The 42,878-nt window shown below is 64.4% G+C and carries 35 protein-coding genes and 1 pseudogene (1 of these 36 only partly in view); 25 read left to right on the forward strand and 11 right to left on the reverse strand.

All coding sequences use genetic code 11. The features are described 5' to 3' along the window. The 5 genes in view from ileS to dut are tightly spaced (at most 55 nt apart) and all read left to right on the forward strand, a layout consistent with a single transcriptional unit that may run on beyond the window. Positions 1-2,751: the 3' portion of an isoleucine--tRNA ligase gene (gene ileS / locus NOV72_RS26875; RefSeq protein ID WP_106857569.1), read on the forward strand. It extends 81 nt beyond the left edge of the window; only the last 2,751 of its 2,832 coding nucleotides appear in the window; its start codon lies off the left edge, out of view; it ends in the stop codon at positions 2,749-2,751. Beyond that, a complete protein-coding gene (gene lspA, locus NOV72_RS26880) occupies positions 2,751-3,257 on the forward strand; it encodes a signal peptidase II (RefSeq protein ID WP_106857570.1) in 507 nt (168 codons plus the stop codon). Before ileS ends, lspA begins: the two co-directional genes overlap by 1 nt. 55 nt (positions 3,258-3,312) lie before the next feature. Then, the gene (coaBC, locus tag NOV72_RS26885) at positions 3,313-4,521 is read left to right on the forward strand and encodes a bifunctional phosphopantothenoylcysteine decarboxylase/phosphopantothenate--cysteine ligase CoaBC (RefSeq protein WP_106857571.1); all 1,209 of its coding nucleotides are present in this window, start codon (positions 3,313-3,315) and stop codon (positions 4,519-4,521) included. Then, positions 4,518-5,519: an LLM class flavin-dependent oxidoreductase gene (locus NOV72_RS26890; protein ID WP_106857572.1), complete on the forward strand. Its 1,002-nt coding sequence runs from the start codon at positions 4,518-4,520 to the stop codon at positions 5,517-5,519. The genes coaBC and NOV72_RS26890 overlap by 4 nt, the downstream gene beginning before the upstream one ends. Before the next feature lie 11 nt (positions 5,520-5,530). Continuing rightward, positions 5,531-5,977, forward strand: coding sequence for a dUTP diphosphatase (dut, locus tag NOV72_RS26895; protein WP_106857573.1), 447 nt, complete (start codon positions 5,531-5,533; stop codon positions 5,975-5,977). 68 nt (positions 5,978-6,045) lie between these two features. Here dut and clpA read toward each other — a convergent pair whose 3' ends face one another. Together clpA and clpS are read right to left on the reverse strand one after the other, a co-directional pair. Continuing rightward, positions 6,046-8,349 (reverse strand): ATP-dependent Clp protease ATP-binding subunit ClpA, encoded by a 2,304-nt coding sequence (clpA, locus tag NOV72_RS26900; RefSeq protein ID WP_106857574.1) that lies wholly within the window; start codon positions 8,347-8,349, stop codon positions 6,046-6,048. Beyond that, positions 8,346-8,660, reverse strand: coding sequence for an ATP-dependent Clp protease adapter ClpS (clpS, locus tag NOV72_RS26905; protein ID WP_008351199.1), 315 nt, complete (start codon positions 8,658-8,660; stop codon positions 8,346-8,348). Before clpS ends, clpA begins: the two co-directional genes overlap by 4 nt. 518 nt (positions 8,661-9,178) lie before the next feature. Here clpS and NOV72_RS26910 point away from each other — a divergent pair. Beyond that, positions 9,179-9,385 carry a cold-shock protein gene (locus tag NOV72_RS26910; protein WP_041730164.1) on the forward strand — a complete coding sequence of 69 codons (207 nt, stop codon included), beginning with the start codon at positions 9,179-9,181 and terminating at the stop codon, positions 9,383-9,385. Between the two features lie 157 nt (positions 9,386-9,542). Here NOV72_RS26910 and icd read toward each other — a convergent pair whose 3' ends face one another. Next, positions 9,543-10,799 carry an NADP-dependent isocitrate dehydrogenase gene (icd, locus tag NOV72_RS26915; protein ID WP_106857575.1) on the reverse strand — a complete coding sequence of 419 codons (1,257 nt, stop codon included), beginning with the start codon at positions 10,797-10,799 and terminating at the stop codon, positions 9,543-9,545. A gap of 199 nt (positions 10,800-10,998) precedes the next feature. Here icd and NOV72_RS26920 point away from each other — a divergent pair, with 199 nt between their 5' ends. The 10 genes from NOV72_RS26920 (at position 10,999) to NOV72_RS26965 (ending at position 21,914) form a co-directional block, all read left to right on the forward strand. Next, positions 10,999-11,574 (forward strand): pseudouridine synthase, encoded by a 576-nt coding sequence (locus NOV72_RS26920; protein WP_106857576.1) that lies wholly within the window; start codon positions 10,999-11,001, stop codon positions 11,572-11,574. Between the two features lie 381 nt (positions 11,575-11,955). Continuing rightward, a complete protein-coding gene (locus NOV72_RS26925) occupies positions 11,956-12,162 on the forward strand; it encodes a hypothetical protein (protein ID WP_106857577.1) in 207 nt (68 codons plus the stop codon). 150 nt (positions 12,163-12,312) lie between these two features. Beyond that, positions 12,313-12,819 carry a DUF192 domain-containing protein gene (locus NOV72_RS26930; protein WP_106857605.1) on the forward strand — a complete coding sequence of 169 codons (507 nt, stop codon included), beginning with the start codon at positions 12,313-12,315 and terminating at the stop codon, positions 12,817-12,819. Positions 12,820-13,010: 191 nt separating this feature from the next. After that, positions 13,011-15,116: an elongation factor G gene (fusA, locus tag NOV72_RS26935; RefSeq protein ID WP_106857578.1), complete on the forward strand. Its 2,106-nt coding sequence runs from the start codon at positions 13,011-13,013 to the stop codon at positions 15,114-15,116. A 90-nt stretch (positions 15,117-15,206) separates the two neighbouring features. After that, positions 15,207-15,689: a cupin domain-containing protein gene (locus NOV72_RS26940; RefSeq protein WP_035497879.1), complete on the forward strand. Its 483-nt coding sequence runs from the start codon at positions 15,207-15,209 to the stop codon at positions 15,687-15,689. 136 nt (positions 15,690-15,825) lie between these two features. Beyond that, on the forward strand, positions 15,826-17,487 hold the full coding sequence (locus tag NOV72_RS26945; RefSeq protein ID WP_106857579.1) for an ABC transporter substrate-binding protein: 1,662 nt from the start codon (positions 15,826-15,828) through the stop codon (positions 17,485-17,487). After that, complete coding sequence (locus NOV72_RS26950; RefSeq protein WP_106857580.1) at positions 17,488-18,495, forward strand: ABC transporter permease; 1,008 nt, start codon at positions 17,488-17,490, stop codon at positions 18,493-18,495. Next, positions 18,492-19,349: an ABC transporter permease gene (locus tag NOV72_RS26955; RefSeq protein WP_106857581.1), complete on the forward strand. Its 858-nt coding sequence runs from the start codon at positions 18,492-18,494 to the stop codon at positions 19,347-19,349. Before NOV72_RS26950 ends, NOV72_RS26955 begins: the two co-directional genes overlap by 4 nt. Beyond that, positions 19,346-21,415: an ABC transporter ATP-binding protein gene (locus tag NOV72_RS26960; protein WP_106857582.1), complete on the forward strand. Its 2,070-nt coding sequence runs from the start codon at positions 19,346-19,348 to the stop codon at positions 21,413-21,415. Before NOV72_RS26955 ends, NOV72_RS26960 begins: the two co-directional genes overlap by 4 nt. 79 nt (positions 21,416-21,494) lie before the next feature. Then, positions 21,495-21,914 carry a hypothetical protein gene (locus NOV72_RS26965; RefSeq protein ID WP_106857583.1) on the forward strand — a complete coding sequence of 140 codons (420 nt, stop codon included), beginning with the start codon at positions 21,495-21,497 and terminating at the stop codon, positions 21,912-21,914. Between the two features lie 12 nt (positions 21,915-21,926). Here the strand turns inward: NOV72_RS26965 and NOV72_RS26970 are convergent, their stop codons facing one another. Genes NOV72_RS26970 through aspT (NOV72_RS26980) form a run of 3 tightly spaced genes read right to left on the reverse strand, consistent with a single transcriptional unit; the run spans position 21,927 to position 26,210 of the window. After that, positions 21,927-22,775 (reverse strand): aldo/keto reductase, encoded by an 849-nt coding sequence (locus tag NOV72_RS26970; RefSeq protein WP_106857584.1) that lies wholly within the window; start codon positions 22,773-22,775, stop codon positions 21,927-21,929. 56 nt (positions 22,776-22,831) lie between these two features. Continuing rightward, a complete protein-coding gene (gene aspT, locus NOV72_RS26975; protein ID WP_106857585.1) occupies positions 22,832-24,523 on the reverse strand; it encodes an aspartate-alanine antiporter in 1,692 nt (563 codons plus the stop codon). Between the two features lie 4 nt (positions 24,524-24,527). Then, a complete protein-coding gene (gene aspT, locus NOV72_RS26980) occupies positions 24,528-26,210 on the reverse strand; it encodes an aspartate-alanine antiporter (protein ID WP_106857586.1) in 1,683 nt (560 codons plus the stop codon). Positions 26,211-26,721: 511 nt separating this feature from the next. Here aspT (NOV72_RS26980) and NOV72_RS26985 point away from each other — a divergent pair. After that, positions 26,722-27,723, forward strand: coding sequence for a LysR family transcriptional regulator (locus tag NOV72_RS26985; RefSeq protein ID WP_106857587.1), 1,002 nt, complete (start codon positions 26,722-26,724; stop codon positions 27,721-27,723). Between the two features lie 93 nt (positions 27,724-27,816). On the opposite strand, the gene NOV72_RS26990 is transcribed toward NOV72_RS26985, so the two are convergent. Further along, the gene (locus NOV72_RS26990; RefSeq protein ID WP_106857588.1) at positions 27,817-28,323 is read right to left on the reverse strand and encodes a plasmid fertility inhibition factor family protein; all 507 of its coding nucleotides are present in this window, start codon (positions 28,321-28,323) and stop codon (positions 27,817-27,819) included. Positions 28,324-28,557: 234 nt separating this feature from the next. Here NOV72_RS26990 and NOV72_RS26995 point away from each other — a divergent pair, with 234 nt between their 5' ends. The 5 genes from NOV72_RS26995 (at position 28,558) to pdeM (ending at position 35,272) form a co-directional block, all read left to right on the forward strand. Then, complete coding sequence (locus tag NOV72_RS26995; protein ID WP_106857589.1) at positions 28,558-29,586, forward strand: ligase-associated DNA damage response exonuclease; 1,029 nt, start codon at positions 28,558-28,560, stop codon at positions 29,584-29,586. Continuing rightward, positions 29,583-31,238 carry an ATP-dependent DNA ligase gene (locus NOV72_RS27000; protein ID WP_106857590.1) on the forward strand — a complete coding sequence of 552 codons (1,656 nt, stop codon included), beginning with the start codon at positions 29,583-29,585 and terminating at the stop codon, positions 31,236-31,238. The genes NOV72_RS26995 and NOV72_RS27000 overlap by 4 nt, the downstream gene beginning before the upstream one ends. Continuing rightward, the gene (locus NOV72_RS27005; protein WP_106857591.1) at positions 31,235-33,835 is read left to right on the forward strand and encodes a ligase-associated DNA damage response DEXH box helicase; all 2,601 of its coding nucleotides are present in this window, start codon (positions 31,235-31,237) and stop codon (positions 33,833-33,835) included. The genes NOV72_RS27000 and NOV72_RS27005 overlap by 4 nt, the downstream gene beginning before the upstream one ends. 142 nt (positions 33,836-33,977) lie before the next feature. Beyond that, positions 33,978-34,562: a hypothetical protein gene (locus tag NOV72_RS27010; RefSeq protein WP_106857592.1), complete on the forward strand. Its 585-nt coding sequence runs from the start codon at positions 33,978-33,980 to the stop codon at positions 34,560-34,562. 20 nt (positions 34,563-34,582) lie between these two features. Further along, the gene (gene pdeM / locus NOV72_RS27015; protein WP_106857593.1) at positions 34,583-35,272 is read left to right on the forward strand and encodes a ligase-associated DNA damage response endonuclease PdeM; all 690 of its coding nucleotides are present in this window, start codon (positions 34,583-34,585) and stop codon (positions 35,270-35,272) included. Here the strand turns inward: pdeM and NOV72_RS27020 are convergent. Continuing rightward, positions 35,235-35,678, reverse strand: a complete 444-nt coding sequence (locus tag NOV72_RS27020) for a hypothetical protein (protein WP_106857594.1) — start codon at positions 35,676-35,678, stop codon at positions 35,235-35,237. The two genes, pdeM and NOV72_RS27020, sit on opposite strands and share 38 nt — an antisense overlap. A 313-nt stretch (positions 35,679-35,991) precedes the next feature. Here NOV72_RS27020 and NOV72_RS27025 point away from each other — a divergent pair, with 313 nt between their 5' ends. Both NOV72_RS27025 and NOV72_RS27030 read left to right on the forward strand, forming a co-directional pair. Further along, positions 35,992-37,164 (forward strand): MFS transporter, encoded by a 1,173-nt coding sequence (locus tag NOV72_RS27025; protein WP_106857595.1) that lies wholly within the window; start codon positions 35,992-35,994, stop codon positions 37,162-37,164. A gap of 22 nt (positions 37,165-37,186) precedes the next feature. Further along, entirely contained in the window at positions 37,187-38,329 is a 1,143-nt protein-coding gene (locus NOV72_RS27030) for an MFS transporter (RefSeq protein ID WP_106857596.1), read from the forward strand. Between the two features lie 3 nt (positions 38,330-38,332). On the opposite strand, the gene fahA is transcribed toward NOV72_RS27030, so the two are convergent. After that, positions 38,333-39,619: a fumarylacetoacetase gene (gene fahA, locus NOV72_RS27035; protein ID WP_181291163.1), complete on the reverse strand. Its 1,287-nt coding sequence runs from the start codon at positions 39,617-39,619 to the stop codon at positions 38,333-38,335. Beyond that, entirely contained in the window at positions 39,616-40,941 is a 1,326-nt protein-coding gene (gene hmgA, locus NOV72_RS27040) for a homogentisate 1,2-dioxygenase (RefSeq protein ID WP_106857598.1), read from the reverse strand. Before hmgA ends, fahA begins: the two co-directional genes overlap by 4 nt. 253 nt (positions 40,942-41,194) lie before the next feature. On the opposite strand from hmgA, the gene NOV72_RS27045 reads away from it, so the two are divergent. After that, a complete protein-coding gene (locus tag NOV72_RS27045) occupies positions 41,195-42,019 on the forward strand; it encodes an EAL domain-containing protein (RefSeq protein WP_106857599.1) in 825 nt (274 codons plus the stop codon). A 733-nt stretch (positions 42,020-42,752) separates the two neighbouring features. On the opposite strand, the pseudogene NOV72_RS32850 reads toward NOV72_RS27045, so the two are convergent. After that, positions 42,753-42,878, reverse strand: a pseudogene (locus tag NOV72_RS32850) (IS30 family transposase); the annotation flags it as partial.

The following is a 42,878-nucleotide window of genomic DNA, read 5'->3' on the forward strand; positions in this document are numbered from 1 at the left end:
CCCAAGCGTGAGCCCGCATGGGTCAAGGAATGGCAGGACAACAAGATCTACGAGAAGATCCGCGCCGCCTCGAAGGGCCGCAAGAAGTTCATCCTGCACGACGGCCCGCCGTACGCGAACGGCGACATCCACCTGGGCCACGCGGTCAACAAGATCCTGAAGGACATGATCGTCAAGGCGCGCAATCTCGCGGGCTTCGACGCGGTCTACGTGCCGGGCTGGGATTGTCACGGCATGCCGATCGAAATCCAGATCGAAAAGCAGTTCGGCAAGTCGCTGCCCGCCGCCGAAGTGATGCAAAAGGCGCGCGCCTACGCGGGCGAGCAGATCGAGAAGCAGAAGGTCGGCTTCCGGCGTCTGGGCGTGCTCGGCGACTGGGACAATCCGTACAAGACGATGAACTTCGCCAACGAGGCGGGCGAAATCCGCGCGCTCGGCAAGATCATGGAAAAGGGCTACGTGTTCCGTGGCCTCAAGCCTGTGAACTGGTGCTTCGACTGCGGCTCCGCGCTCGCCGAGGCGGAAGTCGAATACAAGGACAAGACCGATCCGACGATCGACGTCCTGTTCGCCTTTGCCGAGCCGGAAAAGACCGCGCAGGCGTTCGGCTTGAACGCGCTGCCGAAGCAGGAAGGCGGCATCGTCATCTGGACGACGACGCCCTGGACCATTCCCGCCAACCAGGCGCTGAACGTGCATCCGGAGATCGTCTACGCGCTCGTCGATACGCCGCGCGGACTGCTGATTCTTGCTGAAGAGCGTGTCGAGTCGTGCATGCAGACGTACGGGCTCACCGGCGAAGTGATCGCGACCGCGCCCGGCGAGAAGCTCACGAACCTGCGCTTCCATCATCCGCTCGCGGCCGCGCATCCGGGCTACAAGCGCACGGCGCCCATCTATCTCGGCGACTACGTGACGACCGAAAGCGGCACGGGCATCGTGCACTCGTCGCCGGCGTATGGCGTGGAAGACTTCGTGTCGTGCAAGGCGCACGGCATGGCGGATTCCGACATCATCAATCCGGTGATGGGCGACGGCCATTACATCGAATCGCTGCCGCTCTTCGGCGGGCTGTCGATCTGGAAGGCGAATCCGCAGATCATCGAAGCGCTCGATGCCGCCGGTTCGCTCCTGAAGAGCGAGAAGTACACGCACAGCTACATGCACTGCTGGCGCCACAAGTCGGCGATCATCTATCGCGCGACCTCGCAATGGTTCGCCGGCATGGATGTCACGCCGAAGGACGGCGGCCGCACGCTGCGCGAAACCGCGCTCGAAGGCGTCGAGAACACGGCGTTCTATCCGTCGTGGGGCAAGCAGCGTCTGTACAGCATGATCGCGAATCGCCCGGACTGGACGCTCTCGCGCCAGCGCCAATGGGGCGTGCCGATGGCGTTCTTCGTCCACAAGGAAACCGGCGAGCTGCATCCGCGCACGCTGGAATTGCTTGAGGAAGTGGCGAAGCGCGTGGAGGAAGGCGGCATCGAAATGTGGCAGAAGCTCGATCCGCGCGAACTGATCGGCGACGACGCCAACATGTACGAAAAGAACCGCGACACGCTCGACGTGTGGTTCGACTCCGGCACGACGCACTGGCACGTGCTGCGCGGCTCGCACAAGGATTCGCTGCAATTCCCGGCGGATCTGTATCTCGAAGGCTCGGATCAGCATCGCGGCTGGTTCCATTCGTCGCTGCTCACGGCGTCGATGCTCGACGGCCGTCCGCCCTACGACGCGCTGCTCACGCACGGCTTCACCGTCGACGGCGAAGGCCGCAAGATGTCGAAGTCGCTCGGCAACGGCATCGATCCGCATGAGGTGTCCAATCGCCTCGGCGCGGAAATCATCCGTTTGTGGATCGCGTCGACGGATTATTCGGGCGAGCTCGCGATCTCTGAAGAAATTCTGAAGCGCGTGACGGAAACGTATCGCCGGATCCGCAACACGCTGCGCTTCCTGCTCGCGAACCTTTCGGACTTCGACTTCGAGAAGAACGCGCTGCCGGTTTCCGAATGGCTCGAAATCGATCGCTACGCCGTCGCGCTCACGCACAATCTTCAGGACGACGCGCTCTCGCACTACGAGAAGTACGAGTTCCATCCGGTCGTCGCGAAGATCGCGACGTTCTGCTCGGAAGATCTCGGCGGCTTCTATCTCGACGTGCTGAAAGACCGTCTCTACACGACGAAGGCCGATTCCCGCGAGCGCCGCAGCGCGCAGACGGCGCTGTACCACATCGCGCATGGCCTGCTGCGTCTGGTCGCGCCGTATCTGTCGTTCACGGCGGAAGAAGCGTACAAGGTGCTCAAACCCGGTCAGGAAACGATCTTCACCGAGGTTTATGCTCAGTATCCGGAGATCGCGAACTCGGGCGAACTGCTCGACAAGTGGACGCTCATCCGCAGCGCGCGCAGCGACGTGACGAAGGCGCTGGAAGAAGCGCGCACGGCGAATCAGATCGGTTCGTCGCTGCAAGCCGAAGTGCTGGTCCGCGCGAGCGGCGCGCGTTACGACGCACTCGCAAGCCTCGGCGATGCACTGCGTTTCGTGCTCATCACGTCATCGGCGCAAGTGGAAAAAGTGGCGGGCGAAGCGGAAGAAGGCGTCGATGTCGCCGCGTCGAGCTACATGAAGTGCGAACGCTGCTGGCACTACTGCGCGGACGTCGGCTCGCACGCGGATCATCCGGGTCTGTGCGGCCGCTGCTTCTCCAATCTCTTCGGCGCCGGCGAAACGCGAGGCGCAGCATAATGGCTCGAACGATGGCGAAACAAACCTCCAGCAGTGGATCGCTTGCGCCGTGGCTCGGCGTCGCGCTGATCGTGATCCTGTTCGACCAGTTGACGAAGATCGCCGTGCAGCGCGTGTTCGCGTATGGCGATCCGCATGCGCTCACGCCTTTCTTCAACCTGCTGCTCGTCTACAACCGCGGCGCGGCGTTCAGCTTCCTCGCGATGGCCGGCGGCTGGCAGCGCTGGGCGTTCACGGCGCTGGGCGTCGTGGCGGCCGTCGTGATCTGCTATCTGCTCAAGCGCCATTCGGGGCAGCGGCTCTTCTGCACGGCGCTCGCGCTCATCATGGGCGGCGCGATCGGCAACGTGATCGACCGGATCGCGTACGGCCATGTCATCGACTTTCTGGACTTTCACGTGAAGGCGTGGCACTGGCCGGCGTTCAATCTCGCCGACAGCGCGATCACCATCGGTGCAGTGCTGCTCGTGTTCGACGAATTGCGGCGCGTGCGCGGTTCGAAGTGATGTTTCCAGTGCGGCTCCCTTCACGGAGCCGCGCTTTCTTTGCGACGGAGGCAAGTTGGAACTCGCGGGCAAACATCTCGTTTTAGGGCTGACCGGCGGCATCGCCTGCTACAAGATCGCGGAACTCACGCGTTTGCTCATCAAGGCGGGCGCGACCGTGCAGATCGTGATGACCGAAGCGGCCACGCAGTTCATCACGCCCGTCACCATGCAGGCGCTGTCGGGCCGTCCCGTCTACACGTCTCAGTGGGATGCGCGCATGCCGAACAACATGCCGCACATCGATCTTTCGCGCGAAGCGGACGCCATCGTCATCGCGCCCGCCTCCACCGACTTCATCGCCAAACTCGCGCACGGCATGTGCGACGATCTGCTTTCGACGCTGTGCATCGCGCGCGATTGTCCGCTGCTCGTGGTTCCGGCCATGAATCGGCAGATGTGGCAGAACCCGGCGACGCAGCGCAACGTCGCGCAGCTTCGCGCGGACGGCGTCGAAGTGCTCGGACCGGATTCGGGTTCGCAGGCGTGCGGCGAAGTCGGCGACGGCCGCATGATCGAGCCGGAAGCCGCGTTCGAAGCCATTTGCGCCTTCTTTCAGCCGAAGATCCTGCGCGGCCGGCGCGTGCTCATCACGGCAGGGCCGACGTTCGAGCCGCTCGATCCGGTGCGCGGCATCACCAATCGCTCGTCGGGCAAGATGGGCTTCGCGCTCGCGCGCGCGGCGGCGCAGGCGGGCGCGGACGTGCATCTCGTCGCCGGTCCCGTGTCGCTGCCGACGCCGTGGGGCGTGTATCGCGAGGACGTGCAGACCGCGCAGCAAATGCACGACGCCGTCATGGCCGCGACGCCCGACGCGGACATTTTCATCGCGGTGGCGGCGGTGGCGGACTGGCGCGTGGATCACGTCAGCGAGCAGAAGATCAAGAAGTCCGGCGATGCATTGCCGACATTCAACTTCGTCGAGAATCCCGACATTCTCGCGACGGTGGCGAAGCTGCCGAATCCGCCCTACTGCGTCGGTTTCGCGGCAGAAAGCGGCGATCTCGACGTGCACGGCGCGGAGAAACGCAAGCGCAAAGGCGTGCCGCTGCTGATCGGCAATATCGGGCAACTCACCTTCGGCCTCGACGACAACGAAGTCGTTCTCTTCGAAGAAAGCGGAGCGACGCCGCTGCCGCGCGCCGGAAAGCAGGAACTCGCGCGCACGCTGATCGCGGAAATCGCCAAGCGTGCGCCGCGCAATGGCGGTTCGCTGCTGTCATGACGAAACTTTCGGTACTCGACCAGACACCGGTCATCCACGGCCACAGCGTCGCCGACGCCATCGCCGCGACGCTCGATCTCGCGCAGCTCGCCGACGATCTCGGCTATACGCGCTACTGGTGCGCGGAGCATCACGGCTTGCATGGCGTGTCGAATCCGTGTCCTGAAGTGATGCTCGCGCGCATCGGCAGTCTGACGAAGCGCATCCGCATCGGTTCGGGCGGCGTGATGCTGCCGTATTACTCGCCGTTCAAGGTCGCCGAGCAATTCCTGATGCTCGAAGCGCTGTTTCCGAATCGCGTGGATCTCGGCGTCGGTCGCGCGCCCGGCGGCGACATGCGCACGGCGCAGGCGGTCGCGGCGGGTTCGTACAATCGCGGCGATGTCTTCCCGCAGCAAGTCGCGGAACTGATCGCGCTGTTCAGCGGCAACGTGCCCGACGACTCGCTCGCCAAAGGCGTGCTGCTGCAACCGCAGATCGACACGCGCCCCGAACTGTGGATGCTCGGCTCCAGCGACTTCGGCGGCCTGCTCGCCGCGCAGCTCGGCATCCGGTTTGCGTTCGCGCATTTCATCAACGCGCAATATGGTGATCGCGTGGCGGAGGCGTATCACGAACGTTTCACGCCGGGTCTCGAGGCGAAGCCGTATCTCGCCGCGGCGGTGTTCGTGATTTGCGCCGATACGGATCGCGAAGCCGAAGCGCTCGAACGCGCGGTCGACCTGCGCCGCGTGCAAATGGCGTACGGGCTCAACCAGCCGATTCCGTCGATCGCGCAGGGCAACGCGCAGGTTTATGGCGAGCGCGAACTCGCGGTGATCGCGCATGAGAAAGCGCGCAGCATCATCGGCACCCCGGAACGCGTGACGGAGAAACTGCACGCGCTACAGGAACAATTCAACGCCGACGAACTGATCGTGATAACGGTCTCCGGCAGCTACGCCGCACGCACGCGGTCCTATCAACTGTTGGCCGAAGCCTTCGAGCTCGGCCGCTGAACCATCGATCCATGAAACTCGACGTCAAGATTCTCGACGCGCGCATGCGCGACTTCATGCCCGCCTATGCCACGCCCGGCAGCGCGGGCCTCGATCTGCGCGCGTGCCTCGACGCGCCGCTTGTCATCGAGCCGCATCAGACCGTGCTCGTGCCGACCGGACTCGCCATTCATCTCGCCGATCCCGGCTACGCCGCACTGATCCTGCCGCGCTCGGGACTCGGCCACAAGCATGGCATCGTGCTCGGCAATCTCGTCGGGCTGATCGATTCGGATTATCAAGGTCAACTGATGGTCTCGACGTGGAATCGCGGCGACAGCGCGTTCACGCTCAACCCGATGGAGCGTCTCGCGCAGATGGTGATCGTGCCTGTCGTGCAGGCGCAGTTCAATATCGTCGATGACTTCGCGGCGAGCGAGCGCGGCGCGGGCGGCTTCGGCAGCACGGGCAAGCACTGAGCTTTCTCAGGTCGAAAAAAACGGCGCGGTCGAAACCGCGCCGTTTTCACTTCCAAAGACCCCTTCTATCAATCCACTTCGATCGCTTCCGGATTCGGATTGCGCGGCGGCGTCGAGTTCTCGTCGAACGTGAGTTGCACCTTGTCCTCGGCGTCGACATCCACGGTCACGCGGCCGCCGTTGAGCAACTTGCCGAACAGCAGTTCGTCGGCCAGCGCGCGACGGATCGTGTCCTGGATCAGACGCTGCATCGGACGCGCGCCCATCAGCGGATCGAAACCGTGCTTCGCGAGATGCTTGCGCAGCGCGTCGGTGAAGACGGCATCGACCTTCTTCTCGTGCAACTGATCTTCCAGTTGCATGAGGAACTTGTCGACCACGCGCAGGATGATTTCCTCGTCCAGCGAGCGGAAGCTGATGATCGAGTCCAGACGGTTGCGGAACTCCGGCGTGAACATGCGCTTGATGTCGGCCATTTCGTCGCCCGACTCGCGCCGCGACGTGAAACCGATCACCGCCTTGCCCATTGCCTCGGCGCCCGCGTTCGTCGTCATGATGATGATGACGTTGCGGAAATCCGCCTTGCGGCCGTTGTTGTCCGTCAGCGTGCCGTGGTCCATGACCTGCAGCAGCACGTTGTAGATGTCCGGATGCGCCTTCTCGATTTCGTCGAGCAGCAGCACGCAATGCGGCTTCTTCGTGACGGCTTCGGTCAGCAAACCGCCCTGGTCGAAACCGACATAACCCGGCGGCGCGCCGATCAGACGGCTGACCGCATGACGCTCCATGTATTCCGACATGTCGAAGCGCAGCAGTTCGATACCGAGCGTGAACGCCAGTTGCTTCGCCACTTCCGTCTTGCCGACGCCCGTCGGGCCGGAGAACAGGAACGCGCCGATCGGCTTGTCCGTTTTGCCGAGGCCCGCGCGCGCCATCTTGATCGATGCCGACAGCGCATCAATGGCCGGATCCTGGCCGAACACGACAGCCTTCAGGTCGCGGTCGAGCGTCTGAAGCTTGCTGCGGTCGTCCTGCGACACGCTCTGCGCCGGCACGCGCGCGATCTTCGAGATGATCTCTTCGATCTCGCTCTTGCCGATGGTCTTCTTCTGCTTCGACTTCGGCAGGATGCGTTGCGCCGCGCCCGCTTCGTCGATCACGTCGATGGCCTTGTCGGGCAAATGACGATCCGTGATGAAGCGCGCCGACAACTCGGCCGCCGCCGACAGCGCACCCGACGAATACTTCACGCCGTGATGCTCCTCGAAGCGCGTCTTGAGGCCGCGCAAAATGGCCACGGTCTGCTCGACGGTCGGCTCGGTGACATCGACCTTCTGGAAACGGCGCGACAGCGCCGCGTCCTTCTCGAAGATGCCGCGATATTCCGTGAACGTGGTCGCGCCGATGCACTTCAACTGCCCCGACGACAACGCCGGCTTCAGCAGATTCGATGCATCCAGCGTGCCGCCCGAAGCCGCGCCCGCGCCGATCAGCGTATGAATTTCGTCGATGAACAGAATGGCGTGCGGACGCTCCTTCAATTCCTTGAGCACCGTCTTCAGGCGTTGCTCGAAATCGCCACGATATTTCGTGCCCGCGAGCAGCGCGCCCATGTCGAGCGAATACACCTGCGCGTCGGCCAGAATGTCCGGCACTTCGCCGCGCGTGATGCGCCACGCGAGGCCTTCGGCGATCGCGGTCTTGCCCACGCCGGCTTCACCCACGAGCAGCGGATTGTTCTTGCGGCGGCGGCACAGCACCTGCACCACGCGCTCGACTTCCAGTTCGCGACCGATCAGCGGATCGATCTTGCCGTCCTTCGCGAGCTGATTCAGATTCTGCGTGAACTGCGCAAGCGGCGTTTCCTTCTGCGCGGCGGCGTCTTCCGATTCCGGATTGGCTTCGCTGTTCGTCTTCGTGGCGTCGCCGCTGTTCGTCTTGGCGATTCCGTGCGAAATGAAATTCACGACATCCAGACGCGTCACGCCCTGCTGTTGCAGGTAGTACACCGCGTGCGAATCCTTCTCGCCGAAGATCGCCACCAGCACGTTCGCGCCGGTCACTTCCTTCTTGCCGTTCGAGGTCGATTGCACGTGCATGATCGCGCGCTGGATCACGCGCTGGAAACCAAGCGTCGGCTGAGTATCGACGTCGTCCGTGCCCGGCACGGTCGGCGTGTTGTCATGAATGAAATTGCGCAGGTTCTGACGCAAATCTTCAATGTTGGCTGCGCAGGCGCGCAACACTTCAGCCGCGGTCGGATTGTCCAACAGGGCAAGCAGCAGATGCTCGACCGTTATGAACTCGTGCCGCGCCTGACGTGCTTCCATAAACGCCATGTGCAGACTGACTTCCAGTTCCTGGGCAATCATGCTTCCTCCATCACGCACTGCAGCGGATGTCCCGCTTGCCGTGCATGGCTAACGACTTGCTCAACTTTGGTCGACGCAATATCTCGCGTGTAGACCCCACAAACTCCCCTGCCTTCGCGATGAACCTTCAGCATGATCTGCGTAGCGGTCTCACGATCTTTATTAAAGTATTCCTGCACGATCATCACGACGAATTCCATCGGCGTGAAGTCGTCATTCAGCAGCACCACCTTGTACATGGCCGGCTTCTTGAGCTTCTGCTCCTGCCGCTCCAGTACCGTGCCATCCTGCTTGTTGGGATTGATCGCCATACACCCATTCTAAACAACACGGACGTCTCCGCAATCGCCGCTCCAGCACCGACCGTGCGGTCGGAATGAAACGCTGAAACTGCTCTCGCACAGTTGTCGTCCATCGAATCCTGCCGCTGCCCAACATTTCGGCGCGGCCCGCTTGCACCTCGTCGAAACGAGTATCGCACAGCTTCAAAAAAAACAAATCGAACACCAAGCGCCGCGGGCCGCCGGGTAACACACAAGTGAGTCGATTATGCGACTTTTCAAGATGGCGTGCTTGGACGGCAGCGCACACGCAAAGCAGGAATTACCCTACGAATGCGCTCTTTGCAACGAGCTTATCGGCCATCCCAAAAATTCCTTGACACCCGATTTAAGAGATTTAACAATCAAACTGGCACTTTTTTCCGGGGGCCAACCACGGACGAAAAAAGAGGCCGAGGTGAGCTTGTGAGGAGGGGGCGGTTCACATTGTGGGGTGGCCGCTTTTCGAGCGTGCTCTGGGTGCGACAAGAGTTAGAGGGGAAGTACGAATGTCTACTGGTACGGTCAAGTGGTTCAACGACGCGAAAGGCTACGGATTCATCACGCCCGATGAAGGCGGCGAGGATCTGTTCGCACATTTCTCGGCGATTCAAATGAACGGTTTCAAGACGCTCAAAGAAGGCCAGAAGGTCAGCTTCGAGATTGTCCAAGGACCGAAGGGCAAGCAGGCATCGAACATCCAGGACGCGGTCTGACCGTTCGATCACACTTTGCCTCGTGAAACCCGGCCATTGCGCCGGGTTTTTTTCGCCCTGCCGCTTTTGGAATATGAGGCGCGGGCGCCAGTTAAAAACCCCGCAAGGCGTAGGCCTTCCGGGGTTTTTATTCGACACTTCGAATAGAGGTGAGTCCTCACATATTTTCGATCATCACCTCTCCGAAGCCCGAACACGAAACCTGCGTCGCGCCTTCCATCAGGCGTGCGAAGTCGTACGTGACGCGTTTCGAGAGAATGGACTGCTCCATCGACGAAATGATGCGATCCGCCGCCTCGAACCAGCCGAGATGGCGCAGCATCATTTCGGCCGAGAGGACTTCCGAGCCCGGATTCACGTAGTCCTTGCCCGCGTACTTCGGCGCGGTGCCGTGCGTCGCTTCGAACATTGCGACGGAATCCGACATGTTCGCGCCCGGCGCGATGCCGATGCCGCCCACCTGCGCCGCGAGCGCGTCCGAGATGTAATCGCCGTTCAGGTTGAGCGTCGCGATCACGTCGTATTCGGCCGGACGCAGCAGGATTTGCTGAAGGAACGCGTCGGCGATCACGTCCTTCACGACGATGTCGTTGCCCGACTTCGGATTCTTCACCTTCATCCACGGACCGCCGTCGATCAGTTCCGCGTCGAACTCCTTCTGCGCGAGCGCGTAACCGTAGTCGCGGAACGCGCCTTCGGTGAACTTCATGATGTTGCCCTTGTGCACGAGCGTGACCGAGCGGCGGTCGTTGTCGATCGCGTATTGAATCGCCTTGCGCACGAGCCGCTCCGAGCCCTCGCGCGACACCGGCTTGATGCCGAGCCCCGACGAATCCGGAAAACGGATCTTCTTCACGCCCATTTCCTCGCGCAGAAATTTGATGACCTTCTTCGCCTCGGCCGATTCCGCCGGCCATTCGACGCCCGCGTAGATGTCCTCGGAGTTCTCGCGGAAGATCACCATGTCGATCTTCTCCGGCTCGCGCACCGGCGACGGCACGCCCTTGAAGTAGCGCACCGGCCGCAGACACACATACAGATCGAGTTGCTGGCGAAGCGCCACGTTCAGCGAGCGGATGCCGCCGCCGACAGGCGTCGTGAGCGGTCCCTTGATCGACACGACGTAGTCCTTCACCGCGTCGAGCGTCTCGTCGGGCAGCCAGACGTCCGGGCCGTAGAAGCGCGTCGCCTTTTCGCCCGCGAAGATTTCCATCCATTGAATCTTGCGCTTGCCGCCGTAGGCCTTTTCCACCGCCGCATCGACGACCTTGATCATCACCGGCGTGATGTCGACGCCCGTGCCGTCGCCCTCGATATACGGGATGATCGGCTGATCCGAGACGTTGAGCGAGAAATCCGCGTTGACGGTGATCTTGTCACCGTCCGCCGGAACCTTGATGTGCTGATACGGCATGGTCGACTCCAAATAAGGCCGGACTTGAATGGAAGCAAACGAAGGATAGCGAGCGATGCGATGCAGCATACGGGCGACGACGCACAGCCCGATGTTGGTCACGACATCATTCTAACCATGCTGGCCCTCACCGGCGCGCACGAGGCGGGCGGGCGCATGCATTAAGATGCCGCATCGATCACGCCGCGCGCCGTCCTGCATGTCACTCATCGCCCTCAACAAGCCTTTCGGCACCATCTGCCAGTTCTCCGCGCACGAAACGCGCGCGTCGCTCGGCGACTGGGTGAAGACGCCGGGCGTGTATCCCGCGGGCCGGCTCGACGCGGACAGCGAAGGCCTCCTCCTGCTCACCGACGACGGCGCCTTGCAGGCGCGCATCGCGGAGCCGCGTCACAAGCTCGTGAAGCGCTATTGGGCGCAAGTCGAAGGCGCGCCCGACGAAGCCGCGCTCGCGCATCTCGCGAAAGGCGTCGATCTCGGCGACTACGTGACGCGTCCGTGCCGCACCGCTTTCGTCGATGAACGCGACATCGACGCCCTCTGGCCGCGCACGCCGCCGATCCGCTATCGCGCCGCAATCCCGGCGACATGGGTCGAGCTCGCCATCGTCGAAGGCAAGAACCGGCAGGTCAGGCGCATGACGGCGGCGGTCGGTTATCCGACGTTGCGGCTCGTGCGCGTCGCGATCGGCGCGCTCGATATCTTCACGCTGGGCATCGCGCCCGGCGAGTCCGTCGAGGTTGCGCCGGGCGCGCCCTGGCAACGCCTTCGTTGAATCGCATTCAACTATCTCGAAAATAATCGGCATTGCGCGGTTCATGGCATTGCGCTTAAAGGCAGTGTCATGAAGATCGAGTATCGCGAGCCGCGAGTCGAATATTTTTTGATCCGCTGCGCAATTCTCTGTAAATCGCGTCAACCGACTCTTCGCACGATGCGTTAAGGGCGTCAGATGCCGCATAAAGCTATCCGGCATGAGCGAAAACTGATTACAACAACCTGTGTGCTCCAGGGAGTTTGAAAGGTTCAAGCGTTCACAGTCGTATCGACATTGATTTATCGAATCGACTGTCAACCGAAAGGTAGGTGGCTCGTTTACCGAGATGACTCAATGACCGGGTCGTTTGGTTAATTTACTCAAGCTGAGGATTCACAGATGAACAAACTGATCGCTGCTCTCGTCGCTGGCCTGTTCGCAACCGCTGCTTTCGCACAAGAAGCCTCGGCTCCGGCCGCTGCTGCTCCGGCAGCTGCTTCGTCGGCTCACAAGTCGTCGGCACACAAGAAGTCGCACAAGTCGTCGCACAAGTCGCACAAGAAGGCAGCCGCTTCGGCTCCGGAAGCCGCTTCGGCAGCTCAGTAAGTTCGTTGTAAACGGCGGTATAGCGAAGTCAAGAACGAGCATTACCGCCGTCTTTACGGCGTTGAAGGGCAGATGGCCGCAAGGCGTCTGCCCTTTTGTTTTGTGCCTGCGCATCGCGTAACATGCGCGGGGCCGCCGGCTTTCCGGCCTATCGAATGCCAAAGGAGCTTCGTCGTGAATCTGCAAGCTTTCCTGCGCGCCGCGCGCGCAGCCGTCATCGCGCTCGCGCTGCCCTTCGCCGCGCTATCGCACGCCCAGACGATGCCGCCCGGCGCCAAGCAGCCGTCCGATTTTCCGCGCGCGAAGCTCACCGCGGGCATGTACGTGATCGACGCCGCCGTCGCCGCGAGCGACGCCGATCGCGAGCAAGGCCTCATGTATCGCACGCAGCTCGCGCCGAACGAAGGCATGCTCTTCGTCTTCAATGAAAACGCCGTGCATTGCTTCTGGATGAAGAACACGCTGATTCCGCTGTCGATCGCGTTCATTCGCGCGGACGGCACGATCACCGACATCGACGAGATGCAGGCCGAGACCGAGAACAATCACTGCCCGCGCAACAACGGCGTGTACGCGCTCGAAATGTCCAAAGGCTGGTTCGCCGCGAAGGGCATCAAGCCGGGCATGCAGCTCAAGGGCTTGCCGCGCGTGCAATAAAGCTTTTTCGCCCGATCGGGAAACCGGCGCCGTCGCAGGACACGCCGGTTTTTTTGTGTCCGAAAAGTCCTTCCTCCGGGCTGGCAGGATTCCTGCAAAGAGCCTGCCGACGCGCTATCCTAAAAAGATTCAGCGCGGCGCTCTCGCGTTCGTCACACACGCCGCGCCGACTTTATCCACAGGAGGTTCACGTGCCCCGCAAGACTCCCATTGAGCGGTATCGGAATATAGGGATCAGCGCTCACATCGATGCCGGCAAGACGACGACTACCGAGCGCATCCTTTTCTACACCGGCGTGACGCACAAGATCGGCGAAGTGCACGACGGCGCGGCCACGATGGACTGGATGGAGCAGGAGCAGGAACGCGGCATCACGATCACCTCCGCGGCGACGACGGCCTTCTGGAAAGGCATGGCCGGCAACTATCCGGAACACCGCATCAACATCATCGACACGCCGGGACACGTCGATTTCACGATCGAAGTGGAGCGCTCGATGCGCGTGCTCGACGGCGCCTGCATGGTCTACGACTCGGTCGGCGGCGTGCAGCCGCAATCGGAAACCGTGTGGCGTCAGGCGAACAAGTACAAGGTGCCGCGCATCGCGTTCGTCAACAAGATGGACCGCGTCGGCGCGGACTTCTTCCGCGTGCAGCGGCAGATCGGCGAGCGGCTCAAGGGCGTCGCGGTGCCGATCCAGATTCCGATCGGCGCGGAAGAGCATTTTCAGGGCGTCGTCGATCTCGTGAAGATGAAGGCGATCGTCTGGGACGACGAAAGCCAGGGCATCAAGTTCACTTACGAGGAGATTCCCGACAATCTCAAGGAACTTGCGCACGAATGGCGCGAGAAGATGGTCGAGGCGGCCGCCGAGTCGAGCGAGGAACTGCTCGAAAAATATCTCGAAGATCACGAGAGCCTGACGGAAGAGGAAATCAAGGCGGCGATCCGCCGCCGCACCATCGCCAATGAAATCGTGCCGATGCTGTGCGGCAGCGCATTCAAGAACAAGGGCGTGCAGGCGATGCTCGACGCGGTGATCGACTACCTGCCCTCGCCCGTCGACGTGCCCGCGATTCTCGGCCACACCGAAGACGACAAGGAAGCGGAACGCCATCCGAGCGACGACGAGCCGTTCTCCGCGCTCGCGTTCAAGATCATGACGGACCCGTTCGTCGGCCAGTTGATCTTCTTCCGCACTTATTCGGGCGTCGTGAATTCGGGCGACACGGTCTACAACCCGGTGAAGGAAAAGAAGGAGCGCCTCGGCCGCATCCTGCAGATGCACGCGAACGAGCGCAAGGAAATCAAGGAAGTGCGCGCGGGCGACATCGCGGCGGCGGTCGGTCTCAAGGAAGCGACGACCGGCGACACGCTGTGCGATCCGAATCACGTGATCATCCTCGAACGCATGATCTTCCCGGAGCCGGTGATCTCGCAGGCCGTCGAGCCGAAGACCAAGGTCGATCAGGAGAAGATGGGCATCGCGCTGAATCGTCTCGCGCAGGAAGATCCGTCGTTTCGCGTGACGAGCGACGAGGAATCCGGCCAGACGATCATCTCCGGCATGGGCGAGCTGCACCTCGAAATTCTCGTCGACCGGATGAAGCGCGAGTTCGGCGTCGAGGCGACCGTCGGCAAGCCGCAGGTCGCGTATCGCGAGACGGTGCGCAACAAGGTCGAGGACGTCGAGGGCAAGTTCGTCAAGCAGTCGGGCGGGCGCGGCCAGTACGGGCACGCGGTGATCGCGCTGGAACCGGACCCCGGCAAGGGCTACGAGTTCGTCGACCAGATCAAGGGCGGCGTGATTCCGCGAGAATTCATTCCGGCCGTGGACAAGGGCATTCAGGAAACGCTCAAGGCGGGCGTGCTCGCGGGCTATCCGGTCGTCGACGTGAAAGTGCGGCTGACCTTCGGTTCGTACCACGATGTCGATTCGAACGAAAACGCGTTCCGCATGGCCGGCTCCATGGCCTTCAAGGAAGCGATGCGCAAGGCGCGGCCCGTGCTGCTCGAACCGATGATGGCCGTGGAAGTGGAAACGCCCGAGGAATTCATGGGCAACGTGATGGGTGATTTGTCCGGCCGGCGCGGGCTCGTGCAGGGCATGGAGGACATCGCGGGCGGCGGCGGCAAGCTCGTGCGCGCGGAAGTGCCGCTCGCCGAGATGTTCGGCTACTCGACGTCACTGCGTTCGCTGACGCAAGGCCGCGCGACCTACACGATGGAGTTCAAGCACTACGCGGAGACGCCGGCGAACGTGTCCGAGGCGATCATCAACTCGAAAGCGAAATAATCGCGATCGAACCGTGTAGTATCGGAAGTCCGTTGCTCGCTCTGTTGGTGGCGGCAACGGATTTTCCTTATCCGCAGACGATAAACGCAAATGAGCGACGCACATCAGCACATCGATTGGCGCGAACACGGCGTCAAGGTCATCAAGGGCGATCAGCTCGACACCAACACCCCGCAGACGCCGGGCATGAACCGCGCGGCCGCCATCAACGCGGCGCGCGTCGGCGCGCAAAAAATCTGGGCCGGCACGGTCACGATCCATCCGAATGCGAAGACGGGCGCGCATCATCACGGCGCGCTCGAGAGCGTCATCTATGTCGTGCGCGGTCAGGCGCGCATGCGCTGGGGCGAGCATCTCGAATTCACCGCCGAGGCCGGTCCCGGCGATTTCATTTTCGTGCCGCCCTACGTGCCGCACCAGGAAATCAACGCCAGCACCGACGATCCGCTCGAATGCGTGCTCGTGCGCAGCGACAACGAAGCCGTGGTGGTGAATCTCAACATCGATGCCGTGGAAAAGCCCGAGGAAGTCTACTGGGTCGATCCGATTCACAAGCATCCGCACGATCACTGAAGCGGGCGAAGGACGCGCAACGGAAATGCGGCGCGTTACTTGCTATCACCGCCTGAATGCGCCACGTATCGGCGCGGTCGAGCCGTACGCGCGTGGGCGGCGGCGGGCAAGCACAACTACAACGGAAAAACACACGATGAAAAAACCTTCGACCGACGCGCATCTCCTCGACCTCGCCCGCCCGCACGCGGGCGAACTGGGCAATCACGCGATCGACGAGTTCATGGCCGGGCGCCTCACGCGCCGCGAGTTGCTGCGCCATGCGAGCATGCTCGGCGTGGCGCTGTCGGCGGGCGGCCTCCTCGGCATGCCCGGCGCACGCGCGCAAGGCACGGGCAAGCCGGGCGGCACGATCCGCGTCGCGCATCTGACGCCCGCGGGCGCCGTCGATCCGCTCACCGTCACCGACGCATCCGGTCTCGCGCTCATCAATCAGACGGGCGAATTCCTCATCGACGACGACAGCGAACATCTGACGCTCAAGCCCGCGCTCGCGTTGTCGTGGTCGTCGAATGCGAAGGGCGACGTGTGGACCTTCAAGCTGCGCCCGAACGTGAAGTTCCACGACGGCCAGCCGATGACCGCGAAAGACGTCGTCGCGACGTTCAACCGCCTGTCCGACCCGGGCGCGGGCTCGGCGGCGTTGTCGGTGTTGAAGGGCGTGCTGTCGAAGGATTCGGCGAAGGCCGTCGACGATCACACCGTCGAATTCCATCTCGACGCGCCCAACGGCAATTTCCCGTATTACGTGTCCTCGGACACCTATAACGCGGTAATTCTGCCGGCCAATTTCACCGGACCGTACGAGAAAACCTTCATGGGCACGGGCGCGCTGAAGCTCGAAAAGTACACGCCGAAGGTCGGCGCGTCGTTCGTGCGCAATCCCGACTACTGGGGCGAGAAGTCGCTGCCCGATCGCGTGACGTTCTCCTTCTACGCCGATCAGCAGGCGCAACTTCTCGCGATGCAAGGCCGCCAGGCCGACGTGATGGGCGACTTCACCGTGCAGGGCGGCGTCTCGATACTCACGAATCCGCAGTTCAAGGTGCTCGGCACGAAGTCGAGCTCGCACCGGCAGATTCACATGCGCTGCGACATGGCGCCGTTCAAGGACAAACGCGTGCGCCAGGCGCTCGCGCTCGCGATCGATCGCGAAGTCATCGTGAAGGGGCTGTTCCGCGGGCGCGCGACCGTCGGCAACGACAGCCCGTTCGCGCCGGTGTTTCCGTCGAGCGATCTCGCGGTGCCGCAGCGCAAGATCGACATCGCGCAAGCCAGGAAATTGATGAGCGAAGCCGGCGTCGCGAACGGCTTCGACGTCACGCTCACGACGGAAAAATACATGGAGATTCCCGATCTCGCGGTCGTCGTGCAGAACGCGGCGAAGGCGATCGGCATTCGCATCCAGTTGAAGGTCGAAAGCCAGGATCTGTATTACGGCTCGGGCACGTTCGGCAAGTCGGACTGGCTGGATTCGCCGCTCGGCATCACGGATTACGGGCATCGCGGCGTGCCGAACGTGTTCCTCAACGCGCCCTTGACGAGCGCGGGCACCTGGAACGCGGCGCACTTCAGGAATCCGGAATACGACAAGCTCGTCGCGCAGTTCGTCGCGGCGCTCGACGTCGCGTCGCAGAAAAAGCTCTCCGGGCAGATCCAGCGCCTGTTGCTCGACGAAACGCCGGTCGTGATTCCCTACTTCTACGACCAGTTGATCGTCACGCGCGCGAACGTTTCGGGCGTGCGCTTCAACGCGATCTCGCAGATGTGGTTCGACCGCGCGACGGTATCGGCGTAAATGAGCACGATCACACCGACGGCGCACGTCGCCGACTTCGCCAAGGTGAAACGCATCGTGCGCTTTATCGGCGTGCGGCTGCTGCTCGCGCTCGTCACGCTCTGGCTTCTGTCGATGATCGTCTTCGCGGGCGGCCAGCTCCTGCCCGGCGACGTCGGCCGCGCGATCCTCGGCCCGCTCGCCGATGCGCGCGCCGTCGCGGCGCTCAATCATCAGCTCGGCGTCGACCGGCCGCTGCTCACGCAGTATTCGAGCTGGATCGGCCATTTCCTGCGCGGCGACATGGGCGAGTCGTATGCGTTTCGCGCGCCGGTCGCGCCGTTCATCGGCAACGCGCTGTGGAACTCGGCGAAGCTCGGCGCGCTCGCGTTCGTCGTCGTGGTGCCGCTCGGCATCGCGGGCGGCGTGTACGCGGCGCTGCATGCCGGACGATGGATCGATCGCGTCATCAGCATCGGCGGGCTGACGGCGACGGTCGTGCCGGAATTCGTCTCGTCGATCGTGCTGATCCTGATCTTCGGCGTGTGGCTGCAATGGCTGCCGATCGAAGCGACCGCGCCCGCCGGCGCCGGCTTCTTCACGCAACTGGCGCATCTGGTTTTGCCGGTGCTGCCGCTCGTGTTCGTGTTCTTCGGCTATATCGCGCGGATGGCGCGCGCGGGCACCGTCGAAGCGCTCGACGCCGACTACACGCGCACCGCGATCCTCAAGGGCTTGCCGCAGCGCGTCGTGATTCTTCGCCACGTGCTGCGCAACGCGCTGCTGCCGACCGTCACCGTCGCCGCGACGCAGCTCGGCTACATGATCGGCGGGCTGGTCGTCGTGGAGACGCTGTTCCACTATCAGGGCATCGGCTCGCTGATCTACACCGCCGCGCAAGGCAAGGACTTTCCGATGCTCGAAGCGGGCGTGCTGACCATCGGCGTGATCTATACGGCGGCGAACCTGATCGCGGATGCGCTCTACGTCGTGCTCAATCCGCGTCTGCGCACGGGTGACGCGAAATGAGCACGGCGGCCGCTGTTCCGGCGAAACCGCGCCGCTTCGAAGCGCTCGGCGCGCTCTCGCGCTCGCTCACGTTCGACCTGGGCGTGCTGATCCTGCTCTTCTGGGTGCTGTGCGCGCTCTTCGGCCACTGGCTCGTGCCGCACGATCCCTACGCGTCCGATCCGCTCAACTCGCTCGTCGCGCCTTCCGGCGATCACTGGTTCGGCACCGATCAGCTCGGCCGCGACGTGTTCGCGCGCGTGATCGTCGGCTCGCGCGACATCCTGACCATCGCGCCGCTGGCGACCTTGCTCGGCACCGCGGCGGGCACGGCGATCGGCCTTGTCGTCGGCTATTTCGACGGCTGGGTCGATGCCGTCATCGGGCGCGTGATCGATGCGCTGCTGGCGTTGCCGCTCGTGATCGTCGCGCTGCTCGCGCTGGCGGCCGTCGGCGCGAGCAACACGACGGTGATTCTCGTCATCGGCCTGACGTTCGCGCCGATCACCGCGCGCACCGTTCGCGCAGCCGTGCTGAGCGAGCGCCATCTGGACTACGTGCTGGCGGCGCAGTTGCGCGGCGAGAACGCGCTCTACATCATGTTCGCGGAGATTTTGCCGAACGTGCTGCCGCCGATCATCGTCGAGGCGACCGTGCGTCTCGGCTACGCGATCTTCGCCGTCGCGACGCTCTCGTTCCTCGGCTTCGGCATCCAGCCGCCCTCGGCCGACTGGGGCCTCGCGCTGTCCGAAAGCTACACGCTGATGGCGGGCGGCGCGTGGTGGACCGTCGTTTTCGATGCCGCCGCGATCGCGTCGCTGGTCGTCGCGGTGAATCTCGTCGCCGATGCCGTGCAAGGAGTGCTCGACCGATGAACGGACCGCCGCCATCGGCTTTCCCCACTTTCGGCGCCGCGAAAGGCGACCAGACGGACGCGCTCACCATCGTCGGGCTCACCGTGGCGTACCGCTCGCGCGGGCGCGAGCGCGAAGTGCTGCAGGACGTCACGTTGCGCGTGAGGCGCGGCGAGGCGTATGGGCTCGTCGGCGAATCGGGCTGCGGCAAGTCGACCGCCGCGCTCGCGGTGCTACGCTACCTGCCGCGCAACGGACGCGTGAAGGCGGGCCGCATTTCGATCGCCGGGCGCGACGTCGCATCGCTCGACGCCGACGCGCTGCGCGGCATGCGCGCCAATGCCGTGTCGATGGTCTATCAGGATCCGGGGCGCGCGCTGAATCCGTCGCTCACGATCGCCCGGCAAGTCTCCGAGGCGTTCGAAGTCACGGGCGCATCCGCCGACGAAGCGCTGTCCCGCACCGCCGACATGCTCAGGCGCGTGCGCATCGCGTCGCCCGAACGCGTGATGGAGAGTTATCCGCATCAGTTGTCGGGCGGGATGCAGCAGCGCGTGGTGATCGCGATGGCGCTCGCGTGCAATCCCGAACTGCTGATTCTCGACGAACCCACCACCGGTCTCGACGCCACCGTCGAAGCCGAAGTGCTCGATCTCATCGCGCAGTTGCGCGCGGAGTTGGGCACGGCCGTGCTCTTCATCAGCCACAACCTCGCGGTGATCGGGCGCATGTGCGATCGCGTCGGCGTGTTGTACGCGGGCAAGCTCGTCGAGGAAGGCACGGCCGCCGACGTGTTCGCCAAGCCGCGGCATCCGTACACGGTCGGCCTGTTGCGCTGCCTGCCGCTCGAAGGCCGCAGCAAGGAAAACGGGCGCCTCGATACGATTCCCGGCTCGCTGCCGCTGCCGGGATCGATCACGCAGGGCTGCATCTTCGCGCCGCGCTGCAAGCTCGCCGACGAGCGCTGTCTCAAGGACGCGCCGCCGCCCTACCGCATCGCGGCGGCGCACGGCGACCAGATGGCGCGCTGCCACTATCACGAACGCGCACAAACGCTGCCGCGCTCGGCCGACGAAACGCCGGTGCACGTCGCGAATGGCGAAGATCAGCCGCTCGCGCTCTCCGCGCGCAATCTCTCGAAGACCTTCCGCGTCGGCGATGAAGAAGTGCGCGCCGTCCACGACGTCTCGCTCGATCTCGTGCAAGGCGAAACGCTCGGGCTCGTCGGCGAATCGGGCAGCGGCAAGACGACGCTCGCGAAGCTCCTGCTCGGGCTCGTGTCGCCCGATAAAGGCGCGTCGCTCGAACTCGACGGCGCGGCGTTGCCCGAGCGCGTGACCCAGCGCAGCGAAGAACAGGTGAAGTCGCTGCAGATCGTGTTCCAGAATCCGGATTCCGCGCTGAACCGCGCGCATTCCGTGCGGCGGCTGATCGCGCGTTCACTGTCGAAGCTCGCGGCACTGCACGGCGAGGCGAAGGAACAGCGCCTGCACATGCTGACCGAAGCCGTGCGTCTGCCGGCGCGTTATCTCGGCTCGCGCACGCGGCAGTTGTCGGGCGGACTGAAGCAGCGCGTCGCGATCGCACGCGCGTTCGCGGGCGATCCGCGCGTCGTGGTCTGCGACGAGCCGACGTCCGCGCTCGACGTCTCCGTGCAGGCCGCGATCCTCAATCTGCTCGCGGATTTGCAGCGCGAGCGGCGCGTGAGCTACGTGTTCATCTCGCACGATCTGCATGTCGTGCGTTATCTGTCGGACCGCATCGCGGTGCTGTATCTCGGGCGCATCATGGAGATCGGGCGCGCCGCCGCGGTCTTCGACGGCCCGCAGCATCCGTACACCGAAGCGTTGCTGTCGTCGGTGCCGTCGATCGACGGAACGCACGCGAAGCGCATCCGGCTGTCGGGCGAGCTGCCGAGCGCGGCGAATCCGCCTTCGGGCTGCGTGTTCCATACGCGCTGCCCGCGCAAGATCGGCGCGATCTGCGAAACCGAAACGCCGCCGTGCCGCGACGCGGGCGACGCGCACGCGATCCATTGCCACATTCCCGTCGACGAATTGCGCGCGTTGCAGCGTCAGGAGCGGTGAACGGGGCATTCATCGGAACCAAAGCGGCTTCCCGCGTCTCTCATCGGTTCGATGTTCAACAACAACGAGGATTCAACCGATGAAACCCGCCCTTTCCGTCGCGCTCTGTGCATTCACCCTGAGCGCCGCGATGGCCGCGCAGGCGCAAACCGCGCCGCCGGCGCCCACGCCCGGCGCCGCCGATCCCACCTTCTCCGCCTACGCGCTCGCGCAGCAATGCGCCGCCAAGTCCGACAACACCGCGCAAGGCCAGTGCGTGGGCGCGGTGCGCGGCATCGTGCGCGGTTATCAGTATGGCGTGCTATTCCTGTCGCAGCGCGTCTCGCTGCCGGTCGACGAGACCAAGCGCGTGTCGCTGTGCCTGACGGACACGAAGGTATCGTCGATCGTCGATGACTTCATCGCCGACGCGAAGCAGGTCAACGAAGCGGATCTCAGGCGCACGCCCGCGGAAGTCGCCGTGCTCGGCTCGGTGCATGCGCATCACGCGTGTTCCTGATCCGGCGCGGCATCACAGCATTTCCAGCGAGCGCTTCGACTTCGGCGGCCTGAACTGCTGATCGATGCCGGCGAGTTCGTCGGCGGACAAATGCAGGTCGAGCGCCGCGCGATTCTCGCGCACGTGCGCGACGTCCGCCGCCTTCGGAATCGCGAACACCTGCGGCTGCTGCAGCACCCACGCGAGCGCAATCTGAAACGCCGACACGCCGCGCGCCGCCGCGATCTTCTCGAGCGCGCCGCCGCGCGGCAGTCGCGCATGATCGACGGGGCTGTAGGCCATCGCGGGCATGCGGCGCTCGCGCAGCCACGGCAGCAGGTCAAATTCCGGTCCGCGCCGCGCGACGTTGTAGAGAATCTGATCGGTCGCGCAGGCGTCGCCGCCATCGAGTGAAAAGAGCTCGTCGAGATCGTCGGTGTCGAAGTTGCTCACGCCCCAGTGGCGAATCTTGCCGTCGCGCTTCAGCGTCTCGAAGCCCGCGACCACGCCTTCCAGATCCTCGCCGCCGCGCCAGTGCAGCAAATACAGATCGATGCGATCGGTCTTCAGACGCTTCAGGCTGCGCTCGCACGCGGCCTGCACGCCGCGCTCGCTGCCGTTGTGCGGATACACCTTGCTGACGATGAACAGCTCGTCGCGCCGGTCGCCGAGCGCTTCCGCGATGAGCTTCTCGCTTTCGCCGTCGCCGTACATTTCGGCGGTATCGATGAGCGTCATGCCGAGTTCGACGCCTTCGCGCAGCGCGGCGATCTCGCTCTTGCGCGCGCCGGGCCGCTCGCCCATTTCCCAAGTGCCTTGACCGAGCTTCGGGATCGTTTCGCCGGAAGGCAGCGTGACGGTCGTCGGGTTGGATTCAGCCATGAGGAATGCCTCCTTGTGGTTTCGCCGATTATGGCGCAAGGCGCACGCCCGTCACGTCACACCAGCCCGACCACCAGCGGCCCGAGCAGCGTCAGCAGCACATTCGCGAGCGCATACGTGATCGCGAACGGCACCGTCGGCACCGAGCTTTCCGCCTTGTCGAGCACGCCGCCGAAGGCCGGATTCGCGCTGCGCGAGCCGGTCAGCGCGCCCGCGAGCAACGCCGCGTTGTCGTAGCGCAGCACGTAGCGGCCGAAAAGCATCGTCAGCACGAGCGGAAACAGCGTGACGAACACGCCGAGCAGGAAGAGCGTCAGTCCGCTCTGCTTCACCGTCACGACCGCCTGCAAGCCCGAATTCAGGCCTACCACCGCGACGAACGCCGCCAGCCCGAAATCCTTCAGCAATTGCGACGCGGCGGGCGGCATCACGCCGTACATCGGATGCTTGCCGCGCATCCAGCCGAACAGCAGCCCCGTCAGCAGGCAGCCGCCGCCGGAGCCGAGCGTGAGCGGCACACCGCCCACATTGACGACGATCAGCCCGATCAGAAGCCCCAGCACGATGCCCACGCCCATGTAGATGAAATCGGTCTTGTCGGAGTACGGGAGTTCGTAGCCGGCGGCATCCACCGCGCGCTTCGTGTCGCGCGGCGAGCCGTAGAACGTGATGACGTCGCCGTGATTCAGTTGCGTCTCCGGCAGCACCGGCAACGCACGCCCGGCGCGCGTGATCCCGTGGATATACACGCCGTGACGCATGTCGTGATCGACGGTGGCGCGCACTTCGCCGATGCTCACGTGGTTCATGCCGCGCTTCGTGAACACGCCCTGGCGTTTCTGCATGACGACGCTGCTGCCGTCGGTATCCGCGACTTCCTCGCCGATGTGCGCCGCCGCGCTCACCATCACCTCGCGCCGGCCCACGACGAGCACGACATCGTCCGCTTCCAGCGCCAGGTCCGGCTCCGGCTCCAGCACGCGGCCCGCGCGCCGGATGCGCTCGATCGCGATCATGTCGTGATCGTCGATTTCGATCTGCGCGACGGTTCGCCCCGCCGCGCCGTCGCGCGTCACGCGATACGAGCGCCCGACCAGCGCGGGCAACGCCGATATCTGTCCGGGACCGGGACCGGCGTCGCCGCCCGCGAGCGCTTTCTCCGCCTCCACCGACGCGTCCTTGAGGCTCTGCCCCATGAACTTCGGCAGGATGTTCACGCACACGATGATCGCGCCGAGCGAGCCGAACACGTAGGTCACCGCGTACGCGATCGCGACGTCGGCCTGCAGCAGCTTCGTCTGATCGGCGGGCAAGCCGAGGCGCGCGATCGCGTCGCCCGCCGTGCCGATGATCGCCGACTGCGTCAGCGCCCCGCCCGCCAGCCCGGCCGCGAGCCCCTTGTTCAGGCCGAAGAGCTTCGCGCAGACGAGCACGCTCGCGAGCGCCGTGACCGCGAGAAACACCGCCATCGCGATTTCGCGCAGCGTCCGGCGATTGATCGAGCTGAAGAACTGCGGCCCGGAGTCGTAGCCGACGGCGTAGATGAACACGGCGAACATCACCGACTTCACGCCGTTGTCGATCTGCACGCCCGCCTGGCTCACGATCACCGCCGCGATCAGCGAGCCGCCCACGCCGCCCAGCTGAAACTTGCCGAAGTTGATCTGGCCGATCAGATAGCCCGCCGCGAGCGACAGAAAGAGCGCCGAGACCGGCGCCGTCTTGAAGAGGTCGTGGATCCATTCCATGGCGTCAGCCCAGTTTGCTCGCCAGCCCGACAATCACGGGCCCGAGCAGCGGTAACAGCACATTGGAAAGCGCGTAGGTGATCGTGTAGCCGATGACGGGTGTCGCGTTGCCCGTCACGCCGACGAGCGCGCTGATCGCGGGCGTGCTGCATTGCTGCCCGGCGATCGCGCCGAGCAGCATCGGCACGTCGAGCTTGAGGAGCCATCGTCCGACGAAGAGCGACGCGAGCGCCGGCCCGAGCGTCACGACGATGCCCGCGACCGGCAGCGCGACGCCGTATTCGCGCACGAGCCTGAGCGCGTCCGCCCCCGCCGACAACCCGACCGCCGCGATGAACGTGCACAGGCCGAAGTCCTTCAGGATCTGCGCCGCCGCCGACGGCAGCGAGCCGATCAGCGGATAGCGCGAGCGGATCCAGCCGAACAGCAGCCCCGCGAGCAGGCAGCCGCCGCCCGTGCCGAGCGTGAGATCGATGCCGCCGACATGCGCCGACAGCCGTCCGATCAAAATGCCGACCAGCACGCCGAGCCCGAGAAACACGAAGTCGGTCTTCTGCGTCGCGCGAATAATGTAGCCGAGTTTCGCCGCGCCGCGCGCGACGTCTTCCTTGTTGCCGACGAGCGTCAGCACGTCGCCGCGATTCAACCGCGTGCCGGCAAGCGCGGGAATCGTGCTGTCGAGGCGCGTCACGGCCGCGACGAACACGCCGTGCGCATCGGCGGGCGCGGCGCGGGCGCGCACTTGCGCGAGCGTGAGATCGTGCAGCTCGCGGCGCGTGAGCATCACGTCGACACGCTCGACATAGACATCGGAGACGCCGCCGCCGAACACTTCCTCGCCGATCGCCGGAATCGCCTCGATGAGCGCCTCGCGCCGCCCGCCGACCATGACGAGATCGCCCGCTTTCAACGTGACCGCCGGCTGCGCCTTGATAATCGAACGGTCGCGCTGAATACGCTGCACGCTGATGTTGTCGTGAAAGCGCTTCTCCAGTTCGCCGACGGTGAGACCGGCCGCCGCCGTCACCTTGAGTTCGCGGCCGGCGAGCGGCGGCGCGGCGGGCGTCTGCCCCACGCCGAGCGCGTCGCTGCCGCCGAGTTTGCGCCACACGCGCTCTGCTTCGTCGCGCAGGTTCACGCGCAGGATCAGCGGCGCGAACTGGCTCGTGAAGAGCACGATCGTCACGAGGCCGAACAGGTAGCTCACGCTGTACGCGGTGACGATATTCGCCTGCAACCGCGCGGTGTCGGCGGCGGACAGGCCGAGCCGGTTGATCGCCTCGGACGCCGTGCCGATCACAGCGGACTCGGTCGCGCCGCCCGCAAGGAGGCCCGCGGCGGTGCCGGCATCGAGCTTCAGCACGACGACGATACCCAGCACGAGTGCAACCACCACGACAACCTCGACGAGCGACAGCGCACCGTAGCGCCAGCCGCGCCCGATGTTCGCGAAGAACTGCGGCCCGCCCGTAAAACCGAGCGCGAAAATGAATAGCGCGAATGCGATGTTTTTGAGGTCGGGCGAAATACGCGCGCCGCTTTGACCGAGAATCAACGCGACAATCAACGTGCCGCAGACTCCGCCGAGTTGAATGGGCCCCAGCTTCACGGAGCCGATGAGATAGCCGATCGCGAGACTTGAAAACAGGGCGATTTCAGGCTGCGCAGCGAGAAGGTTCAATATCATGGCGTCCGGTCTTGTTATTGGCTAAACAAATTGGCACCGCGGTCATCGGCGAGTTAAATCAGCCGCTCACGTAAGCTTCCCGCTGTAAATTTTATCGACAAAGCTCATCGATAAATAAAACCTCTTACCCGCCGACACTGATATATCAATTCCTTAATCATATTCGCCGCGGCATAAAATGCAATGTTTTAAGCGAACACGACATATATCATAAGAAAATTAAAGAAAGCCATATTTGATTCGCTGTAGAGCCCTATACGCAAAGGCTCTGACGGGATCACACGCGACTAAGGAAGAACGCTCCGGCTCGTTGACCTCACTGGTAAAGCAGCGCGCCAAACACGCAGTCAAAAATAGAAACCATTACTGCGAAAAACATGTGATTTAAATATTGCAATCTCGTGTTCATGTCAATATTATCAGCTTCATAGCATGTTCAATAACTGGACACACGCAGGAGATATAGCGTTGGTCCTAATTCCGTGTGGGTACAACCGAGAGGGCAACCAAGATGAACCAGATCCATGCAATGCGCGTTTTCGTGCGCGTAGCGGATACCGAGAGTTTCCGCCGCGCCGCCCAGCAACTCGACGTTTCGAATGCGCTTGTAACGCGGGCAATCGCCATGCTCGAAGCGCATCTGAGAACTCGCCTCATCAACCGCACCACCCGCAACCTTTCGCTCACCGAAGCCGGCACGCGCTATCTCGAAGGCTGCCGCGCGCTGCTCGAGGAACTGGATCATCTGGAATCGACCGTCACGCACACGGAAGGCGAGCCGAGCGGCACGCTGCGTGTGGTCGCGTCGAGCGCGCTGTCGCTGCTGACGCTGACTCCGCTCATCGACGGTTTCCGCAAGGTCTATCCAAAAGTCAACGTGCGCCTGACCCTCGCAGAGCGACACGTCGATCTCGTCGAGGATGGCTATGACGTCGGCATCGTCACGGCGTTCATGGTGTCGAGCACGGCGCTCATCGAACGGCCCGTCGGCACCAACGCGCTCGTGCCGGTCGCCACGCCGGCATTCATCGCCGAACACGGCATGCCCAATTCGCCGACGGATCTTCAATCGCTGGCTTCGGTCGGACTGCCGAACGAGATGCGCAGCCAGACGTGGCATTTCCGGCATCGTCTCGGCGACGCCGATCAGATCACGCTCGCGCCCGTGTACACGGTCAACAACGGGCTGATGGTGCGCCTAGCCACGCTGAAGAGCATGGGCTTTTCGATCGTTCCCGAGGGCATCGTGCGCGCGGATATCGAAGAAGGCACGCTCGTTCGCCTGCTCGACGGCTATTCGATCGACGACCCCGACATGAAGATATCGATCGTCTATCCGGGAAGGCAGTATCTGCCGGCGAAGACGCGCTTTTTCATCGACTATGCGCTCGACTATCTGAGCCGGGAGTTCGCCGTCAAGGGCATCCGGCCCGACGAGGCGCTTCGCCCGCCCGCGCCGGGGCTCATGCCGTTGCAGCAGCCGGTCCGGAGCGCATCGGCGACCGCGAACTGACAATGTGACAAGCGCCGGGGCCGGACGGCATCGCTATCGTCCGGCCCATCCGCGCCGCGAAGCGAACGCCGTCTCCCACAGCCCACGCGGCGCTCAAATTTCCCCGTACTCCGCACCCGCCGCATCCGGCGCCGCGCACATTTCGTGCAGCAGCGCCGCCTCGCGCTCGTGAACTTCCACCGGCATGCACAACGCGCCCGCGTAAGCCATGTAGCGCGCACGATGCTGTCCGTTGCGAAACGCGACGACGCCTTCCCGATGCACGCCCAACAGCCCGAGCAGCCCCGGCGAGCGGCGCACGCTGATCGTCACGTAGGGCATTTCGGGCACGCGCGGATTGTCCGGGTCGAGAAACTCGCGGATGCCGCGCACCTTGCCCGCGTGCCAGTCATCGACGGCCTTGAGCACGTAATCGGTGTCGTCGCGATTGGCGCACATGAGAAGTTTGCGGACGTCGACGAGCACGACCTGATGGCGCGAGCCGAGGTCCTTGAAGACCCGCTTCAGGCGCACGAAGTCATACTGCGGATGGCCCTGGAGCCTGACGATCCAGACCGCTTCTGCGGCGGTCGGCGCAACCATCGTGTCCATGATCGGCATATGAAGAAGACCGCGTCGCGCGCGCCCCGTGCGCGCGTGTTTCGCTGACAACCGGCCCGAGCGCGTGTCGCTAAACAAACGCGCGAGCCAAATAAACTTTTACACCCTAGACGCGAATCATGAAAGTGCCATGACGGGCACGTGGCGTGCTTTTGTTGCCAGAATCCAACCCATTCACGCAGGCTGACGGCACGCGTTTCAGGCGGCTGTCATCACACGCATCGCTCACGATCAGTGGACACTTCTTCCGATCTCATCGTCGCGCGGCCCGAAGGCCTCTTTTGTGTGCCGGGCAACTTCCATATCGACCCTTGGCGGCCTGTCGAACGCGCGGTCATCACGCATGCGCACGCGGATCACGCGCGCTTCGGCCACGCGCATTATCTTGCCGCCGAGCCGGGCGTCGGCGTGTTGTTGTCGAGGCTGCCGGGCATCGACGTGCAAGGGCTCGCGTATGGCGAAGCGATCGTCGAAAACGGCGTGCGCGTGTCGCTGCATCCTGCCGGGCACGTGCTCGGCTCGGCGCAGGTGCGCGTCGAATACAAGGGGCGCGTGTGGGTGGCCTCCGGCGATTACAAGGTCGAGCCCGATCCGACCTGCGCGCCGTTCGAGCCCGTGCGCTGCGATACGTTCATCACCGAATCGACGTTCGGCCTGCCGATCTACCGGTGGGACAGCGCGCGCGAAATCTTCGAGGGCGTCGATTCCTGGTGGCGGCACAACGCGGCGCAAGGGCGCGCGTCGGTGCTCTTCTGCTATTCCTTCGGCAAGGCGCAGCGCGTGCTCGCGGGCGTCGATGCGGCCATCGGCCCGATCTTCTGTCACGGCGCGGTCGAGCCGCTCAACCGCGCGTACGCGCAAGCGGGCGTCGCGCTGCCCGGGACGCGCCTCGTCAGCGAGATCGCCGCGAAGGACAAGGCGGCGTTCAAGGGCGCGCTGATCGTCGCGCCGCCGTCCGCGCAAGGCAGCACGTGGATGCGCCGCTTCGGCGATTACAGCGATGCCTTCGCGTCCGGCTGGATGCGCCTGCGCGGCACGCGGCGGCGCAAGGGCGTCGATCGCGGCTTCGTGCTCTCGGATCACGCCGACTGGCCCGGATTACAACTCGCGATCGGTGCGACGGGCGCGCAACGCGTGATCGTCACGCACGGCCAGATCGAGCCGATGGTGCGCTGGCTTTGCGAACAGGGCCTCGACGCGGGCGCCTTCAAGACCGAATACGGCGACGATGTCGTCGAAGCCGATACGGCCGACGCATCATGAAGCGCTTCGCGACGCTCTACGCCGCGCTCGACGCGACGACATCGACCAACGAAAAGCTCGAAGCGCTGATCGCGTATTTCTCCGGCGCCGAGCCTGAAGATGCGGCCTGGGCGTCGTACTTTCTCGCGGGCGGCAAGCCGCGCCAGTCGGTGCCGACGCGCCTTCTCACCGAATTCGCCCGCGAGCGCGCGGGCTTGCCGGAGTGGCTTTTCGAGGAGTCCTATCAGGCGGTCGGCGATCTCGCGGAAACCATCGCGCATGTGCTGCCGCCCGCGTCGGGCGAATCGTCGCTCGGGCTCGCGCAGTGGATCGAAGAACGCGTGCTGACCTTGCGCGGCGCTTCCCCGCTCGAACTGCGCGAGCGGCTTCTGTCGTACTGGGACGAACTGAACTGGAGCGAGCGCTTCTTGCTGACGAAGCTGATCGGCGGCGGCTTTCGCGTGGGCGTCGCGCGGCAGCTCGTCGTGCGCGCGCTCGCCGAAGTCGCGGGCGTCGATCACAAGCGCATCGCGCAGCGCATGGTCGGCTGGACCGATTCGCGGCAGGCGCCCAGCGCGGCCCGTTATCTGCGGCTGATCGCGCCTGCCGCCGAAGGCGACGATGTCGACACGCCGCACGAAAGCGACATCGGCCTGCCCTATCCGTTCTTTCTCGCGCACCCGTTGCAGGCCGATCCGGCGACGCTCGGTTCACCGGCCGACTGGATCGTCGAATGGAAGTGGGACGGCATCCGCGCGCAGCTCGTGAAGCGCGCGGGGCGCGTGTGGATCTGGTCGCGCGGCGAGGATCTCGTCACGGAGCGCTTTCCCGAGCTCGCTTCGCTCGGCGCGGCGCTGCCCGACGGCACCGTGATCGACGGCGAGATTCTCGCGTGGGAGCCGGGCGCGAGCGCGCCGCTGCCGTTCGCGCGGCTTCAGCCGCGGATCACGCGCAAGTCGCTGACCAAAAAGGTGCTTGCCGATTCGCCCGCCGCGCTGCTCGCCTACGATCTGCTCGAAGCCGATGGCCGCGATCTGCGCATGGCGCCGCTCGACGAACGACGCGCACGCCTGGACGCGCTGGCGTCGTCGCTCGCGGTGGACGTGCTGCGCGTATCGCCGATGGTCGCCGCATCCGGCTGGAAAGCGCTCGCCGCGCTGCGCGAAGAAAGCCGCGCGCGCGGCGTCGAAGGATTGATGCTGAAGGAGCGCTCGTCGATGTACGGCGTCGGGCGCACGAAGGCGTCGGGCACGTGGTGGAAGTGGAAAATCGATCCGTATGCGATCGATGCCGTGCTGCTCTACGCGCAGCGCGGCCACGGACGGCGCGCGAGTCTCTACACGGATTTCACCTTCGCCGTGTGGGACGAAGCCGATGGCGCCCGCACCCTCGTCCCTTTCGCGAAGGCCTATTCCGGACTCACCGACGAAGAAATGCGCCAGGTCGATGCGATCGTGCGCAAGACGACCATCGAGAAATTCGGGCCGGTGCGCAGCGTCACGCCGACGCTCGTCTTCGAGATCGGCTTCGAAGGGATACAGGCGAGCCCGCGCCATAAATCGGGCATCGCGGTGCGCTTTCCGCGCATGTTGCGCTGGCGCACCGACAAGAAAATCGAAGACGCCGATACCCTCGACATGCTCAAGGGCTTTTTGAGCGAGGCGACGGCATGAGCGCGCCCGAATCCGCCGACGAGCGCAGGCGCCGCGCGCCGCGTTCGCGCCGCATTCCGCGCACGCGTGCGGCGCAGGCGAAGCTGGACGCCGCCGCGGAGCTTTTCACGCCCGCGCCTTTCGCTTACGACGCGAAGGAAGCGGCCAAGCCGATCGACGAACGCATCGCGCGCTGGTTCGACGAACGCGGCTGGCAGCCGTTCGAGTTTCAGCGCGAGGCATGGCGCGAGATCGAACGCGGCGCGAGCGGCCTGCTTCACGCGACGACCGGCGCGGGCAAGACCTGGGCCGTGTGGCTCGGCGCGCTCGCGGCTTTCGCGGGTGCATCGAAGGCCGATAAAAACCCCGCGCCGCTGACCGTCCTCTGGATCACGCCGATGCGCGCGCTCGCCGCCGACAGCGCCCGCGCGCTGCAAAGCGCGGTCACGGCGCTGTCCGTGCCGTGGACGGTCGGGCTGCGCACCGGCGACACGTCATCGACGGAACGCGCGCGTCAGAGCCGCCGCATGCCCTCCGCGCTCGTGACGACGCCCGAAAGCCTCACGCTGATGCTGACGCGCGCCAACGCGGAGGAGGAACTGAAGCATCTGCGGATGATCGTCGTCGATGAATGGCACGAGCTGCTCGGCAACAAACGCGGCACGCAGACGCAACTCGCGATCGCGCGGCTCGCACGCTGGCGGCCGCGTTTGCAGATCTGGGGCCTGTCCGCCACGCTCGGCAATCTCGCCCTCGCGCACGATGCGCTGCTCTATCCCGTGAAGACGCCGCGCGTCGTCGTGCGTGGCGCGCAGCCGAAAACGCTCGTCGTCGATACGCTGATTCCGGAGACGATCGAGCGCTTTCCGTGGGGCGGGCATCTCGGCGTGCGGCAAGTCGGCCCCGTCGCCGATGAAATCGATCATGCGCAAAGCTCGCTCGTCTTCACCAACACGCGCTCGCAGTCGGAGATCTGGTATCGCGCGCTGCTCGAATTGCGGCCGGATTGGGCCGGTCTGCTCGCGCTGCATCACGGCTCGCTCGACAAGGAAGTACGCGACTGGGTCGAACTCGGACTGAAGAACGGTCAATTGAAGGCGGTCGTGTGCACGTCCAGTCTCGATCTGGGCGTCGATTTTCTGCCGGTCGATCGCGTGTTCCAGATCGGCTCGCCGAAGGGCGTCGCGCGGCTCATGCAGCGCGCGGGACGCTCGGGCCATGCGCCGGGCCGCGTGTCGCGCGTGACGATCGTGCCGACGCACGCGCTCGAACTCGTCGAAGCAGCGGCGGCGCGCTGGGCGATTCAGGAACATCGCATCGAAGGCCGCGACATGCCGTTGAAACCGCTCGACGTGCTCGTGCAGCATCTCGTGACGGTGGCGATCGGCGGCGGCTTCACAACCGCCGAGATGCTCGACGAAGTGCGCACCGCGTACGCGTATCGCGACCTGACGGAGCACGAGTTCGACTGGGCGCTCGCGTTCGTCGAGCGCGGCGGCGCATCGCTTGCGGCGTATCCGGACTTTCATCGCGTCGTGAAGGACGACGACGGCGTGTATCGCGTGCCGCGCGAGGATCTCGTGCGCAGGCATCGCAACAACGTCGGGACGATAGTTGCGAACGCAACCATCAGCGTGGCGTACATGACGGGCGGGCGCATCGGCGCGATGGAGGAATCGTTCATCTCGCGCCTCAAACCCGGCGACGTCTTCACCTTCGGCGGACGCGCGCTCGAACTCGTGCGCGTGCGCGACATGACCGCCTATGTGAAACGCGCGACCTCATCGCGCGGCGCGATGCCGCAATGGGCCGGCAGCAAGATGCCGCTCTCGTCCGAACTCGCGGACGCCGCGCTCGTGATGCTCGCGCGCGCCAACGACGGCATCTACGACGAGCCCGAAATGCGCGCGATCAAACCGCTGCTCGATTTGCAGGCGAAGTGGTCGGCGCTGCCGGGGCCGGGCGTGCTCGTCGTCGAACTGGTGCGCTCGCGCGAAGGGCATCACTTCTTCTGCTATCCGTTCGCGGGCCGCATGGCGCATATCGGACTGGGATCGCTGATCGGCTGGCGCACCTCTCGCGAGCAGCCGGGCACGTTCTCGATTTCGATGAACGATTACGGCTTCGAGTTGCTGTCGGCGCGGCCGTTCGACTGGGAGACGCTCATCGAAAAAGGGCTTTTTTCGCCGGAGAATCTGGAGCACGACATCCTGGCGAGTCTCAACGCGTCCGAACTGTCGGCGCGGCGTTTTCGCGAAATCGCGCGCGTGTCGGGGCTGATCTATCAGGGGCATCCGGGACAGCAGAAAAGCGCGCGCCAGTTGCAGGCGTCGAGCGGACTGTTCTACGAAGTCTTCCGCAAGCACGACAGCGACAATCTGCTGCTCGCGCAGGCGGATCAGGAAGTGATGCTGCAGGAACTGGAACTGGGCCGCATCCGCGCGGCGCTGCGGCGCATGAGCGAAAGCCGTCTCGCGCTCACGCATCCGAAGAAGCCGACGCCGTTCGCGTTTCCGCTGATCGTCGCGCGGCTGCGGGAGAAGGTGAGCACGGAGAAGCTGTCGGATCGTGTGGAGCGAATGTTGGCGGATCTGGAGAAGGCGGCGCTGCGTTCTTAGGGTCTGCGGCGCTGCAGATTCGAACTTCGTCGAAAGACTTCGGCCCGAGCGCGCCGCTATCCTGCGACGCGCTCGCGACCCTCCGCAGTGCAAAACGCACCGGTTTCAACAAACAGACCAAGTGACAATGAAGAAAATACGCATGTTCGCCCTTGGGCTCATCGCTTTCGCCTCGGCATCGTGTGCAAGCGATCCGCGCGTGCTGGATCGGCAGGAACTCGAAGGCTTCTCCACGAAACCCGCAACGAAACTGCTCATCGTGGTCAGCAGCAAAGCCGTGAGCGATCCGCGCGTGAACGTGGAAATCGAAGCGTACAAGAATGCAATGACTGCGGCGGTTCAGACAGCGCTCAGGCCCGTTCCGGCGCAACTCGTGGACATCACGTCGAGCAACTCGTCCAATCCGCTGAGCCAGACGCTGTTCGATTTCCGGCCGAGCCATGTCATCCAGATTTCGCCTGCGGGGAGTTCGTCCGTGAACGGATTTCCGGTCGGCTACACTTGGCGGCTTGAAGTCTCCGATGTGTCGATCACGCGATTCGCCGCCGAGGGCGGCAAACCCTCCGGCACGAGCATCAAGAGGATACCGGCCTACGAGATGAAAGCCGAAGGCGACGCGTGTTTCCTGACGACGCGTCAAGCGAAGGAATGCGGCGCCTCGATGGGCAAGCTGCTCGGAGAAGCGCTTCGCGCCGCGCCGGTCCTGCAAATCGAGGCCGGCACCTGACCCACCCACGCTCATTCTGAATGGCAGTCGAAGCCCTGACCATCGACGTGAACGGCCACGCGCTCGTGCTCTCCGCCGACCGCGCGGCCTTCGATCCGCTTCTGAACACGCTCTTCATCGCCGATGCGCATTTCGGCAAGGACGCGGTGTTTCGCGCGCGCGGCATTCCGGTGCCCGTCGGCACGACCGGCGAAAGTCTCGCGCGGCTCGATGCGCTCGTCGCGGCGCATCGGCCGGAATCGATCGTCTTTCTCGGCGACCTGCTGCACGCGCGCGAATCCCACGCCGACGAAACCCTGGGCGCGCTGGCCGCGTGGCGCGCGAAGCATCGCGAGCTTGCACTCGTGCTCGTCGAAGGCAATCACGACAAACACGCGGGCGCGCTGCCCGCCCTCTTCGGCGTCGATGTCGTGAAGGAGCCGCATGCGCTCGGGCCGTGGGCGCTTTGTCATCATCCGCAAACGGTCGAGGGCGCTTACGCGCTCGCCGGACACGAGCATCCGGTCTATCGGCTCGCCACGCGCATCGACAGCGTGCGTCTGCCGTGCTTTCGTTTCGGGCCGCACGCAGGCGTGCTGCCCGCGTTCGGCGCGTTCACGGGCGGCTTCGAGGTCAACGGCGAAGCGCGCGCCGAAGCGCTGTACGTGATCGCAGACGAGCGCGTGTTTCCGCTCAGTGATAGACGTTCGTCGTCGATTGCAGCTTCTTGAGCTCGCCGCGCTGGAAACCGAACCAGCCGAGATTCGACTGCATCACCACTTCCTCGCCCTGCCAGAACACGCGTTTCACCGTCATGCGCTGGCGCACGCGCTGCACGACGGGCGGATTGCGGCGGAAATCGTAGAGCACCGGGCCGGTGTCGGATTGCACCAGCATGCGCGCGACGGCGCCGTTCGTGCCGGCGGTTTCGTCGAAATGCGCGATGCGCTTCGCGTCGAAGCGATCGAACACCTGCGTGCCGATGAGCGCGGCCATGCCGGATTCGTCGCGCAGGAAATACAGCGCGCCCGCCTGCGTGGCGATGGGGCCCGCGGCGTCGCTCTGGGCGTGCGCGAGTGCGCCGAGCAGCATCGTGGATGCGAGTGCGAAGCGGATACAAATTTTTGAAAGTGACATCTTCGTTTCGTTAGTGTGCTGCGTTTTTCCAACACTCTCCGGCCGATGCGACGCGCAAGGAAAGCGCGGCCTCGAGCGTGTTACCGGAAACATCCGACGCATGGCGGCGTCGCATCGGCAAGACCCGTGCGCCCGCGGCGCGTGCAAGAGAATATCCGTTCAGACGCGGCGCGGCTCGGGGTCATCGCGATCAGGGTTTATACCAGCATCGAAAATTACGTTTCGGTACAATTCGAGCCTTCCACTCCGCCTCGGCGCCTGCATCGCTCAATCCGACGATGCGCCCAGACGTGACACCTCGTCCGCCTCCACCATGCCTCTGCCTCTTTTCGCTCTCGCCATTGCCGCGTTCGGCATCGGCACGACCGAATTCGTCATCATGGGCCTCTTGCCCAACGTCGCGCGCGATCTCGCGGTGACGATCCCGGCGGCGGGCATGCTCGTGTCCGGCTACGCGCTCGGCGTCACGGTGGGCGCGCCGATCCTAGCCGTGGTCACCGCGAAGATGCCGCGCAAGAAGGCGCTGATGAGCCTGATCGGCGTGTTCATCGTCGGCAATCTGCTGTGCGCGCTGGCGCCGAACTACTGGGTGCTGATGGGCGCGCGCATCGTCACCGCGTTCTGCCACGGCGCGTTCTTCGGCATCGGCTCGGTGGTCGCCGCCGATCTCGTCGCGCCGAACCGCCGCGCGCAGGCCATCGCGCTGATGTTCACCGGACTCACGCTCGCCAACGTGCTCGGCGTGCCGCTCGGCACCGCGCTCGGCCAGGCCGCCGGCTGGCGCTCGACGTTCTGGGTCGTCACGCTGATCGGCGTCGCGGCGGCGGGCGCGCTCGCCGTGTGCCTGCCGAAGCACATCGAGATGCGCGACACCAGCATCCTGCGCGAATTCGACGTGCTCAAGAATCCGCAAGTGTTGATGGTGCTCGGCATCAGCGTGCTCGCGTCGGCCAGTCTGTTCTCGGTGTTCACGTATATCACGCCGATTCTCGAAGACGTCACGGGCTTTTCGCCGCACGCGGTCACTTACGTGCTGCTGCTCTTCGGCCTCGGCCTCACGGTCGGCAGCACGCTCGGCGGCAAGCTCGCGGACTGGAAGCTGCTGCGCTCGCTGCTGACGTTTCTTCTCGCGATCGTCGTGATCCTGACGATATTCGCCGGCACGATGCACGAGCCCGTCGCCGCGATGGTCACGATCTTCTTCTGGGGCGTGCTCGCGTTCGCGATCGTGCCGCCGTTGCAAATGCTGATCGTGAATCGCGCGAGCGAGGCGCCCAACCTCGCATCGACGTTGAACCAGGGCGCGTTCAATCTCGGCAACGCGACGGGCGCGTGGCTCGGCGGCTGCGTCATCGGCGCGGGCGCGCCGCTCACGTCGCTGCCGTGGGTCGGCATTCTGATGGCGGTGAGCGCGTTCGGTCTCACGCTGCTTTCGGCGACGCTCGACAAGCGCGCTCGCCGTCTTTCGATCGGACAGGCCGCCTGATCGCCCGCGAGCGGCACGTTGCATGAAGGGCATTCTCTCGCGTGACTTTCTCGCGCTGATCCTGAGCGTCGCGGTCGTCGGCCTCGGCCTGGGCGCGACGCTGCCGCTGACCGCGCTCGCGCTCACGCAGGCGGGCTACGGCACCGGCATCGTCGGGCTGATGACGGCGATGCAGGCGGGCGGCGGCCTCGCCGTCGCGCCGTTCGCGAGCCGCGTGGCCGCGCGTTGCGGGGCGCGGGAGACGATCGTCGGCACGGTGATCGTCGCGGCGCTCTCCACCATCGCGATGCAGTTCACCGTGGATCTGTGGCTGTGGGCGGTGCTGCGCTTCCTGTGCGGCGCGGCGTTGATGCTGCTCTTCACGATCGGCGAGGCGTGGGTCACGCAACTCGCCGACGATTCGACGCGCGGCCGCGTCGTCGCGATCTACGCGACCAACTTCACCCTCTTCCAGATGACGGGACCGGTGCTCGTCAGCGTGATCGGCGGCTTGCCGTCGATGCGCTTCGCGATCTGCGGCGCGATCTTTCTGCTGGCGTTGCCCGCGCTCGCGTCGATACGCGGCGCGCCGCAGTCGCTCGCTTCCGGCGAAGGCGAGCACGGCGACTGGCGGCAAGTGCTGCCGCGCATGCCGGCGCTCGTGATCGGCACGGGTTTTTTCGCGCTCTTCGACACGCTCGCGCTTTCGCTGATGCCGCTTTTCGCGATGTCGCACGGCATCGGCGAGGATGTCGGCGTGCTGTTCGCGTCGGCGATCCTGTTCGGCGACACGACGATGCAGTTCCCGATCGGCTGGCTCGCCGATCGCATCGGGCGCGCGAAAGTGCATGCGGGCGCGGGCGTCGTCGTGGTCGTGCTGCTGCCGTTGCTGCCGTGGTCGATGGCGCATCCGTGGATTTGCTGGCCGCTGCTCTTCGTGATCGGCGCGGCGGCGGGCAGCATCTACACGCTGTCGATCGTCGCGTGCGGCGAGCGCTTTCGCGGCCCGATGCTCGTGTCGGCGACGGCGATCGTCGGCGCATCGTGGAGCGTGGCAAGCTTCGGCGGCCCGATGATCGCGGGCACGCTGATGCAGCGCATCGGCGCGGATGCGCTGATCGGCGTGTTGACGGCGGCGGCGTGCGCGTTTCTCGTCGCGGTGTGGTGGGAAAGGCGCGCTGCTTGAACCTCAGCCGCGCGCCGGCGCGATCTCTCCCACGCAGTCCCCGAATCCGACGCGATACCCCTCGCCCTGGCACCATCCGCGCAAGGTGATTTCATCGCCGTCGTGCAGGAACACGCGCTCGCCGCCCTCTTCCAGCTTCACGGGCCGCTCGCCGTTCCACGTACTTTCGAGCAGGCTGCCGCACGAATCGGGCGTCGGTCCGCTGATCGTGCCCGAGCCCATCAGATCGCCGACGCGCGTATTGCAGCCGCCGACCGTGTGATGCGCGAGCTGCTGCGCCATCGACCAGTACATCAGCCTGAAGTTGGTGCGCGAAAGAGTCGTCGGCTTGTGCACGCCCGGCGCGCGCAGCGTGACTTCCAGTTCGATGTCGAACGCGTGATCGCCGTCATGACGCAGATATGCGAGCGGCTGCGGCTCCTGCGCGGGCGTCGCGGTGCGGAACGGTTCGAGCGCGTCGAGCGTGACGATCCACGGCGAGATGGTCGTCGCGAAACCCTTCGAATTGAACGGGCCGAGCGGCACGTATTCCCATTGCTGGATATCGCGCGCGCTCCAGTCGTTCAGCAGCACCATGCCGAAGATGTGCGCCTCGGCGTCCGCGCAGGCGATCGGCTCGCCGAGCGCGTTGCCACGGCCGATGATGAAGCCCGTCTCCAGCTCGATATCCAGCTTGCGACACGCGCCGTAGACCGGGCGGTCGGCGCCCGGCAGCTTGATCTGTCCGTTCGGCCGGCGCACCGGCGTGCCGCTCACGACCACCGACGACGCGCGCCCGTTATAGCCGATCGGCATCTCCGACCAGTTCGGCAGCAGCGCGTTCTTCGGATCGCGGAACATCGAGCCGACGTTCGTCGCGTGCTCCTTCGACGAATAGAAATCCGTGTAGCCGGGAATTTGCACCGGCAGATGCATCGTGGCGTCGGCGCGCGGCACGAGCGCGTGACGGCGCAGCGCCTGGTCGTCGCGCAATGTCGCGTTGCCCTGCGCGAGCAAGGCCGAAAGCGCGATGCGCACGTTGCGCCACGTTTCGCGTCCGAGCGCGATGAAGTCGTTCAGACGCGGCGTGTCGAACGTGCCTTGCGCGTCGAGCAGACGCGCCCGTTCGAGCGCGGCCAGATCGACGATCCAGTCGCCGATCGCGACGCCCGCGCGCGGCGCCGCGTTCACCGCGTCGCTGAAAATGCCGAACGGCAGGTTCTGGATCGGAAAGTCGCTCGCCGGATCGTTCGCGGATTCGATCCAGCTTTTCAGGGCGGGCGCGAGCGTGGCCTTCAGCGCGTCGTTCATCGTTGCTCCGGGTTGAAGTGTTTCGTGAGGCCTTGCCAGCACTCGTAATAGTTCGCCTGCAGTTGCGCGGTTTCGAGCGCGAACTGCGTCGGCTTGATGAGGGTGCGCGTCTCGAACATGAAGGCCATCGTGGCGTCGATCTTCGCGGGCTTCGAGGTATCGCTGCTCGACGCCTTCTCGAACGTCCCGGCATCGGGCCCGTGTCCCGACATGCAGTTGTGCAGGCTCGCGCCACCCGGCACGAAGCCTTCGGCTTTCGCGTCGTAGACGCCATGCACGAGGCCCATGAACTCGCTCGCGACATTGCGATGGAACCACGGCGGGCGGAACGTATCCTCGGCCGCGAGCCAGCGCGGCGGGAAGATCACGAAGTCGATCGTATCGACGCCCGGCGTATCGCTCGGCGATTGCAGCACGAGAAAGATCGACGGATCCGGATGATCGAAGCTGATCGAGCCGATCGTGTTGAAGTGCCGCAGGTCGTACTTGTACGGCGCGTAGTTGCCGTGCCACGCGACGACATCGAGCGGCGAATGACCGATATCCGCGCGCCACAGCACGCCGTTCATCTTCGTGACGAGTTCGAACTTGCCTTCGCGGTCTTCGTAGGCGGCCTGCGGCGTGAGGAAATCGCGCGGATTCGCGAGCCCGTTCGAGCCGATCGGACCGAGATCGGGCAATTGCAGCAGCGCGCCGAAGTTCTCGCAGACATAGCCGCGCGCCTCGCCGTCGGGCAACGCCACCGTGAAACGCACGCCGCGCGGAATCACCGCGATCTCGAACGGCTCGATGTCCAGCTTGCCGAGTTCCGTCGAGATGGCGAGGCGGCCTTGCTGCGGCACGATCAGCAGCTCGCCGTCGCTGTTGTAGAAGAAGCGGTCCTGCATCGACCGGTTCGCGGCGTAGAGATGAATCGCGCAGCCGGTCATGGATTCGGCGGCGCCGTTGCCGGCCATCGTCACCCAGCCGTCGATGAAATCGGTCGGCGCGGCGGGCATCGGCAGCGGATCCCAGCGGAGCTGGTTGGGCGGCGTCGGCGGCACATCGGCGAAATTCGCGACGAGCTTTCCGCGCCCGATCTGCGTGAACGGCTTGTGGACGGCCGCCGGCCGGATGCGATAAAGCCACGAGCGGCGATTGTGAGCGCGCGGCGCGGTGAACGCCGTGCCCGAAAGCTGTTCGGCATAGAGACCGTAGGCGGCGCGCTGCGGCGAGTTGCGGCCGACGGGCAGCGCGCCCGGCAGCGCCTCGGTGGCGAACTCATTGGCGAAGCCGGATTGATAGTGCTGGTTCGCGTCCGTGTGCGTCTCGAACGTTGGCATGGTCGACAATCCTCGACGAAAAATACAACGGTTCAGGCAACGACGGCGCACGCGGCACGCCGTCGAAGTGTTTTACGGATAGTAAAACCAATTACGATTAGTGAAATTACTCGTAAACCCTTAATCGACGGGCCTCCTCGGGCATATCAATATGTGAATTTGGTGCTGGACGCGGTGTTACGCGCTGATACCATCGATCCTTCCCACGAAAATCGCCCGGTACGGCACGCTGCACGAACTGAATGCGCCATCCATGATCGCCCCGTCCTTGCCTGAACTTGTCGCCCGCGCCGCGGAACATCCGTTTCTTGGCGCGCATGTCGTGCTCGGCGAGAACGAGCATGCCGGGCAGGCGATCGCGCGGTATCGCGATCTGTGCATTTCGAGCGCGTACGAGCCGATTTTCGATGTCGGCACGCACAGCTTCCCGCAGACATTGAGTGCGTCGCCGGAGAGCGCCGAGCGTTTCGGCGATGAACTCGGCGTGCAGGCATTGACGCTGATTCAGGGCGATGCGCCGCGCGATCCGTTCGGCCAACTGGAAGACGATCGCGAACTGGTCGCGCTCGACCGGTTATCGCGGGCGGTGCATGCGTTCAATTTCTTCGGGCCGCATCGGCCGGGGCTTTTGTTTCTGCGCGTGCACGAGCGGCTGTTGAAGAGCGTGAAATACGATCACGGGCTGCACTTCTCGTCGGTGCTGACGGAGTTCGGCATGAGCCCGTCGCGCGTGGTGATCGAATTGCCAGCTGCGGCGGTCGCGCACAAGACGTTTCTCGGTTATCTCACCAAGAGTTATCAGCGCTACGGGTTCAAGGTCGCGGGGAATCTGCCTAACGCCGGGCAGATCATGGCGGTGTCGGATATGGCGCGGCTCGATTTCATCAAGATGGATGCCGGCGCGGCATTACGCGATTCTGTCGTGAAGCATCTGGTGGCGTATGCGAATCGGTTGAGGATTCCGCTCATCTTTTCCAATGTCACCGACGAGGCTCAGTTCAACGCGTTGCAGCAGTTCGATGTGCACTTCGTCCAAGGGCCGGTGTTTGATGCGCATCCGGCGTTTCATTTGCGGTAGTTTTTTTCGCCGGATTCCGTTTTGGTTTTGGTTTATTAGTGTTGCCCCTGTGCGGGGCGGCAGTCACTTTCTTTGCTGCTGCAAAGAAAGTAACCAAAGAAAGCAGCTATCCCCAGCCTAAGCACTTCACGCCGGCCGCGGCACAGGCGATTGACCTAATGGCCCCCCAGAGTTTTGATTTTTTGCCGGATCCCGTATTCGCGTCGGTTTATTAGCGTTGCCCCTGTGCGGGGCGGCAGTCACTTTCTTTGCTGCTGCAAAGAAAGTAACCAAAGAAAGCAGCTTCTCCCATCCAAAGTGCCTCATGCCGGCCGCGGCACAGGCGATTGGCTGAATGGCCCGGCAGTAGCGAGTGCCCTCACAAGCAGAAAAGGGCTTGGATCGCGCACGGTCTGACGAGCCAGTAATCAGAGGGCGCTGGTTCAGCACGAAAGAGTTCCGGCACAGCGCTACGCGCTGCCGTCAGGTCTGCGAGGGAAACCGACGAAAGACGAACGCAGTGAGATGGATCTGTTAGCAAGAAGGCACACGCCGACCCGATTGACCCGTCGGCCGCGAAGCGGGCCGGAGCCGTTTTGTGCTGAGCCAGTGTGTTGTGTGGCGCGATGTGTCAGACCGTGCGCGATCCAAGCCGCGCGAGTTTTGTGAGGGCACTTGCTACTCTGGGGGCCATTAGGTCAATCGCCTGTGCCGCGGCCGGCATGAAGCACTTTGGATGGGAGAAGCGGCGGATTCAACCGGTCAACGCAACCCCCAACGTCTCGGCCAATTTCTCCGCTGGAGTCATAAAGCCCAAGGTCTGCCGCGGCCTTTCATTGAGTCGCTTGGCAATTGCGTTCAATTCAGCCTGTGAGTAATG

Source organism: Caballeronia novacaledonica (genome assembly GCF_900258035.1).
GTDB lineage: Bacteria > Pseudomonadota > Gammaproteobacteria > Burkholderiales > Burkholderiaceae > Caballeronia > Caballeronia novacaledonica.

Bases quoted from the DNA above. Each gene is read 5' to 3' on its own strand.
- lspA (WP_106857570.1), top strand. From the start codon at position 2,751: ATGGCTCGAACGATGGCGAAACAAACCTCCAGCAGTGGATCGCTTGCG.
- NOV72_RS26890 (WP_106857572.1), top strand. From the start codon at position 4,518: ATGACGAAACTTTCGGTACTCGACCAGACACCGGTCATCCACGGCCAC.
- dut (WP_106857573.1), top strand. From the start codon at position 5,531: ATGAAACTCGACGTCAAGATTCTCGACGCGCGCATGCGCGACTTCATG.
- clpA (WP_106857574.1), bottom strand. From the start codon at position 8,349: ATGATTGCCCAGGAACTGGAAGTCAGTCTGCACATGGCGTTTATGGAA.
- clpS (WP_008351199.1), bottom strand. From the start codon at position 8,660: ATGGCGATCAATCCCAACAAGCAGGATGGCACGGTACTGGAGCGGCAG.
- NOV72_RS26910 (WP_041730164.1), top strand. From the start codon at position 9,179: ATGTCTACTGGTACGGTCAAGTGGTTCAACGACGCGAAAGGCTACGGA.
- icd (WP_106857575.1), bottom strand. From the start codon at position 10,799: ATGCCGTATCAGCACATCAAGGTTCCGGCGGACGGTGACAAGATCACC.
- NOV72_RS26920 (WP_106857576.1), top strand. From the start codon at position 10,999: ATGTCACTCATCGCCCTCAACAAGCCTTTCGGCACCATCTGCCAGTTC.
- NOV72_RS26925 (WP_106857577.1), top strand. From the start codon at position 11,956: ATGAACAAACTGATCGCTGCTCTCGTCGCTGGCCTGTTCGCAACCGCT.
- NOV72_RS26940 (WP_035497879.1), top strand. From the start codon at position 15,207: ATGAGCGACGCACATCAGCACATCGATTGGCGCGAACACGGCGTCAAG.
- NOV72_RS26945 (WP_106857579.1), top strand. From the start codon at position 15,826: ATGAAAAAACCTTCGACCGACGCGCATCTCCTCGACCTCGCCCGCCCG.
- NOV72_RS26950 (WP_106857580.1), top strand. From the start codon at position 17,488: ATGAGCACGATCACACCGACGGCGCACGTCGCCGACTTCGCCAAGGTG.
- NOV72_RS26955 (WP_106857581.1), top strand. From the start codon at position 18,492: ATGAGCACGGCGGCCGCTGTTCCGGCGAAACCGCGCCGCTTCGAAGCG.
- NOV72_RS26960 (WP_106857582.1), top strand. From the start codon at position 19,346: ATGAACGGACCGCCGCCATCGGCTTTCCCCACTTTCGGCGCCGCGAAA.
- NOV72_RS26965 (WP_106857583.1), top strand. From the start codon at position 21,495: ATGAAACCCGCCCTTTCCGTCGCGCTCTGTGCATTCACCCTGAGCGCC.
- NOV72_RS26970 (WP_106857584.1), bottom strand. From the start codon at position 22,775: ATGGCTGAATCCAACCCGACGACCGTCACGCTGCCTTCCGGCGAAACG.
- aspT (WP_106857585.1), bottom strand. From the start codon at position 24,523: ATGGAATGGATCCACGACCTCTTCAAGACGGCGCCGGTCTCGGCGCTC.
- aspT (WP_106857586.1), bottom strand. From the start codon at position 26,210: ATGATATTGAACCTTCTCGCTGCGCAGCCTGAAATCGCCCTGTTTTCA.
- NOV72_RS26985 (WP_106857587.1), top strand. From the start codon at position 26,722: ATGAACCAGATCCATGCAATGCGCGTTTTCGTGCGCGTAGCGGATACC.
- NOV72_RS26990 (WP_106857588.1), bottom strand. From the start codon at position 28,323: ATGCCGATCATGGACACGATGGTTGCGCCGACCGCCGCAGAAGCGGTC.
- NOV72_RS27000 (WP_106857590.1), top strand. From the start codon at position 29,583: ATGAAGCGCTTCGCGACGCTCTACGCCGCGCTCGACGCGACGACATCG.
- NOV72_RS27005 (WP_106857591.1), top strand. From the start codon at position 31,235: ATGAGCGCGCCCGAATCCGCCGACGAGCGCAGGCGCCGCGCGCCGCGT.
- NOV72_RS27010 (WP_106857592.1), top strand. From the start codon at position 33,978: ATGTTCGCCCTTGGGCTCATCGCTTTCGCCTCGGCATCGTGTGCAAGC.
- pdeM (WP_106857593.1), top strand. From the start codon at position 34,583: ATGGCAGTCGAAGCCCTGACCATCGACGTGAACGGCCACGCGCTCGTG.
- NOV72_RS27020 (WP_106857594.1), bottom strand. From the start codon at position 35,678: ATGTCACTTTCAAAAATTTGTATCCGCTTCGCACTCGCATCCACGATG.
- NOV72_RS27025 (WP_106857595.1), top strand. From the start codon at position 35,992: ATGCCTCTGCCTCTTTTCGCTCTCGCCATTGCCGCGTTCGGCATCGGC.
- NOV72_RS27030 (WP_106857596.1), top strand. From the start codon at position 37,187: ATGAAGGGCATTCTCTCGCGTGACTTTCTCGCGCTGATCCTGAGCGTC.
- fahA (WP_181291163.1), bottom strand. From the start codon at position 39,619: ATGAACGACGCGCTGAAGGCCACGCTCGCGCCCGCCCTGAAAAGCTGG.
- hmgA (WP_106857598.1), bottom strand. From the start codon at position 40,941: ATGCCAACGTTCGAGACGCACACGGACGCGAACCAGCACTATCAATCC.
- NOV72_RS27045 (WP_106857599.1), top strand. From the start codon at position 41,195: ATGATCGCCCCGTCCTTGCCTGAACTTGTCGCCCGCGCCGCGGAACAT.